Genomic DNA, 57671 nt, shown 5'->3' on the forward strand with positions numbered 1-57671 from the left:
CTTCCCACCGATCGGCCACGCCCGGCGCTGCAATCTTACGTCGGTGATCAAATTTCTTTCCATCTTGACGCACCATTGTTGACATCAGTCAAAGCCCTCGGACAACGCCACAACAGTACATTATTCATGGCGGTACTGACGGCGTGGAGCATCGTACTTTCCAAGCTCAGTGGTCAGGATGATATTGTCATCGGCACACCGGTTGCCAACCGCCCTCATCATGAACTTGAAGGACTGATTGGTTTCTTTGTCAATACGCTGGCACTGCGTGTCACATTGCGTCACGGTTCCAGCGTCGCTGATTTGATTGCGCAGGTGCATGAACGGGCACTTGCCGCCTATGACCACCAGGATTTACCTTTTGAGCAAGTTGTAGAAGCACTCCAACCCGAACGCAATCTGAGTTACAGCCCGCTCTTTCAGGTCATGCTGACCCTGAACAACACCCCCGCCCAGATGCTGGCATTACCGGGATTACAATTGCAGCCCCTTGAACAACCGCACCACAAAACACATTTTGATCTCACGTTATCACTGGTTGAAACGGAAACAGGTTTGGCAGGGGCTCTGGAATATGCGGCGGATCTGTTCGATGCCACAACCGTGGAACGCATGGTCAGCTATTTAACCCATGTATTGACGGCGATGGTTGCCGATGAAAACCAACCGGTTGCTACCCTGCCGATGCTGCCGCCATCAGAGCGGCAGCAACTCCTGGCGGAGTTCAATGCAACTCAGGCGGATTTTCCGCAAGATGCGCTGATCCACCAGCTGTTTGAAGCTCAGGCTGTACAGCAACCTGATGCCATTGCCGTGGTGCATGAAGACCAGACACTGAGTTATCACGAATTGAACCAACGTGCCAATCGTCTGGCCCATCATCTGATTGCGTTGGGCGTACAACCCGATGATCGGGTCGCGATTTGTGTTGAGCGCAGCCTTGACAGTGTGGTGGGATTGCTTGCCATTCTTAAGGCCGGTGGTGCTTATGTCCCCCTTGACCCGAATTATCCGGCCGAACGCTTGGCGTATATGCTCGAAGACGCCGAACCGGTTGTGTTGCTGACCCAGGCATCACAACTTGCCAAACTGCCCGATACAATACCGCTGGTCATTCTTGATATACAACACATTGATACGCAAGACATTGATACACAAGATATTGATACACAAAACATATTGCCGGAGACTCTGTCCACCCACAATCCCGAAATGCACATGCGGGGGCTGACATCACGCCATCTGGCTTATGTGATTTACACATCCGGTTCAACCGGACAACCCAAAGGGGTCATGGTTGAACACCGCAACGTTCTCCGCCTCATCATCAACAGTGGTTTTGCGGATATCGGCCCGGATGATTGTATTGCCCATTGTGCCAACATTGCATTCGATGCATCGACATGGGAAATTTGGGCGGCCCTCCTTAACGGAGGACGTCTGTATGTCGTTTCACAACCTGTGCTGTTCGATCCGAAACGTTTCTGTGATTCACTCATCAAAGGAAAAGTCACCGCTCTTTGGCTAACCACCGGTTTGTTCAATGAATATCTCGACACCCTCAGGCCCTTGTTCGGGCAATTACGCTATTTGCTCGTTGGCGGCGATGTCCTTGATCCCAATAAAATTCAGCAAGTACAACAGGCTGAATCAAGGCCAGACCATTTATTCAATGGCTACGGCCCGACAGAAACCACCACCTTTGCCACGACCTATACTATTCCGTCTTTTGTCGATGTAACACGCTCTGTTCCTATTGGCCGCCCGATTGCCAATACCCGGATTTATCTCCTTGATGCCTGCCGCCAACCTGTGCCACTGGGGGCAACCGGTGAAATTTACATTGCAGGGCACGGCGTTGCCCGGGGTTATCTGAATCACCCTGAACTGACAGCCGAATGTTTCCTTGCCGATCCATTCTCCCAGGATAAAAATGCCCGCATGTACAAAACCGGGGATCTGGGCCGTTGGCTGCCCGATGGCAACCTTGAATATCTTGGCCGCAATGATTTTCAGGTCAAATTGCGCGGTTTCCGTATCGAGCCCGGTGAAATCGAGGCAAGACTGAAACAATGTCACGGTGTACGTGAAGCACGGGTATTGGCTCGCGAAGTGCTTGCTTATAAAAACATGGCCGACGAAAATAAGGCGGGACAAAAACGTCTGGTCGCGTATCTGCTGCCACAATCAGGAGCCGAACTTGTGCCCGCAGAGTTACGCCAGCAACTCACCCAGTATCTTGCTGACTATATGCTCCCCAGTGCGTATGTGATATTGGACAGTTTTCCGCTGACACCGAACGGCAAACTCGACCGTCAGGCTTTACCTGATCCTGATGATTCTGCCCTTGTCACACACGGCTATGAAGCACCAAGCGGTGAAACTGAAATTGCCCTAGCTGAAATCTGGCAAAATTTACTGGGTCTGGAGCGCATCGGCCGCCATGACCATTTCTTTGAACTCGGCGGTCATTCACTGCTCGCGGTAAAATTGTTAAATCTTATGCGTGAAAAAAATATGGAAGTTCCCCTGACCGCTTTATTCGCTCATCCCACTTTATGCCATCTGGCTTCCATCGTCGGAGAACACCCTGTTATGCCCATTTCTCCCTTTGATACAAATCCTGTTCCCCTCAACCCGACAGGATCTTTATTGCCTTTATTCTTGATCCATGAAGCATCCGGCGACCCTCTGGTCTATTCACCGCTGGCGGCTTTACTGCCGGATGAGCTTCCTGTCTATGCGTTACAGGCGCTTGGCATTCATACCCTTGAGCATCCACCGGCATCCATTGAGGCGCTGGCGGCCTGCCATATTCAGGCAATCCGCCGCATCCAGCCACAAGGGCCTTATCGTCTGGCCGGCTGGTCAATAGGTGGATTAATTGCCTATGAAATCGCCCAGCAGCTTATCGCAGAGGGTGAAACCGTCGAATTCATCGGAATGATCGACTCCTACCTTCACCCTGATAGCGATAAAGACCCCGGTCAGCCATCAATCACCGCCGATAAGACGGTGGATAAGGAAGCAGAACAAATTGCCTCCTTCATTGACTCACTGCGTACTCAAGAAAATATCCACGACGAGCAGGCTCTGGAAGCGCTGTATAAATTCAGCCAATTGGAGCAAGTGATTGACTACTGCATTGAGCGCCAATGGTTACCCTCAGCGATCACCCGCGAAGATATTCTCCTGCGGCTCTACAGCGCCGAGATGATTACACAACTGGGCCAAAGTTACACCGCACCCCAGTCATCCTTGCCCGTTCACCTTTATATAGCCGATGACGGCCCTGAAGATATCTGGCGCGGCTGGCGTGATATTGTCGGTCAGCATTCAGAAGTCCACCTGACTGGCGGAACCCATTTCTCCATCATGCACCGTCCGTTCTTGAACCATCTGGCCGATTCCATCATCGAACATCTGGGCGCTGTGCCTGCATTTGATCCCAGTGTCATGGTTCAACAAGGCTCGCAATGGGTATCACCGCTCTTTTGCCTGCCCGGAGCGGGGGCCAGCCCTTCCAGTCTGCTTGGGTTAACACTGGCCTTCCCCCGGCAATTACCGCTGTATGCTTTACAGGCACGGGGGTTTACTGACGAACATAACGTCCCTTACGCCAGTGTCGAGGGAGCGGCGCGCGCTTATCTCCGGATTATCCGCCAAATCCAGCCCCACGGCCCTTATCATCTGCTGGGGCACTCTTTTGGTGGCTGGATTGCCTTCGAAATGGCATTGCAATTGCAGACTCAGGGAGAAACCGTCTCTGACCTGATCCTTATCGACACTGATGAGCCCAACCAACAAGGCAGCCCGCTAAAATCATACAACCGTGTTGAAACGATCATGGAGCTCATTGATATCTACAATATGATATTAGAGCAGCCTCTCCCGCTCACAAGGCAGGATTTCGACAATATGGACCAGAATGAACACACTCAGCACCTGCACAATGCCTTGGTGAAAGTCGGGCTATTCCCTGCCAAAACCCCCATGTCACTGTTGCAGGGCATCATCCGTGTGATGCAGGCTAACCTGAATACCGCCTATCAACCGCGCACGCGCTATAAGGGGCTTGTTCATCTGGTCAATGCGGAGCAAGGGGATGCCGATGAAAAAAGCACGCGCGAGATCCAATGGAACAACCATGTGACACAGCTAAACGCAATGATGGTGCCCGGCAATCACATGACGATGTTGTCCGAGCCCCAAATCGGCCAATGGACAGCAACACTATGGCAGGCATTAACTTATGTCGATAACCCATTGCTGAAATAATGATTGATGGCTTATGGTCAGAACGGTGAAGGCTGTTCCCTTCACCTGTAATATGGGGTCCGCCCTGACTCAGGGCGGGTTAGTGATTCTAAAGAGGCAAATTATGCTGCATTTTCTTGACAGTCTGGATCGCAACGAGGCAGATAAAACAACACCTGACACTTCCTGCATGGAGCAACAGGAATGGCAAGCGCTCATCGACCAATTCATTTCCCATGTCGATGAGGAACAACTGCTCGAACTGGAAACAAATATTGCGGGTGACCCTGTTACTTTTTGTCATCGAGAACTCAACAAGCCAATATGCGAACTGACTGAGCTTGAAAAAATGTTTTCTTCGGTGGATATTCCGGAATCTCCGGTTGAAGCCAAGGCCTATATCAGGCATTTGGAGACAGATGTTTTCAATCAGGTAGTCCCTGTATCCTCACCCACTTTTGTGGGTCACATGACATCTGCCCTTCCCACCCATTTGCCTGCACTCAGTAAGATATTGACCGCGTTGAATCAGAATTTGGTCAAATTAGAGACTTCTCATGTCCTAACTGCACTTGAGCGTCAGGTTCTGGGCATGATGCACAAACTGGTCTATGACCGTGATGACGATTTCTATCATCAATGGCTTCATGATGGCGACCATGCTCTGGCCGCTTTTTGTTCTGGGGGAACGCTGGCCAATCTGACGGCCATGTGGGCATGCCGCAACCAACTGATGCCGGCAGACGGCGATTTTTCCGGCATTGCCCGTGAAGGGCTGGCCAGGGGACTCCTTCATTATGGTTACAATGGATTGGCTATTCTGGTATCAGAACTGGGGCACTATTCATTGAAAAAAACCGCTGACGTGCTCGGATTGGGGCAAGATGCACTGATAAAAGTCAACACTGACAGAAACGGGCGGATCTGCATTGATGATTTACACACCCAATTGCAGCACCTGCACGAACGCAATATCAAGCCGATGGCGATTGTCGGCATTGCCGGTACGACGGAAACCGGCGCCATCGATCCATTAAATGTGCTGGCAGATATTGCTGAACGGGAGCAATGTCATTTCCATGTCGATGCGGCCTGGGGCGGTGCCAGTTTACTGTCAGAGCGCCACCGGCATTTATTCGCGGGCATTGAGCGCGCCGATACCGTCACCATTGATGCCCACAAGCAAATGTACGTTCCCATGGGTTCAGGCATGGTTCTGTTCCGTCAACCCGCCCTGACGGATGCCATTGCGCAGCATGCCAACTACATTTTACGCAAAGGATCGAAAGATTTGGGTCGCCATACGCTGGAAGGTTCACGCAGCGCAATGTCTCTGATGCTGCACAGCAATTTTCATCTGTTGGGCAAGCGAAGACTGGGAAACCTGATCGATGCAAGCATCGAAAAAGCACAACAATTCGCAAACATGATCCGCCAGCAAGATGATTTTGAATTAATCAGCGAACCCCAGCTCTGCCTGCTGACTTACCGGTATGCGCCACAAGCAGTGTTGCAGGCGCTATGCGAAGGGCCTGACGCCAGAAAACAAACATTGCACGAAGCGCTTAATGCACTCAACCAAAATATTCAGACCATGCAATGGACTGCGGGAAACTCCTTTGTTTCACGCACCTGTCTCCGCCCGGTGCAATGGGCCGGGCAACCCACCATCGTTTTTCGTGTTGTACTGGCCAATCCGCTGACGACATTGGAAATGCTTGATGACATGTTGAAAGAACAGCGTCAGTTAGCCCAACAAAGCCCATACTGGAAAACACTGCAAGACTGATATCTATAACGCGCCAGTTATCATGTTCAAGGCGATTAAATATTCCGTCGCCTTTCATATCACCTTTCACATTGCTGTTTTATTGGCGATATATTAAAATCCATTAAACAGACTTGTAATACCCAATCAAACGGAATTAAATTTTAAATCCCTTCATTTTTATTTTCTTTCTTATTCATTTACTTAATGATTTTTTGATACAAATTATCAAATTTAACTCTGATTTTACAATGGACATGATATTATTAAATAACTTCATTAACGCTGACCTCTCTGTTTATTATTTTGTTTCTATTTTCGCACCAATTCAATATATCTCACTAATAAACTTATTTAAAAAATCAGAAAAAACAGCCTCACCTATTTTATTCTGCCGTCTAATCACTTCTGTGGCATTAAGTATACTTTCAGCTATTCTGCTACTTTTCTTGCTACTTATTGGCATAAAAACCATTATCGTCATGATAGATCTCAATTATACTCAAAAGATATATGTTCTTTTTAGCGTTTCGATTTTATATCTATTCGTTATACCTGTTGCATTGATTTTCGCCAGCCGATTTAGTGTTAAGTTTTTATTTAAAAATAAATAAAAATATGATGAAATATCAGCTAGTTATAATGAATAAATGTCCATCTCAGCTAGCTTGCTGAGAACGATCCCACCAACCAGGGCAAATAAATTAAATTTATTTGCCCTAGGTAGCCAAAATAAAACACTCTTTTCACCAAACTCATTTTTAATCTTCTTGAGATTTTAATTAGCATATTAAAATAAAGTTAAAATGTAATGACTTTATATAACTTCTCCCGATGACACCAACGATCCTTGTAATCAAACGTGGGCCTGCCAAAACTAAATCTCATTGCAACCCCTTTCTCTTCTGCCAGTACCAGAGCATTTCTGACATTAACCCACATGGCGACAGTGCCTATAGAGGCATCTTTCAAATTCATATCCCTGCCAGTGTTAACAAAATCGAAATTAACCCAATTTACACACTCTTTTTTCAAGACAAACTGAACCACAGCAGGTTGTTTTTTCCACATAAGAATATGACCGAATTTCAATGATGGGATCTCATCCAATAACTCCTTTGTTGCTTTTTTATTGATATGAACTTGCCGCCTCATAAAATATAACTCATCATAAATATCAACAAACTCATCCGTTGATATATCACAAATATTCAATAGAGAACCATCACTACCTAAAAATTTCTTTAATTCACGATTTCTTGTATTGATTGTTTTACTTGAAAATTTTTTAACAACGCAGATTTCACGGTGAGCGTTAATTGCATGTGAACTGTTTATAGCTGATTTTGAATTTTTATGAGATAAATGCTTTGACTTAAAAGGTAATATAAATTTTATGTTATCTTTACTGGGGAAAATTATCTCATCAGAACAAATCGGATAAGGTGCACCTACCTTTTGGTATATTCCGGGTTCACCCGCCAAATAACGAGAATCCCAAACACACAGTGCAGATAGTATTTTACCTTCATGATCTTCCCTGACAAAAAATTTCTCTTTAAAATCAAATCGGCAATGTAAAAATTGAAGTACTTCTGGTGAAGTTGAAATCCCACCGCCATATAATGCATAAGCTTCTTTATAATTATCAAAGCTAGCGCTTTTCCAACCAAACATTATATATGCCCATGAAATATGTAAAAAATTAAGGATAAGACACAAACAGTAAATCATCAACATGGACTACCTTGATGCATTCCTCATTATTTATAGTTTTGTATCATATTAACATTTCACAAAAATAATCAGACTGTTTAGCATTTTAGAAACGCACAATAGAGAAAAAACTGCATATAATAACAATTGGCAACTATAAACATATTATTCATATTAAATCCAAAACTTAATCAGCTTCTTTTGTAATCATACAAAAGCCACGTAAGTAAAGAGTTTTTGCTTTGACGACAATAAGCTTATACGATTATAATTATTAATAATCCCTAATATTGGGAATGAGAACTGATTAAATCTAAAAGAAAGGTTACAATTTTGAATATAAAAATAAGGCTGTTTATTATATTTACTTTAGGGATAGGGTTTGTTATTTATGGCATTCCCCATTTTTCACCGGAAAAAGAAGTGACCCGAATTCCGAGGGTCCTTTATCCATTATATGAACAGTTTGGTACTGCTGGATTAGGTGTCGTCTTAATGGCTATTGGCGTATTTTGCATGTTGTATGCTATTTTTACATACAAGAGAATGAAATAATTCAGTTAAGAAGCATCTCAATTGATTGAGGTGCTTTTACTTGCTATCTAAAAAAGAGGTGATATGCCAGACAATCATACACACTTAACTCAAAAAAAGATCAATAACACTTACAAACCAAAAACATGCCCATTCTGTAATTACTATGGCATCGTACGTTATCCCAAAGAAAAAAGTTGGTCATGTAATCAATGTGGCCGTATGTGGAAAAATTTTCAATTAACCGTTGTCAGTATTCCCTGAGTCTATCAAGACAAAAACATGCTCAAGCCTCGATGAAATATCCTGCCTGATTATTTCTGTGTCATTCATTTCCCTCATTCCCCTAATTTCAGTCAATCAGCGAACCCCTTGAATTAACAAAAAATCGCACTCAAGAATATCATTTTTTTATTTCTCTTTTTTCCTTCGCTTGACATTAAATATGAAAAACCGCAATGCTGCTACATCAATTGAACCAAGCTAATTTGTTTTGACTTTTTATCCGATAATCTCCTCTACCCTATAAAAAATGACCGGAGTATTCGTTATGGCTATATCACTAGAAAATAAAGTCGCGGCAATCACCGGGGCAGCATCAGGCATCGGCCTTGAATGTGCCCGTACTCTTATCAAAGCCGGAGCTAAAGTTGTTTTGATTGATCGCGCTGAAGATCGGCTGATGCAACGGGTTGAAGAACTCGGTGAAAATGCCATCCCGCTGGTTGTTGACCTGATGGAACCAGAACAAGTCGACGGTATGCTTGACGGAATACTGAAAAAAGCCGGACGCCTTGATATTTTCCATGCCAACGCCGGGGCTTATGTCGGTGGGCCTGTTGCAGAAGGTGATCCTGATGTGTGGGATAAAGTGCTTAATCTGAACATCAATGCCGCATTCCGCAGTGTCCGTGCCGTTCTGCCGCATTTTATTGAGCAAAAGTCCGGCGATGTATTATTTACCAGCTCTATTGCCGGTATGATACCGGTGGCTTGGGAGCCCATTTACACTGCATCTAAATTTGCGGTTCAAGCCTTTGTCCATTCTACCCGCCGTCAGGTTTCCAAACATGGTGTGCGTGTCGGTGCCGTACTTCCGGGGCCGGTAGTCACTGCGCTGCTGGATGACTGGCCGAAAGCCAAAATGGATGAAGCGCTGGCAAATGGCAGCCTGATGCAACCTATCGAGGTGGCCGAAGCCGTTTTGTTCATGTTAACCCGCCCGAGAAATGTGACTGTCCGTGACTTAGTCATTCTACCCAGTAACGTTGACCTCTAACCACAAAAGAGATAAGGCTGAAAGAAAGACTATGAATAATAACGAACAGAACACCCCGAAAAGCGACAGTGTCGTCATTGGTGTCGATGTCGGTACAGGCAGTGCCCGTGCTGGTATTTTTGATATGAACGGCAACATGCTGGCATCCGCCAAGCGTGATATAACGCTTTATCGTGATTGCCGTACACTGAATTGTCGTACACTGAATTGTCGTACACTGAATAGTGCTCATTTTGCCGAACAGTCCAGCCGGGAAATCTGGGATGCCGTCTGCTACTGCATCAGAGAGGCCATGTTGCACTCAGGGAGCAAACCGCAACAAGTTGCCGGTATCGGTTTTGATGCAACCTGCTCATTAGTTGTACTGGGGCAAGATAAGGAGCCGATTTCCGTCAGTCCGAGTCAAGACCCGAACCGCAATATCATTGTCTGGATGGATCATCGGGCCGTGGCACAGGCTGAACGCATCAACGCATTAGGCCACCCGGTACTCCATTATGTTGGCGGAAAAATATCACCGGAAATGGAAACCCCCAAGATCCTCTGGCTGAAAGAAAACCTCTGTCACTCCTTTGATAATGCATGGCAATTCTTTGATCTGGCAGATTTCCTGACCTGGAAATCCACCGGTTCCCTCTCCCGCTCTACCTGTACCGTAACCTGTAAATGGACCTATCTGGCACACGAAAAACGCTGGGATGCAGACTATTTTCGCCAAATAGGTTTAGCGGAGCTCGCAGATGAAAATTTTGCCCGCATCGGCCAGGATATTGTTGAACCAGGGACACCTTGTGGTCAGGGATTAACTGAAGAGGCCGCGCAACAGATGGGTTTACTGGCAGGTACTCCCGTCGCGGCAGGCATGATTGATGCCCACGCCGGCGGCATAGGAACCGTTGGCATTAACCGTGATGCAACCCGCAATATGGCTTATGTCTTCGGTACTTCTTCCTGCACAATGACAACCACGCAGGAACCAGTATTCATACCCGGTGTTTGGGGACCCTATTTTTCTGCAATGGTCCCCGGCATGTGGCTGAATGAAGGCGGGCAAAGTGCAGCGGGTGCGGCAATCGAGCAACTGTTGTCTTTGCATCCGGCAGCAAAGGAAGCCAAGGCATTGGCAAAGAAAAAAAGTATACCTTTGCCGGTTTTTTTAGCTGATAGCGTCATGGAAAAAACACAATCTGCCTCCCAAGCTGTCGAAATGACGGAAGGTATTCACGTTGTGCCTGAGTTTTTAGGAAACCGGGCGCCTTTTGCCGATCCCCATGCGCGTGCTGTGATTGCTGGGTTAAATATGGAAAGCGATTTCAATAACCTGCTTTCCTTCTATACCGCGGGTATTTGTGGTATCGGTTACGGGCTGCGGCAAATCATTGAAGCACAGGCAAAATCAGGGGCTGCCATTGAGAATATTGTCATCAGTGGTGGTGCAGGCCAGCATCCTTTAGTTCGTCAACTAATTGCAGATGCCTGTGGTGTCACTGTGATTACCACTCAGGCAAGTGAACCTGTCCTGCTTGGCTCCGCGATTTTGGGTGCAGTCGCCGGAGGTATTGCAGCCAGCGTCGAGCAAGCAATGGCGCAATTTTCTTCCATTGGCTGCATATATTCGCCCAATGAGGCTTATCGCGAACGCCACAACATTCGATTTACATCCTTTCAACATCTCCAGCAATGCGCCAGAGAAATTAAAGGTTAGCCACAATGTATTCAAGAGAGCCTGTTTTTTTACAGGCTTTCTTATATGTTGATATTTTGCCTCTGGTTCCTTCCATGACCTGAAAAGCAGTGGTATTTCAGCCAATTGGACAACATCACATATCCAAACAAAATAGCAAAAAGCAGGAAATATGACCATACTATTCCGACAAACTGAGCATTATATCAGTAAGCAGAATTAATCACTATTGCTCAATTATTGTTTGCCTGTAAACAGATGAACTTGTTATGATGGCGGCCTTGTTCAACTTAAAAAAATAAAGGAGGCTAATTATGATGTTGTGTGATTTGATCGAATATTCACACTTCTTTGGTAATCGCCAGAGCTCAGGCTTTCACAGTATTACACTGCGATAACCCTGCCTGAGCGAAGCGAGCAAAAAACATCTTCCTCAGCTTACTGGGTTGTCGTCCTGACCTAACCCTAGGTATTCATATGCCCGGAAAATGAGTAAGCTATGAGCACATTACTATCTGTAAAATCACTTTGTTATGACACCTCGACAGCAAACCTACTGAATGATGTCTCTTTCACTGTCCAGACTGGCGACCGTATCGGCCTGATTGGTCATAATGGCAGTGGCAAAAGTACATTATTAAAATTGCTGACAGAACAACTTACCCCCAATAGTGGCACAATTCACTATTCCAGCCATTGTGTAACGGCCTATATTGAGCAACACCTGCCAGAAGACGTGGAAAATCAGCCACTAATCGATACCATTTTGCAGAAGCTGCCTGCTGATGAACGCATAATCGAACGTTGGCGAGCAGAAATTCTTCTGACGCAACTGGGCTTTGCTGAAACATTATGGACACAGCCTGCCAACCAGCTTAGTGGCGGACAGCACACGCGTTTACTATTAGGCAGGGCATTAATACAAGAGCCTGACTTGCTTTTGCTGGACGAACCGAGCAACCATCTGGATTTACCCACTCTGTGGTGGCTGGATAACTTTCTTCAATCCTGGAAAGGGAGTTTTATTCTGGTTTCCCACGATCAGGCTCTGCTTGATAACGTAACCAATTGCACTTGGATATTGCGCGACCAGACCCTCAATTTTTATCGATTGCCCTGTTCCGAGGCTCGCCAGGCACTCGCGGAAAAAGATGTCAGTGATGAACATCGCCATCAATCTGAAAAGAAAGAAATCGACCGCATCATGACGAGTGCGAAACGCCTTGCAATCTGGGGACGCATTTATGATAACGAAGGCCTGTCACGCAAAGCAAAACAGATGGAAAAACACATTGAGCGTTTGCGGGATGAGCAGACAGTGTTAACTGAAGGTTACCAATGGCAACTGACATTAACCGGTCAGCCTATTCAGGCTAATCGCGTTCTTGAACTTGATCATGCCACCATAACCGTTCCGAATAGTTCTGTGCCGCTATTTACCACACTTTTTCATCAGATAAAAAGTGGTGATCGCGTGGCAATTATCGGGGCCAATGGTTGCGGTAAATCAACCTTTTTGCAACTGTTGTGGCAACGCTATCTCTCCGAAATGCGCCATAGCCCGGAAATTAAATTCCATCCGGCCATTGCTGTCGGTTATTACGATCAACAATTGCACCAACTGTGTGACAGCGACAGTCTGATCGACGCATTACGGCCATTTGCGCCATTGACAGACGAACAACGCAAAATGGCACTGATTGGTGCTGGTTTTTCTTACTCACGCCATCAGCAAAAAGTGGCTACCCTCAGTGGGGGTGAACGTTCAAGGTTGCTGTTTGTGGGACTGAGTCTGGCGAAGTATGAATTACTGATGATGGATGAACCCACCAACCATCTGGATATTGAAGGTAAAGAAGCCCTGTGTGAACAAATTGCGGACTTTGCCGGTGCATTGCTTGTCGTCAGCCATGATCGCTGGTTGATCGAAAACAGTTGCCAGCGTTTTTGGTTTATCAATGGCAATCAGCTGGAAGAATATAATGATGTTGAGACTATCTATCAAAAAATTGAGCTAATCAGCCCAACGAAGGAATACGATGGTCATACATCCCATATTGCCAGCGATAAATTACAGCCATCCTTATTATTTCAGGAAGAACAATTGCTGGAGCGCTTGCTTCATCTTGAAGAAAAACTGGAAGAGGACAAAAATCGCAAAGCCACCCATCAAAAGCCGCATCTTCAACAGCAATGGAGAGAGGAAATAGAAAAAATACAGACACAGTTGAACCTGTAAGGAATTGTCCATAGCAAGTACAGCTTTGCTCTGAATATTGTCATATTACGGTGATGCCAAGTTTTTTTATAAGGCTTGCATCACCTGAATGTTTTCAGAGGTTATACTTTTTTGACGATTACCGGATTAACAATCTTAAAAAATATTGAATCAGTACCAAATTTAGATTTATATAACTAATTCATTTTTTTATTGATTTAACTCGATATCTAAAACTACGAGTGTAGAACAAAATATATTATTCCTTCAGATAAAGACAAGTGTAGTTTAAATGCGTATATTCAATGTGAACCGTATAAACGCCTTGAATTTAAGCAGTTTTATGAAAAAAATGAAGTTATAATGTTATTAAATTAATAAAAATTAAATATTCGAAATTTTAATTTATTGGAAAAACTCGATGGAAAATATTTTACCAGATTTTATTCCCCTAGATCATAGAAATAGCCAGAGAAATTACTCACATCAAGCACGTATTTTACTTTTACATGGTTCTAACAGAACACCTTCTTTTAGCCGTTTACTTGTTCAAGAAGCCGCTATTATACTTAATTCCATGGGAGCAGAAACCAGAATCTTCGATCCCTTCCATCTCCCCTTACCAGATACTGCTCCAGATTCTCATGGCAAAGTCATTGAGTTAAAACAATTGATGGAATGGTCAGAAGGTCAGGTCTGGTGTTCTCCAGAACATCATGGTTCCATTAGTGCAGTATTCAAATCACAATTAGATTGGTTCACTTTAGAAAAAGATATTTCATGCCCTATACAAGGCAAAACATTAGCCGTATTGCAAGTCAATGGCGGCACTCAATCTTTTAACGCTGTTAATCAATTACGAATGATAGGAAAATATATGAAGATGTTTACTATTCCTAATCATTTGTCTGTACCTCAAGCTTTTCTTGAATTTGATGAGTTAGGCCGGATGAGAACATCATTTTATTATGATAGGCTTATCGATGTTATCGAAGAACTCTTGAAGTTCACTTTAATATTACGAGATAAACGCCAATATCTTTTAGATAGATATTCAGAAAGAAATAAATTAAATACCAATTAATATATTATGAAAATTAATTACCAAATCAACAACCCATCAATACTCTAAACATAATGTATTGATTATATTTTGAAAATTAAGAAAATAAAAACCAACAATGAAAAAATAATATTTTAATATATGACTTCTTATAGATCAGTTAGTATGTTTACATAAGGAAATATTATGAAAAATTATGTTAATGAGTTTAATTCACACTTAAAAAACACTTGGTATAAAAACAAACAGTCATTAAGAAGTACCAAAAAAGAATGGTTTTCTATTAAATATGATTATACAAGTCCACCTAAATTATGTGGAGAACTAAATTTCAATGAACGCATATGGAGCATTCCTGGTGATATTGGAAATAATCACTTCATAGTGAGCTGTTACGATGGATATATTTATTGTTTTAATCTAAAAACATTTCAGAAAATATGGAAATTAAAAACAGATGGCCCTATTTATAGTTCCCCAGCAGTAACAAAGAATGGTGATTTCATTATTGGAGGAGAAGATTTCACTTTGAGAATGATTTCTTCCCAAGGATTCTGCCTATGGGAATTCAAAGCTTATGATGCATTTCATGTCACACCAACAATAGATGAGATAAATGGAATTGTGTATGCCGGTAGCTATGATCACTCAATGTATGCCATCAATATAAGTAATGGCGAGTTAATATGGAAACGAAACTTTGAAAAAAATATTATAGATGATATTTATAGCTCACCATCTCTAACACCATCAGGAAATATCATATTTGGAACTAATAAGACATTAATTTGCATTGACAAACATGGCAATACTATCTGGGAATTTTCTAATGAAGGACGGTTTGAAGGTAGTGCCGCTTTAGATTACAGTATCAATACTGGTATTATTGGTACTGAAGAAAATGGTCAAATTATTATTTTTGATATAATAACAGGAAAAATACGTAAAATTCATCAAACAGAAGGATTTGTTGTTTCTTGTCCCTCCATTGGGTATCAACATATAGCAACAATAGGTAGTGATGATAAAAATATTTATGGTATTAATCTTCTAACAGCTGATATTTTATGGAAATATTATGCAGGCACCCGATTTGTATATACGCCATTTTCTTCTCTTCCCAATGGAGATCCCATATTTGTAGGTACAACAGATGATCCTAATCATTTCTCCGAGTCTGTACACTGCCATAATTATATAAATGGAGAATTACGTTGGAAAATATCCGCACCTAAAGGATTACATTCATCACCTCTTATTACTGAAGATGGTTATTTAATTATTGGTTCACATTGGAATAAAGTATATATCTATCAATGGGGTTAAGTAATCTATGAAATATTATAAAAAATTAGAAATATTAATGAATAAATGGAGTTCTCTATACAATGCCAACATGATGCTACATTGGGATCAAAGAACAATGATTCCTATACGCAGCCATGCATTAAGATCAGAGCAAATATCACTTCTTAGTACTATGCAAAACGAAATATTAGCAAGCCAGGAAATTAGTGAACTTCTAAGCTATATTGATATTCGAATACTAAATGATTGGCAAAAGTCTAATATAAGGGAGATACGCAGGTTACATAACATGGCAACCAAATTACCTGAAAATTTAGTAAATCAGCTTTCGAAAGCAACTATGAAATGCGAAAAAGTTTGGTATATTCAGGCTAATCAAACTAATCCAAAATCTATTGAAAAATATTTTCATGAAGTTATTACCCTAACACGAGAAATGGCCCATTCACTTGGGAGCAGCATCAATATAAGTGCTTATGATGCACTGTTAGAACAGCATCAACCAGGGCTTAGAGAACATTTAATTACTCCTATACTCAATCAAATTGAATCATTTTCAACCAGTTTTGCTTCTATAAGAAAAATTTTACCCGAAGAAAAATTTACTTGGCCAATAATATCGAAAGATCAACAAAAAAAATTCGCGCGAAAATTAATGTCAGAAATGAAATTTGATTTTAGGAAAGGCAGACTTGATGAAAGTCATCACCCTTTTACTGGTGGAATATCTGGTGATATTAGGGTTTGTAGTTATTTTAAGCCAAATAATATTATCTTAGGTATTTCAGCAATCATGCATGAAATGGGGCATGCTTCTTATGAAAGTAGATTACCAAGAAAATTTCGGGGGCAACCTGTCGGTGATTCAAGAGGAATGTGTATTCATGAAGGTATTGCTCTTCTTTTCGAAAAACAAATTGGTCACTCAAGTGAGTATTTAGAATATTTATCTAAAAAACTCAAGCATAAATTTGGATATCCAAATCATTTTAATAAAGAAAATTTACTACATTATTTTAATACGATAAAAAGAAGTGGAGTACGTGTCAGTTCAGATGACTTTACATATCCTGCTCACATTATCATTAGATATAAGATTGAAAAAGAGCTCATATCGGGAGATTTATCGGTAAAAAACTTAAACGATAGATGGCATGATTTGTATAATTTATATCTTGGAATAACTCCTTCCGCTCATGAAGGCCCTTGGCAAGATATTCACTGGGCAGCTGGATATTTTGGTTATTTCCCTTGCTATCTGATTGGAAATGTTATCGCTGCTCAATTATTTAATAATGCAGGAAAAGAATTTGAAATTAAAAGCGAAATTAATCAAGGGAAATTTGATGAGATACAAAAATGGCTTACTGAAAAGGTATACATGAAAAGTTCTTTTTATGAATTTGAAGATCTCATTACGTCAAGTTGTGGCAAAACACTCAATGCTGACGATTTTATTGAAAATCTAAAAGAAAGATTCAATAACCAATAAATAAAACATTTTGACAATGGAAAAATTTTATTTATCACCTTGATAATAAACAAGGTGATATATCAATTAATTTTACTTACTGTGATAAATTAACTACTCGCACTGCTATATTTAGAAATCGCTTTTAACCAGAAAAAACGAGTAAAAATAAGAGCGCCTATAGCATAGATAAAAGACAATAATAATGTTTTCATACTCACAATTCCTAATGCAGCCTGAGCAGGAACATTACTGACGAAGAAAACAGGTAATAAAAAACTCAATAAAAATCGTAAAGCACCGGGATACGCACTGACAGGAAAACGCCCAACATCCATCAATGAATAACAAATAACCCAAACATCCGATACCTTAGTAAACCAAAAGGCAATCAGATTTGAACACATAAAAAGAGAATAAAAAATACAGGCACCCAGTAATAAAGAAAAATTAAATTGTAAAAAGTTCCAAATAGTTAACGCATCCAGTTGAAACATCGCTAATAATACAACTGCATACCCAACAATAAAATTTGCACCATCCCATATGTTAAAACGATGAAAACTAATGAAAAATTGAGTATCTACAGGTCGAATAATGATCATATCTAAATCACCACGCCTAATATATTCAGAAAGCGAGTGGACACTTGGAAATAACCAGCTATCAATAAAAGACTCAATGATAAGCGTTACTCCCAATAAAGCGACCATCTGATAATATGTCCAGCCACCAACTTGAGATACCTGACCAAAAAATCCTATTAGTACTAGTAATGCTAATAAACAAGAAAGACTTGAATTAATTAGATTAACTAAAGCATTAAAGCGAAATTCAAATTCTAATAAAAAAGAATGCCTCAATAAGACTAAAAATAATGAAATATACCTCATTGTGCTAAGCTCCAGATGCTGAATATTTTTTTAGCCCTGCATGCCATAATAACATCCTAATAAGTGTTAATGAAATGACCCAAAATAATTGGACACCAAATCCAAAAAACAAATGATAGTTATCCAATTTTCCTAATATAATTTGAACAGGAAAATCTAATGCTGATGCAAAAGGTAATAATTTCAACCATAAAACAATACTCTCTGGATATAAATCAAGTGGAATTAATACCCCTCCCAAAATGGTATAAAGTGCCCAAAGTAATGGATCGAATGCCATTGAGTTACTAATCCAAAATGCTAATAACCCAAGGCAATAATAAAGATGAAATATAATAATCCAAGCCAGAGAAAGTGCTGGTATGAAGATCAATAAATTTTCAATATCCAAACGATATAAATTACCCGTCAGAAAAATACCCGATATAAAGACCAATGAAATAATAGGTCCTCTGACCATCATTTCTCCTACATGATCAGACACATAGCTATAGAGAGGAGAAACAGGCCGTAAAAGTATCATCGATAGTTCGCCACGTCTAATATCACGATCTAAACGCCTCATAACCCAGATTGCGGTTAACTGGCGGACAAGATAAATTGAAAGAAAATAAACTGCAAAATCACTTGCAGTATAACCACCAACTGTACTTTCCTGAGTCAATCCTAACCAAACAAACATTACAGCTATAGGCATAATACCACCTAATAACCAAATAATAGATTGTGCACGGTACGCTATGACTCTCGAAAAAGATTGACCAATAAGCACCCACCATAACAACAGACTTCTTCTAACATGTTTCAACATCAGCTTCACCATATGAAGATAAATATCTTTCCAAAACCTTTTCAATAGGCTCATCATGAATAGAAATATCAAGTATGATTTTTTCTTCCATTAGCCGTGCTACTAGAGAAGGAAGTAAATCTCGCTCTACAGTTAACTCAATATTTTGGCCATCATCAGAAGATGAGTTAATGAGAGGTCTTAGTTCCGGCTTTATTGGGCCTGAAATGGTTGCTTTTAAAATTTTCTTAGGCGAGCGTTTCTTAATTAAATGTGATAATTTTCCATCGTATACAATTTCACCTGTATTGATAATAATCACGCGTTTAGCCAACGCTTCAACATCAGCCATATAATGAGAAGTCAAAAGAATCGTTGCATTATTTACCTGATTATAATGGGCAATGAATTCACGAACTGCGCGTTGCATGTTTACGTCTAACCCAATAGTGGGTTCATCTAAGAACAACACTGATGGCTTATGTAGCAACGACAAGACCAGTTCACATTTCATTCGTTCACCTAATGATAAATGGCGAACTGGCCTATCAATAATTGAACTCAAAGAAAGCATTTCTACAAGTTCATCTCGATATTTTAAAAAATCTTTTTCATTAATAGAATAAATAACTTTATGTAGTATAAAAGAATCGTTTGGTGTTAAATCCCAAGCCAATTGTTGTTTTTGCCCTGCAACGAATGATATGGATTTTAAATACTCATTCTTACGTTCATAAGGAGTATACCCTAATACCTGAATCGCTCCTGAAGACGGTTTAATAATACCAGTTAACATTTTCATTGTGGTCGTTTTTCCTGCCCCATTGGCACCAAGAAAACCGACAATTTCACCACTATCAATGGAAAAATTAATTGATTTCACTGCTTCTACTATCGCATGTTCTCTTTTAATGAATGATTTTAAACTTCCTAATAATCCAGGGCTTTTAGTATATACCTCATAGGATTTACATAAATCATTTACTTGAATAATGGACATTATTTGAATTTTTCCGTTTGTATTTTGGCACGCATACTAATTGCCCGTCAGGTTTTTTTTCCATTACAAATTCATATAATCTGAGAGCATTATCACAAAAAACATCTTTCCAAGCTTCTTCTGGTATTCCTTGGCGAAAAATTTCTAGATAGGATTTTAAATATACCATCGGCCAACCAGAACCAAAAATTAATTTTTTCGAAGAACCAAGATAGTCAATCAGCCAAGATAACGGTTTTGAAATCAGCCTACTCGCTCGTTCACCAGAGCAGGCTTTGATGTCTCCATCAATCAGTGATGAGCCTTCTAAAAACACATTCGCGTTTTTAGAAGCAACAACTGCTGCACTCTGAAACCAAGGGTTACCCGCGTGAACCAAAACAAAATTAATCTTTGGATAATCAACTGCAATTTCGTCAAAAGAAATAGGATCTGCATATTTAACCTTAGCATGAGCCCACCCAGGATCACCACTATGAAACATTATCGGTACTTTTAGTTTTTCAGCAAGAGCATAAACTGGATGAAAAATTTCATCAGAGGCATACCGATGTATAAAGCCAACATTGATTTTTATTGCCTGAATTTTTCCGTAAATTATTTTTTTTTCAATCATATCAATATCATATTTTAAATCCTTTATAACGGCACAGTGATAAATTCCATATTCATTCAGATCACCATGATTTTTTGAAGGCACGGCTGAATCTGATAAAGCGCCGACAAAATTAATTCCACCGATCGATTCTTTAAAAGAATCCAAGCTTGCTATTATTCCGCTAAAATGATCTGGGGTACCTTCAAACTCAGTATGGATATGCGCATCAAATACATTAATATCAAAATTATTCATTTTTCCCTCAATAGTAATTTCAGATTGATTTTATTTCTGCAAACGTTGATTAATATCCTCTACATAATCAAATACACTATTTCCTTTCACTACATGCAATGCATATCCTAAATTTGTATCAATTTTTGTATAAAAATCTTGTTCTGTATGGTTTGTCATAATAAACCCACCACTGTTCAAATAATTTGATGATACTTCTATATCAGAAGACAAAAGTTTAATAGCACTTAATCTGGCCCCTTGGCTTTCACTCAATTCAGGTTTGGTTCCAAAATAAGTATAAAACTCCTCGGGATGTAACCAATATAGCTTCTGTATACCTATCGATAATGTATTTTTTTCAGATTTATGACAATCATCTATCGAAGAAAGAAATCTATACCAATATTCCCTATCGTTGGATGGTGTGTTTGTACAAAAATAAAAACCACAAATACCATAAATATTATTTACACCACATTTTACTTCTGCCCATGAACGCTTCCGCAAAAGATATTGTATAAATTGAAAATAACATCCTGGTGTATAATGTTCAGGAGTATTTAAAATAGCCCACGCAGCTTTATCCCATCCTGGCATATTTGGGATAACATACCTAATATCAGCAATATCTTGGTAGGATTTCTTCAATTGGTTTTCACAAATTTTAATATTTCCCGTTGCAGCTACTAAAGCATAAGGGTAACCAAACTTTGAAGCTCGTAATTCAGTAGCAGTACAAGACGATTCGAATTGATCCTGATTCGTAACTTCGATTAACTCCAGATAGGAACCAGTAAAATGAATGAAAACACTTTCTTTTCCACCATCATGCTGTATATGATCTAAACTCACCATAAAACCTGAGCGTTTGAGTAAAGAAACGGCTTGCTGTCTTTTGCCTGATGGAAGAATACTATAGCAGTGATCTATCAACGCAATTGTCACAAATTCCTCCTTTTTATCGGTTCTTAAAACCGATTAAGACGCTCCATGTCCTCATTAGATAAAGCAACATCAACTGTTGCCAGTACTGTTTTTAATTGTTCGACACTATTAATACCCACCACAGGAGCAATTACACCAGGTCTTTGTAATAACCATGCTAAAGAAACTTGTGTACATGTTATTTTATTTTTTTCTGCAATTTCATGAATCAACGTTAAAATATCCCAATTTCTTTCATTATCATAAAGTGTTCTAACATCTTTTTCTCTGAGAGATCCATTACCTATATTTACCCGATCATATTTACCCGTTAAGAAACCTTTCGCCAATGGAACATAAGGCAACATACCAATTCCTTCTTCCTGACATAATCCCATTATCTCATTTTCATATTCGTTTTTTTCCAAAAGATTATACTTTCCTTGTACTGTTACATATGCAGCATAGCCACGTTTATCACATAAGCCTAAAGATTTCATTATCCTCCATGCTGAAAAATTAGAACATCCTATATAACGTATTAATCCCCTTCTAACTAAATTATCCAAAGCATTAAGTGTTTCTTCCATTGGTACATCAAAATAATCATCATGTACCTGATAAAGATCGATATAATCAGTATTTAATCGATTAAGTGACTGTTCAACAGCTCTGATAATGTATTTTCTTGAAATACTTTCATTATTTGGTTTAATCCCCATTGGGGCTGAAAATTTTGTGGCTATGATTAGATCATCCCGTTTGGAATAAGACTTTAACCACCTACCGATGAAATATTCTGATAATTCTCCTCCATGACTCCCATCCGCTAAATAAATAGGATAACAATCAGCTGTATCAATAAAATTACCACCATTTTCAGTGAATACATTTAATATTTCACAGGCTCCGGCTTCATCCACCCATCGACCAAATTGCTGTGTACCAAGGCATATACGTGAAACATAGGCTCCACTATTTCCAAGTGTTTTATATTTCATATTAGTCCTCATAAATCTAAATCATAATCAAAGCGTGGTCTTTTGCCATCTTGAGGCGTGATACCTCCTCGTCCCCCCTCACCTTCAGGGTGAACAGCAAGTTCAGAACGAATAGACCGGAAATGATCACATGCAAGCCACACTCTATACATTAATCTCTTTTTCGCTGAATCTTCATCGTCTTCAAATGCAGTCCGTGAATGCAGGAAAAGATAATTATTGAAAAAAAGCATATCTCCTTTTTCCAGCGGAGTAATCCAACAGAAATGAGATGATGTCGCTAACTCATCAAGATAATCGACAGCCTCTTGTAAGAGAGGAGGTACTTTTTCATTACGGGCAAACGCTGCGGCAAACATATTAAATCTTAAATATCTAATACTGAGATCACCATTGCACTCGGAGAATACAGGTACATTATGTTCAGTGATTTCACTTGCTCCAGGAGGATGCTCATTCAAGCGATGATAAGGATAACCTGTATATAATGACGATAATAAATCAGGTTTTGTTCGTTTAATAGCTTCATGGAGTGCCAATGCACTAGCAAATTTACTATGACCACCATGTTTGGCTGGCCTGATACAAAGCATACAGACCACATCAGGTTGATCTGTATGCATAAATAACTCTTCTCTATTTCTATAACCCCTTGCATCCGGGTCGATATGCGTCATATCTTCTACCCGGCCAAGCCTATCCCCCATTACACTCTGAGAAACCGGTTCTCCCATTAAGCGACAAAACCGTAGAAAATATTCTCCTGATTCAGATTCATTCATTTCCGCAATAGGAACTCCCTTTAGTAAAACCATCCCACTACCATTCTTGAGGCGTTCATAAATATCTGTAGTTAATTTTTGTAATTCACTTTCGCTAGGATCGTTATCCACTTTTTCATCGAAATTATGTGTTATTTTATCAGATAATTCGGACATAATTTTTCTTGCACGAACTCCATTCACATGGATAACACATTGTGAATAGATTTCATTATTTGTTCTTGCACTAATTGACTTAAATATTTCATTTTTTTCACTTAGCATTATCATGCCCCCTAACAAGCAATATTAGCTAAATAAATAAGATATATTCCATTCAGTACTTAAAGAGACTTTTATTTTATTTAAATTTTTCCCTTATTCAAGGATCAATTCCACCACCATTGAACTCAGATATTTCTACTTTATAGCCATTAGGATCAAGAAAATAAATAGAACGAGAAGAATGATATTGAGTTATATCACCATCAGGTAATTTTACATTATGATATTTCAATTTATGTAAAACAGAATCAAAATCATCAACAATAAAGCCGACATGGGTAATTTCCAATCCGGCATTTTCAATTCCAGCTCGATCAGTGTATTCATGCAAACACAAGTATAACTTGCTTTCATTTCCTAAGATAACCCATCTGACCATTCTTCTTAATCCCGCTTCCTTCTTTTTAAATCCAAAAATCTCTTCATAAAAACGTATGCTTTCATCAAGATTAGCTACTTCCATTTGGATATGATCAAAGCGAGTTACATTAATAGGCGTTATTGAATTCATATTATCATCTCCTTATGTTTAGGTGTGAGAAAACCTTGTTCATCCCAACGATGAATAAAATCCAGAAAATATTCTTTAGAATCCAAATCATATTTAGATGATATTTTATAACCGGACAATCCTGCTGAAATATTTGTTTCATCCATTGTTAAAACGTCTTTAAAACGATTAATTGCTTCTCCATGATTACCAAGATATTCATGGCATACACCAATCATATACTCGTTAAAAGTCACTCTGGGAAGACCTATTTTTTTCGCATATTGATATTGTTCTAGTGCTTTAGCATATTGATTTTGCTTAAGATATATTTCAGCAAGTTCTTGGTAGTTAACCGACCAGTATGGATCAAGTGTCACAAGCTCCATAGCATATTCTTCAGCAACATCCCATTTTTGACTAACATACATCATTTCTTTAATGGAAGATTCTAATACCGTCTTTTTTGCTGTTTCTGCTAACACGGTTTCTAACGCATTCGCGGGTTCAAGAATATCCGCAAAATGTTGTGCTTTTAACATTAAAATGCGGGTTTCAGATGCATCGCTTATTGCAGCTGGTACCATGGCGTATGCTCGATAAAATGATGATAGTGCTAGTTTTGCTTTGAATGTTTTGCGTCCGATAATCCTTTCTGCAATAGATTGACCACAGGATTTAAACCATTCATAGGTTAATAAGTCTATTGTCGCTGTTTTCAAATACCAAACTATAGCTAGAGATGCAGCTTCAAGTATATTTTCTTCAGATATTTTATTCGTTTCAATAATTTTCTTTATTCTTTCAAATAAATCATTACAACTAATTTGTGGTTCTAAACGATTACGAATAATAAATAATGTAATTAAATAAGTTAATTTTTGTTCTGGTTGGAGCCTACCAGCATTTATCGTCTCTAATATACTCTTAGCTAAATGATATCTTGCTGTTGTTATCAATGCCCGTGCTAAATTTAATTTTTGTATATCCGGCAAATAATCTTTCATAGAGAGAAGCCATTGCAAAGCATTACCAGAACCCATACAAGGATAATTAAAATTGATAACATCCAGATATGATATATGAGCAACTTCAGAAACTTCTTTTAGAAGTGAAAATTCCATTGCTTGAGTAATTACATACCCATTCATATCAAAGTTATGATTTGTTAAAGCCAGACAAATAGCTCTAGACCAGATACTTTCTTTATTTTCGGTTCTATTATAATGCAGTGTTGCTTCTACTAAAGACTGAGATTCAGAATACATATTATTCTCCAAAATTTGTATTTTTGCAGTCTCGTAGAAACGGACGAATGCTTTGGCATTCGTCCGTTCTAATCATTTATTTGCAATAATTAATTATATACATTAGAAACAAAACATTGCTGGATTTATAGTTAAATCAATACTTATATAATTAATCATATTTAGTTCCTCTCTCAGTTTAGTGTATTTTTAAATATACCTATCACAATAACAATTAAATATATTTAAAATCGTTATTGATGATAATTTTAAGATTATGACTCTTAACATGTTTCATAAGAGTCAAACCAATCAAAACATATGGCTAAAATAATGTCAACTCTCCTCATCGAAATATGCATATAACAAAAATAAGCATCATAACCTATTTAAATCACCTAATAATTTAGAATTATTGAAAGTATGTTAAATTTATTTAATTTAATGCATAATTACTCATTTTTTATGATGGAACCAGAAGATTTAATAGAAAGTAAACTATGCATTAATAATTACACAATGATTTTAATAAAAATAATTTTTTAGAATAATAATGAATGGGAATGTTTAGCTGAAAAACATTCATCTAATGTGTGAATTATAAAAAAAGAAAGCAACAATCACCAAATAATTAAATATAAGAACACGATCAAATAAATTAAAAACATACGTTATAACTTCAATTAACTTATGAGTTAATAAAATAAGAAACTATTACATTTTACTTCTCCCATTACAAAAAATATGATGAGATTTAAACCACATTTCTTATCCATCCAAATATTAAATAATCAGTGTTTCCGCTTAAATAGGCCTTTATGACAGGAACTGAAAATTATTTGGCTAAAAACAATAAACTTGATTTCCCAAATAACAGCAACTTTTTTGTAAAGACAAAAATATCAGACAGGAGTCAAATGTGGATAAATTGCATTATCAGGATCTTCTGACAATCGGTCGGTGTATTCAATCACGGGAAATTTCGTCCAAAGAGGTGACGCAGCAGTTACTCAATCGCATCGAACAACTTGATCCTACATTGCATAGCTATTTCATTGTGATGAGAGAATCAGCATTATCAGACTCTCAGCGAGCTGATGAAGAGATTGCGCGCGGCGATTTCCGTGGGCCATTGCACGGAGTTCCTATTGCTGTAAAGGATCTACTTTGGACTAAAGGGGTGGTAACAATGCATGGTATGCCCCTGAATAGTCAATTTATTCCACCAGAGAATGCAACGATAGTTGAGCGCTTACTCACAGCAGGGGCTGTACTACTCGGAAAACTGACCCAAACTGAAGGCGCACTTTTAGATCACCATCCACAAATCACACCTCCAACAAACCCCTGGAATGATCAACTTTGGTCAGGAGCTTCCTCCAGTGGCTCAGGGGTGGCGACAGCGGCAGGCTTATGTTATGGCGCTATAGGAACAGATACCGGTGGATCTATCCGTTTTCCTTCTGCCATCAATGGCATCACGGGCATAAAACCAACCTGGGGACGAGTGAGTCGTTATGGCACGTTTGAATTGGCAGCCTCAATGGATCATTTTGGGCCGATGGCCAGAAGCGTGGCCGATGCAACAGCTATGCTGCAAGCCATTGCCGGACGTGACCCGAATGATCCCACTTCCAGTACCCTTTATGTTCCTGATTATCTCGCACTGATGACTCGTGGTGTGCGCAATATGCGTATCGGCGTTGATGTTGTCTGGTCGCTTGATCGTGTCGATGAACCCACCCGTTCAGCACTGACCCAGGTACTCAATCATTTCATTGAATTAGGTGCTGAAGTGGTAGATATCACCATGCCGGACACAGATCAGGCCGCCCATGACTGGGAACCGATATGCGCGATTGAAACCGCGGTCGCGCATGAAAAGACATTCCCGGCCCTGAGGGCGCAATATGGTGCGGGTTTGGCGGAGCTATTAGATCTAGGGCATCGTGTTAATGCCCTTGATTATCAGAAAGTAAGGTTGAACCGGACAAATCTCAGGGGAAACATCAATGGAATTTTCGAAACCGTAGATGTTATCTTTTCACCCGTGGTCCCTGTGGCAGATTTGACTCATGAAGCAATGACGATTTTGGGGCAAGGTTATGACATCTCTCGTTATACCTGTGTATTCAATTTAACCGGAAATCCTTCCATCACATTACCTTGTGGCAGAACAGAGTCAGGTACACCCATTGCTTTCCAGATCGTTGCACCACATTTTGATGAAATATCGATGATACAAGCAGGTTGGGCCTATCAGCAAGCCACACACTGGCACAAGCTACATCCACAGCGCTGAGTCATTTCAATACCCGCAGTCACCTGAGATGATTTTCAGGTGACGTTGCCTGAAGCGGTATATAAAACTATATCCAAAATCCAAAACAATGCTTATCCCTTGAGCACCCGCGTTTTATTATGATTTACCACACGTTGCTGACGGGCAGCATCAACCCGCTCTCTGACTTTCATTTTTCCACTGCCGGGAGGCAATGCCCTATCAATAGTCAGTTCCGCGCCAGCTTTGGCCAGATTCTCCTGTAACTGATGGTGTTGGTGACACCAGATAGCATCAACATCCCTATCCCGTGCAGTGTCTCTGTCTTCCGAAAACGCGACAGTTCTGACCTGAAAACGGGCGCTCTCTTCACCACCAGCCCCAAGCTCTAACCCATAATCCGGTGTTGATGGATGGGAAATGACTACCTGCCCGTCAGCCAACCATGCATTAACCGAATTTTCATTGACCTGATAACCCAACCCACGCAACCCTTCCAACACGACATGACGGCGTTCGGCCGAGATAATGCGCTGTTCAATCCGGGTTATTGCATCATTAACTTGCTCCAGACCTGTGCTTATCTCAATGAGCGAACCTTTCTGTACAATGCTGTCCGCTTCACGGGCGATGGTGACTGCTTCTTCATCCTCCAGACTTTCTAATTCCGCGATCGCCACCGCCAATTGCGTCCGGAGATCTTGCAACTGCTGTTCCTGACGGATCTGTGTTGCCAATTCAAGAACCAGCGAATCCGCACTCAGTTGTTTTTGCACTTCATCTTTCAGCGATAAAACGGTTTGATATTGCGATTGGTAGGGTGAAAGATCACGTTGGTTATCAAGGATGCCAAGTTTGATGATCATCGTGTCTATTTGTTCATACATTGGCCCGGAATGAACGCCTGTTTTCGGGGCCGGTGCTATGGGTGCCTGCCATGCCTGTGGTGAATCAGCGTGTTGCTCTGCCAACAACGAAGAGAGTAATGCCGATTGTTCTTCTGTCAGGTGGGATTGCTCTTTATCGGCTTGCTCTGACAGTTGATGGAATAAAATGCTTTGCAGGTCAGTGTCATGATTCAATGAGTGGCGGGTCGGCAACTTGTCTTGGAGAAGCTCAGTCAAAATTGCCAGGTTTTTGCTTCGATGATAGCGTTTTCGTGCTTCTTCGGCCTGTTCTTCCAGCAATGCTGCCTGTAGCAAGGGTATCTCTTCCTGAATATTTTGTGTAAATCTTTCAATACGGCGTTTCAGGGTATCAATTTCATTGGGCAACATAGAAATGTCTTCCTGCTCCAGACGAAGCCTAAATTCCTGAAATTGCTGTAAGAATGATTGATTTTGCTGTGAGAACAACTGATTTCTGGCTTCATCCACTTCAGTAAGTTTTTGGCTGAGCTGCTGCCAGCGCTGATAAAATTTTTCTAATCTGGCATGTGCACGCCGGCATGCAATCAAATGTTGCTTTCTGATTTTGATCTTATGTGCAGATGAACTCATAACATTTCCTATCGATTATGCATTGAGAAGGCTTGTGTAATTGCCGCCGCTAACTTTTGCCGGGCGATGTCTGGCTGGTGAAACCATTCTGTGACAGAAATTCGGTAACGGGCCGGAACGACTTGCTTCAACACCGATGCACGCCATATTTCTCTGGCCCTTGCCTGTTTCAACAACGAATGATGTGGCATATCGCATTCAATCCCGATGATATACCGCCCGCTGTGTTTATCTTCAATCATGCAATCAAAATAGAACACGCCGGCCTGCTGCACTTCCGCTATCTGCCAGCCCTGTTGCTGCAAAAAATCCACCACAGATTGCACAAAACCGTCATTGGATTGGGGGCGATCACGCAACCCTGTATCTGTTCGACACATCTTGTTCAGCAGGACCTGATTGTGTTCGTTTTGTCCCGTTGTCAGGTTATGGGCAAACATCAGATACCCTTGTAAGAAATCACGGGGAATTTCAGGTTTTCGACGGGTTGAAAATAAGTCAGATATTTCATCCAGTGGCATGGATGAGAAGATAATCACCTGTCTTCTGGCCCGGGTAATGGCGACATTGAGCCGCCGCTCTCCGCCAGCCTGCCCCAACACACCAAAATTGCGCCGGAAAGTTCCCTGTTTATTGCGTCCGAACGTTGTGGAAAATAAAATGACATCCCGCTCATCACCCTGCACATTTTCAACATTTTTCACAAATAACGACATATCCTCACCCTGCATCTGTCGTTGTGTTTCCTGCATATAGGCCCGATGGAAACCGGCATCTGTTTCAGTACGGGCAATCAGAAGATGATGGATTAGCTGGGCTTGTTTCTGATTAAAGGTCACGATGCCAACGGATGGCCGATGCTCAAACGGCGCCAGCCAGATTTCAGCCAGACACAAGACTATGGCCCTCGCCTCGTCAGGGTTGGTTTGATTGCTGTATGTTCCGTTGACCTTCTCCAGTGACAAGGGTTTTACCTGACTGCGTATTTTTTCTGAGTGCTGGGCGGGAATATTCAGGCGCCTTTCATAAAAGGCGTGGTTTGAAAAATTAATCAGATCGCGGTAAACGGAACGATAATGAATATCGAGTGTGTAAACCGGTAATACTGCCCGTGCCAAATGCAATAAATCCGGACACTCCCCGATTCGGCGATAATTCCACTCATTGTGCTTTTTTTCCTGTTGCTGCCCAAATGCGTCGTTTCCTTCGCCATCATCCGAAAAGTCGCTGAATGAACCGGAAAAAAAGCGGGAAGGCGGCATTTGTTTATCATCACCACTCACAATCATTTGCTTACCACGATACAGTGTTGGCAATGCGTATTCGATTGGCATCTGAGAGGCCTCGTCATAAAGGACGGTATCAAAGAAACCGGCCCTGAGCGGTAAAACCTGACTGGCGACATCGGGTGTCATCAGCCAGACCGGACGTAAGTGCATCAGGCCCAAAGTTTCTCCCTCCTCAATAAATTCCCGCAGTCTTCTGACTCTTTTTCCGGTTAAACGGGTAATTTCTTCCCATTCCCTCTTCAAACCGATTTGTTGATGATCTAATTCTTGATTGAGCACTTCACGGTTAAACATCTGCAAGTCTGTCAATGCACTTTCCAGTTGTTGGACATGCTGATCCAGTGCATCAGGTTCGATGGATAACACGGGGAACTGATGTTCAAACGATGCCTTCAGTGACAAATAATAATAATATTGCAATGTTTTCCCGAAGGTTTGACGCAATGCCGTATCATCCAGCTGAGAGAGTTCGTCTGTATAAGCACGGAATAATCTCAGGATTTCCCAATGCGTCTCACCAAAATGTTCAGAAAGTGCCCGAAACTGCAAATAAGGTTTTAATGTCGGGAGGGCTGCCGCTATCACGGCCAGATCATCGCTGAGAGGCATCTGGTGTTTAATCGCCCGGGCAAACCGGTGCTGTGTCTGGCTGGACAAATACGGAGTCAGCATACTGAGTGCAGTACAACTCTTTTCTTGTACCTGAGTACGTGTGATTGCGGCTTCGATTTCAAGACATTGTTGCTCAAAACCAGCATGTTGACCTTCACATATCGCACTGAATAAATGGGATGGCTGCGGATAATCGATAACATATTGTGCCAGATCCGCAATCCGGCGAAGGTTGTCTGTTGCATTCTCCAGCTCCTGAAGCAATAAAAAAGCATCCGGCTCGGCAAACTCACCGAGTTCAAGTTGTTGATACAGCTGATTCAGTTCATTTCGGATAAGGCGGCATGTCTGTTCGGCACTTATTGAATGCGAAAATGTGGTGTGTTGTCCCGGATTATTGTTGATGCCGTGCACCGCAAAAAAAGTGTTTAGTTTGCGTTGACGGGCATAATAGAACGGATTCAGAAACAACCAAAATGACTTCTGCTGTCTCTCTTTCAATGCCTGAGATAATTCCGCCAATATTGAACTTTCACAACCCGCCAGAAGATGGAATAAACGAGGGTCACACAACGAGATATCCACCTGCTGTAAACGCATAATCAGTGCTTCCAGCTGGTTAATAATCTGCTGACCACGTAACCGCGGCCCTTTTTCATTGCAAAACAGCGGCAACCAGCAGGCGAATTGTTGCCATGCCCGCGAAGATAGTGAGGTAAATGCTGTTTTACAGGCCGCTAAGGCAACCTGATGGTGAGACAGTGTTTCAATGGTGATTTGTGTATGAGGCTGGGCCAGTACTTGCTCCCGAACCGCTTCCGTCTGCCTGAATCCGGCAAAATATTGGTTAAACCGATGGCAACTGTCGCTATCCGCAGAGAAAGAATGCAATTGTGCAAGCGGACTTCCTTCATAGCCGGCCAACAACCATACGGGAGCTGCCTGCACAATATCATCAATGATGGCTGTGGCTTCTGTTGCATTGGATAAAGTAAATAACGGCTGCAATTGAGGTAAATCAAGACAAAACTCCGCGTTATCTCGTTGCAATGCAATCAAGGATGCCATCAGCTCACGATAGGAGCACCCTGCTGCTTCATGATGCTGATGCAAGCCGTTGTAATAATTATCCAACTGCGTTTCATATTTGCCTATCCGTTGGGCTGCAATATCACGCTGACGCACCCAATTTTTCGCCTTGATATTATTTGTCGCTTTAGCGCTATTTTGCGTTTGAGTATCATGTTTCTTCTGGAGAAACACACTTTCAATCTGCGAACGTACAGACTGGACAATATCACGCCCCTTCTGCGACTGATGTACAAACACAATGCGGTTCATCAGGCCACTGGCAATCAGTCGTTTATACACAACCTCCAGAGCGGCGGGTTTCTGACAAATCACCAATGCGGTTTTCTGCCGTCCAATGGTATCTGCAATCAGATTAACAATAGTCTGGCTTTTTCCTGTCCCCGGCGGACCTTCAATCAACAACCCCTGATTTTGCCGTGCCGCTGCCACTACTGTTTCTTGCGAAGGATCACTCTCGCTGACAAAATAACGTTCTTCTGCTTTTAGCGGCAGCAGTCCGGACACATTGGGCTCCGCCAATCCCAATGCTTTTTCCAGTGCCGTGTTTTCAACCGGTAATCCAGCGATTTGCTGTAAATCTTTTCCAATCGCCTGCCCGATAAATGACGTATGAAAAAGTACGGCGCTGCAACACAATGAGGCATTGTTTTCTTCGATTTCAGCATCTGAGGGCAATGCAGATAACTGTCTGGCTGTCACTGGCATCACAGTTGAAAGCTTCTCCATCACACTATCCACCGTCACTCCCGCATGTGCGAGCAACTGGTCCAAAATCGCCTGCCATTCTTTTACAGAAGGAATGTTTACCGAAGAAATGCCATTGAGGCTCGCCAATGCCGGATTGAGCCTTACGGCCCCGCGCTTGCCATCAAATTGCAATCGGGCGACACCCCGCACTCCGGCATTCATCAGCAGATTAACCGGCCAGAGAAACAACGGGGCGATCCGGGGTTTCATCTGTGAAGGTTGAGTATGAATGAGCAGGAACGGAAATCCCAGATACATCCCATTTATGCCGGTATCCCGCTGATATAATTCAGTCTGAGACAGCAATACCCGTAACCGGTCGTTAACTTCAGGCTTCTGCAATAAAGTCTGGCTATCAATGGCAATCGCATTTTTCGGTCGGTTAATGACATGTTGTAGCAGATCCTGCGCATTTTTCTGAACCGCATTCAATTCAGTCAGGTCAATCCGCCCTGCCGATGAAGTCAGGCGCATGCGAACTAAAGAGCCTCGTTGCGTATTTGCGGTGATTTTCCGGGTAAAAAACTGCATGACTTGCTGGACATAACGCTGTTTTTCCGGCACCACCCATTGATCTGCCGCAATGGACAGCATGACAACCACCTGTTCAAGCGGCAGGCGCTGTGTCAGTAAAAATTGTTCCGCCCATTCATCAATGTCGGCGATCCCACACCGACAAAAACCACCAATTTTCTCTTTTAGCTGCTGGTATAACGCCAAACGCGGCAATTGTAATAACGCCTCAGCCGTCGCCCATTCAAAAGTATTGATACGATAATGTCTTGCCAGTTTAGCGGCCTCATCCAATAATGTCTGACGCGCAATAAACTGATCGATATCCGCACTCAGCAGCAGAATAAGCTCTTCATTCTGTGGATCTTGCCTATCAATCAGTGCACGCAATCCGCCATGATACGTATCAGGGAACAATTGATGATGTGCTTGCCGGCGGGCAATCAGCTGACTGCGGGAAGTCATCAGCAAATAGATTTTCAGGGTGTTTTCATTCAGTGCAATTTCCAGAGATTCAGCCCGGTTGCGAATTTGCTGCTGACGATAATAGAGTTGCACCAGCCAGTGTTCAGGGTCGATTTGCCGCAATAGTTCCGTTACCGGATCATTAATCAATTGATAACCGATATCTGCATGTTCCAATAACCAGGAAGGCGTGATGATCTCACCACGGTAAATAAATGGCATATCCGGATTGAGCACCTTCAAAGCCAGCATCAGGCGCAGGTTGCCATCCATTTCCGGAATCTCAGTAAAAAGACGCAGCGACGGGTGGATTGATTCATAATGGCTCATTCCGGCGAGCCATGAGAGCAGTTCTCCCCGCATTAACAAGGACAACGCTTCATCCCATTGGGCGAATTCAGCGGCCTTCAATGCAAATTGTATGGGTTGGCTATATTCCACTCCCGCAAGCATAAGTTGTTGGCCATGTTTTGGCTGTTGAAGATCCCTGTCTTCCGGCACTGCCGCCACCGGGCGACCATCCAGCCAAGCGGAGACTTCCGGCCACTGCCAGCGTCGTTTGCGGTCGCGGGTTAATAACCCACGCAGCAAAATGCGGATATTTTCATCCAAGTCATCGGGAATGATGACGCCATAAGTCATGATCTGGATCAGAAACGCATTTGTGTGCACCTGTTCAAAACAACGCCCCTGAGTGAGCTGTTCGAGCAAAATAATGCCCAGACTCCACCAATCAGAAGCGGCGGACACCCCTCCCGCTAAAATTTCCGGCGCACTGTAGCGACTGATATCCAGTGAAGAAACCGCCTCAAGATCAAACTCTGACAAGCAGGCAGAACCCAATTCAATAATGACAATATCCAGTGGTGAACGCTGACGGATCATCAGGTGAGCAGGCCTCAGATCGCGATGGCGCAAACCATGTTCTGCAAAAACAGCCAACGCCTGACCAATTTCCCGAATGAGCTGGGGGATTTCTTGCTGTTGCCAGTCATCCCCTCTGGCAATAAAGGCCTCTAATGAACCACCGGAAATCGGTTCTGTCACATGCCAGGATCTGGCAAGATGGCGACCTGTTTCCAATAATTCCGGTACGTGATTTTTGGGTAAAAGGTGAAATACCTCATAGACAGACTGATCAGGTTCTTCACCTAATTGATAAAGCGTTAAAACACCTTGTTGCCCTGTTTCCTTATGAGTCGCATGGTAGCGCTCACGCGGACTGTCACTGCCATTTATCCGTTCACCCAACAGCCAGTTTCCGACCATTATCGCTTCTGGCGGTGGCACTGTTGCATCCTGAACATAATCCGTTGAATTTTCGATGGAAAATTCGGCAGCATCGGCACCACATTGCAGGCAGATAAGGTCGTCCTCTTCCATTTGATGCCCGTTCATACAAACATAAATATGCGCCTGAACCTGTGCCTCTGTAGCTTCTACTGCCGGCGATCCTGCCATTTCCGCCGGTGTGCCAATGGGTGTACTGGCTGGTAGCTGAGGACGCCAGCCTGATTGGCGAATAAGCTCTGACGATAAATCCCATCCGCATGGTCGGGTGTTAATATGACCTTCACAAAAAATTTCAGTCAGTGGACGCTCTGTTTGACAGTGGGGGCAAAAACGCATCATAGCTATTACATACCTGTATTTGTTGCCATTCTATTTTTTAATTTGTGTTACCTGATGATCTTTTTGCACAAGCAAAGCTCTGAACCGTTCCATGTCCCCCTTTTCCGGAATACCGGCAATAAATACCCTGCCTTGCTCATCCAACGCGAGATCCAAAACTTTGTCTGTTTTGTTCAGTGGCTGATGGTAAGCGTGGTAACGCTGTTTTCCCAATGAGGTCAAAAGATGCAGCTCCTGATTATCACTGCCCCGCAACCGCAGCGTTTGCGTTGCATCCTGTTGATATGGGCCAGACACCAATGCATCAATCAAACCATCCATCATCCCTGACCCCGCTTTTCCTGACATCGCTTTTAATATGCTGTATTCATATCCGCTGAAAACCAGAATGTCGCCCGAAAAATGCTCCCGCAATGTTTTTAGCAAAGCATAAAGGGCATCCGGCTGATCAAAAGGTTCTCCCCCAGAAATGGTGATCCCGTCTGCCTGTATCAGCCATGGCATGAGCTGTGCCATCAAGGCACTGACAGTCATGCGTTGCTGCGTCGGTCGCCATGTATCCGGTGACATGCAGCCTTTACAGCGAATGCGGCATCCTTGCGTCCAAATTCCAATACGCTTTCCCGGTCCCAGAGAAGTCACGGGAAAATGCAAACGCGACAAACTGATTTCCATCAAAATAGCCCCGTGGTGGTGGGCGTCAGCTGAACGGTTGTCATTTCATCTGTTTTGCCTAATGAGATGTGAGTGATACAAAAATCTTCGTTCGGCTGTACATTTTGATCAAAAATAGCCCGTGACAACGGGTTAATCAGGTGGATCTCAAGCTGATTACGTATGCCCCGCCCTCCATTGGATAAATCCGCCAAGCAATGGGATTTGAGGGTTTCCATCACGTGCTCTGCGATGGCGATGGTTAGCGACTGTTTTTCCAGCCCACGCAGAATGTCATCCATCATTTGGGTGAAAATCTGCTCCGCAACATCCGGCCGGATAAAATCAAATACAATGATATTTTCACCGATACGGTTGAGCAATTCCGGCCGGTTCAGCACCAGTTTGAAATGACGTTCAATTTCCCTTTTCACATTCAGCTGAACTGTTTCAAATGGTTCATCCGGTGTCACGTTTGCGATCCGCTCTCCCTCATGATCCAGCCGGTAAATGCCTAGGTTCGAAGTAAAAATAATCAGTGATTCTGAAAAATAGACACGATCTCCGCGACCGGATGTCAGAACGCCATCATCAATAATTTGCAAAAACTTATCCATCAGCTGCGGGTGAGCTTTTTCAATCTCATCAAACAACACAACACTGAATGGTTTTTCGCGGATAGCATTCGTCAGTTCGCCACCGGTGTCATAACCCACATAACCCGGAGGCGCACCGATAAGGCGTTGATCAGCATGTTCGGCACTAAATTCCGACATATCAAAGCGGATATATGCACTTTCATCACCAAACAATAATTGAGTCACGGTTTTTGCCAGTTCTGTTTTACCGACACCAGTAGGGCCAGCAAGAAACAAAACGCCGCGTGGACGCCCGCCTTTATTGCCCCCTACGCCGGTTATAGCCCGCTTAATAATATCCAGTAAGTGAGTTGCAGCATGATTCTGCCCTTTCACACGCCGTTGTATGATGTCATAAGCATTCCGGATTTTATTCCTATCAATCTTTTGCCACGGATCTTCTGTGATACCGACTTTATAACGCCTGACGGCATCACTGATACGCGTGATTGGAACATGTTCAAGGCGGGCGAGTTGTGCGATGGCAGTTAAATCGAGCAATAACAGCCCGTTGGTTTCATCAATGAAATCATTTAATGAAGCGTTTTGTTCATCATCCGTCAACTGGCTAAAATCCGGCAATGAGCGCAATAAAGTTGGCGCCAGAGCCCGACGCATTTGTCCGTCAGGTTTAGCAATGGGAATGTGCCGGAGCCGGGGATTATTAATCAAAAACCAGTCCGGTAAATCCGTCTCTTTTTCAACTATCCAGAAAATAGCATTAAAAAACGGCTGGTGTTGTGCCCCGGCCGGCCTGGCTTTGGCCTGATGAGAAAGAATTAAGGCACGCGTAAATAGGTGGTGCTCAATGGAAGAGAGATGTTCACGCTGGGAAATCAGACAAGAAGCAAAATCTACGCAGAGCGCTATCGGATCACCCGGGTATTCTGTCCATTTATCTAATATGTTATTTAACAGATCAATGCCACCGGGAATAAGGTTGGCATTCATCGATAAACCCATCTGTTGTAATAACACCTGCCCTTGTAATTCTGTTTTAGATGGATGATTGATTAAGGTAAATCCGGACAGTGGATTGAATGTCATGATATGTGCATAACCCATATCAAATAACGTATTTTGCAGAGCCTGATTTAGTGCCAGAGGTGTAATAATCTCCGGCGAGATTTTATATGCCTGCAAGTCCCTGACATTACCGGATAAAACAAACTGACTTTTCAGAGGTAAAAAACGTTGTAGATCCCGTAACCAACGTGCTTTCTGGAATGTATTCTCCATGAAGCCCCTTTTTCTTTCTTTTCATCTTAAAAATAATAAGTCAGTTTACTGCATTCAGAAAAAAACACAGTGGAGAAAACGCCAATTTCGTGATTCACTCGAAGAATAATTTATTAAAGTTGTTTTTCTGATAAGTTCCTCCAGTATCAGGCTCTGCAATCAATATCATCAAGGCCCTGATGATGCCCCCTAAAACCTAGAATACTGGCTACATATCCTATATAACCTGATTAAAACGGACTTCTTTCCAAATTATAGAAGTTATGAATCTTATAGAAGTTATGAATCGCTGATTCAGCCAGGCTTGAGGCTGTATCTACTATTTTCATTGACCGGGTTGCCCCGCTTTTTATGAGTGGGCTAATATCAGTGCAAGCGATCAACAATACATGTACCCTCAAAGCGTCCACATATGACAATACAGCATCCCACGCGGCTATTACGTCTTTATCCTCAAATCCTTTTTCTTTAATGAGTGCAAGAAGCGTTGTTGTGCGGCTGCGCAATTCTGTGGATAAAATAAGTTCTTTTCCCGCAGCATGAATACGCTCCTGATAAAACCCTGCGTCAATGGTCGGTTCTGTACCAATGATTGCAATTTTTGTATCATCAGACGTTATTTTTTGCAGAGCACAATCAGCGATATGCAAGATAGGAATACCCGCACTGGCATTTTTCATATCTGAATAATATATATGGGCCAAGTTACAAGGAACAGCTATCAAATCGACCTTAACATTCACCAAATCAGCAATACCACTCTGTAATGCTTGTATCATTTGGATGTCATCAATGGTTATTCCCGGATAAAACGGCGTTGGTAAAGAGATGATATGCATTTTGGGAAAATCCATATCATGTTTTGCCCCATACAAATATTGAGATGCGTTAACGAGCATATCAATAAAGGGAGCCGTTGACCTTGGCCCCATACCGGCAAGCACACCTATCGAATAAGTCATTACACTACCTCTTTTTTTAAATAAATAATAGAAATTGCAATAAACTAATACATGAGATAAAAATAATAGCCAAAGCTTTATTCAGCAATAAATAAGCTTATTCCATTTAAATGATAAAATCTGATAAAATACATTGATTAATAGACAAGCCTATAAAAAATAGGCTTGTCTTGTCCATTTAATTTACTCTGCATCAATATTCAGCAGAATAAATGTTGCCTAACCTATCCACTCAATGACTATATCATTTTATTATTATAATTACAGTATCATCAGAGGGAGGCTCTTTTGCCACTGCAACTCCCCCGATAAGCAGTGCGGCTAATGCCCCACCCAGCAACAATTTCTTTATCATAGTGATTTTCCTTTAATAATCTTAAGGTAAACATATTAAATGAGTATTTTTTAATGCTGCCTGATCATTATCAATGCAATTTCAATATAAAACACCTTAAAATGACATGACAATTTTAAAATATAAAAACCAGATATATTTTTAATTGCAGAATCAAAACCATTATTCCTCATTTACTGTGATTAAAAAACATTAAATTATTTATTTTCAATCAATTAAATATATAAGTTTATAAAACGCAATTCATGTAATTATCAATTATTAATTCAACGCAACAGTATTAATAACACATAAATCAGGAAAATGTTTCATCGTAACAATCTTTAATTAGATTATGCAAAGCGAATAAAAGTCAACGACACATTGATGAGTTTTGCCTTTGGGAAAAAGAAGTGATTTTATTGTGATAAAATACAACCAAATGAAAGAAAAATTAATGACATTAATGTATGATAAGCATCAGCACTAAGAGTCGGAATTTTCAAATATGATTGGATATAAAATATGGAAAATTTTAAAAAAGCAAAGACATTAAAAGTGAGTGAATCTTATCTATTTGATTTTTGGGCATTATTAAACAATGAAATTAACAGTAACCACGCTTTATTTAAACTAGACTTAAATGATATTACGAACATAGAAATATTAGTAAAACAAGGGTTTCTTCCTGCCTATAACAAACACAGTATATCATGGAAAAATAGGCTTAAAGAAAGTTACAAATATAAAATAAAATATGGCAAGGAAAATAATTTGGCTTATTATTACCGCTGTGGGCTTCCTCAAATGAAATTGCCCAGTGTTATGTCTGTCAAGGAGTTTTATATTTTAGTATGGAAATGCATGTTTGGTGAAGAAAGCTATGAAGCCAATGATATTGATGATTATGATGTGATAGATCAATACAATACATATGATTGGTATCGTAACCAATAGCGATGGTGATATTATTCCCCAAAGGGAAAATACACCTGTTAGGCTTTATTTTGAAATCCATTTATTTTGAAATCCATTGAGTATCGCTCATTGTAGTAGACGTGTTTATCGAGATTTAACGCAGGTGAATATCAGCTGAATGGGCGGCAGATAAACTCAATCAGCATCGCCGTCATCATCTAGAAGTTCATATAACATAAAGCACACAGTTGCATCGAGACAATTGGATAATAATCCCCCTGTTTCATACCCCATTTTTTCAGCTATGCCGGAACACGCTTTGTGCAGCAACATTGCCAAAATGATTCATTAAGTCAGCCAGAATTCATTTGATTAGAAAAAATTTGACTTAAGTCAAATTTTTAAGCTTATTATTTAACGATTTTGTTTAAAATGTGTCAAATTTGCCTAATTGTAAATATTGGGGTTTATTCCTATTATTATTTTTAGCAAAATTCATCGTCTTTTAATGCGCTAAAAATATTATAGTTGTGTGTATTGCAAAGGAAAAAACAATTTTATGAAAATTAAAGCTCTTGTTGCAGTAGCAGTATCTGCTGTGATTCTGACAGGTTGTAACAACATTAATCAGGGGATGCTGGCTAACTCCGGAATGCAATTATTCCAAGCAGCGACACTGAGTGATTCTGATGTAAAACAGTTAACTGAACAGTCATGTCAGGAAATGGATGCGCGCAATAAAATTGCCCCTGCATCCAGCAAATATACCAAACGCCTGAATAAAATTTCCAAAGCATTAGGCAATGAAGTCGGCGGTACACCAGTTAACTATAAAGTTTATATGACGGACGATGTAAACGCATGGGCGATGGCTAATGGTTGCGTACGTGTATACAGCGGCCTGATGGACCTGATGAGTGACAATGAAGTTGAAGGCGTTCTGGGGCATGAGATGGGCCACGTTACACTGGGCCACAGCCGCAAAGCGATGCAGGTTGCTTATGCTGCCGTTGCTGCACGTAACGCAGTTGCATCAACAGGTGGTATAGCCGCACAATTAAATAATACTCAGCTTGCTGATCTGGGCCAAAAGTTGATCAACTCTCAGTTTTCACAACATCAGGAAAGTGAAGCTGACGATTTTTCGTATGACCTGTTGAAAAAACGCGGCGTTAAAACTGAAGGTTTGGTTACCGGCTTCGAGAAACTGGCTAAATTGGACAATAGTAAATCCAGTATGTTTGATTCACATCCAGCATCAAAGGAACGTGCTCAGCATATCCGTGATCGTATCACAGCAGACAAAAAATAATCTCTCCTGTGCAGATTGTAACGGTGCCACTGGCACCGTTTTTATAAACACACGGTTATCCATGCGCCCGGGGATCATGAGAGGCTCCTGCCTCTCGACCTTTGGCTGTTCAAATTCGTTCCCGACGAATTTGTCATTCCCTTGCCGTCGCGAAGCAACTTGAAATCCATTGAGTATATATACAATCAATTAAATTATATTTTCCAGTTCTTTTAGATTTTTAATTTTCCAGTCAGAAGTATCCCAATATGAATTATCATATTCAATATAACTCGGCATAACCACGCATTTCATAGAAGCGGCTTTAACTGAAATCATGCCGGTTTTAGAATCTTCTATTCCTAAGCATTCGTCAGGTAAAACATTCAATTTTTCAACAGCATTGAGATAAACCATTGGGTGTGGTTTATTATATGGCATATGCTCAGCCGAAGATATATAATCAAAATAATCAGCTATACCGCATTGCTCGACTATTTTTAACAAAAAGGATAATGGAGAAGCAGAAGCAATCCCGATTTTAATCTCTTTTCTTACTAAGAAATCTAAACATTCAATTACCCCATCCATTAAAGGCTTTTCTTCAAGAATTAATTCAACCCCTTTAATGAAGAGATCTTTTTCAATTTTAGATACATCTAAATCATTTTTATTATAGAGCTGACAGGCTTTATCTATCATGCCCGATACAGGTATACCTATCATACTCATCATTTCATTATAAGTGATTGGCACACCATAATGATTTAAAACTAGCATACCTGACTTTTTCCATAATGGTTCAGAATCTATCAACACACCATCCATATCGAAAATAACAGCTTTCATATTTGCCTTCATTGGTTATGCAGAGTTACGCTTATCATTCCATCCAGAACATTTATTCAGAGCCGTATAATTATACGATGAACCTAATAGCGATTAAGAAATTTAATTTATTATTTGAACCCAATCACGGAAATTCATTATGGTGATATGAATCACAATACCAAAAAGCACAGCCTGATTTTAGCTATAAAAGTAATACCTGTATTTTTAGTTCTGGGAAAAGTATTTCCCCAGAAAAACAGAAACAATATAAACCATTATGATCATGCAGGTATCTTTAGCGAAATAAATTCCTGAAATTGGAAAAAATGCCGAGTTTAATTTCATTAACACAGGGAAGTTTCTCTTTCCAAGATGTCATTCACAAATATGAATTCTGTTTCTTGTACTCGTGAGTCTTATCACCTCTCTTAAAAAAAGTTTGTTATTGCTTGAATTTTATTTCTGACAGAGTAGTTTAAAAAAACCATACAAACTGTAATGTTTTTATCTTTTTCATTAATATCATGAGGGTGCTTTATGGACGTCAGTAACCTACTTATGGATTTCAGAATCACCTCACATTGCAATCTGGATTGTGACCTCTGTTTCCGAAACCCTGGCATCGAAGATTCTCCTCTCTCCAGTTCGTTTGCTGTCATTGAGCGAATGTATAAAATGGGCTTCCGGCGTATAGGTTTTACAGGCGGTGAACCCACTTCAAGGACGGACTTTATTGAACTGATTGAATATGCAAAACAGATGGGGTTTATGACTTACCTCTCAACGGTTGGGCATCGTTTTATGATGGATCATGAGAGATTGAATCCAGTTCTGGATTGGGTGGGAATGCCGATTGACGGTATTGACCAGCAAGTTAATACTGATATTCGCAGTAGCAAAATGAGCAATCAGCACAGGGTGATCAAAAACATACTGATGTGGCTTCCTGATGCACATAACAAGATTAATATCAAACTGACTACCGTTGTTTCTCAGTCAAATGTGGACACCTTAAATGACATTGTCAGCTGGGTTGAAAAACTTCCTTATAAAATTCAGGCATGGCGATTTGATCAGTTCTGCCCCTTGGGGGTCGGAAAAGAAAAAAGAGATAAACTGGAAATAGAAACCGATTTATTTATTCACAGAATGGAAGCACTGAAAGAACAATTTCCGGCCATGCCGATGCTGGGCTACCTTTGAAGAACGTGATAAAGCCAATGTTGTCATGGAGCCTAATTTTGATGTTATCATTCCTGATGGTGAAAACTATACTTTGTTGGGTAATATGCTGACAGACCCCCCTGATAAAATTCTGACGGCAATTTTCGGGAATAATGAAATTCTGCATAAATGTGAAAATAACCGGTTCTGGCTGGATCATCGGGAGTTTACAGCATGAGGTATAATTATCTTTATATGGACCCTTGGTCCGCAGACAAAAAAGAAGGAAATCAAGAAAGGAAACCGCTCTATATATGCCTGACCGGTAATTCGGGGGTGGGGAAAAGTACGTTGCTGAGACGGCTGCCCTCATCCTTATTTCAGCATGATCTACATACTATCGCCATTGACGAAAAAAGTGTTCACCATTCTCTCCTGCAATATCTTTTTGACGATACCAGCAACTACGGTTATCTCATACAGCTCAACTTTATGCTCCAGCGTTCCCTATTGGTTAAATCCTGGCTGGACAAAGGGTTTAATTTGGTGATGGAACGTTCTCATCTTGAAGATTACCTGTTTATTAATTTCATGCTGAAGGCAGGATATATCAATGAGTCACAACATACGGCATATATGAAATTATGGGAGGAAATAAATCATATTATTCCGGCTCCGGATATTATCGTTTTCCTTGATTATTCTGCTGAATATTCCCTGCTACATCTGCATGATGATGAAACCAGCGGAATTCGCCCCGAGGAATTTCCCGATGAAACAACAAAAGTTAAATGGATAAAAGGCTGGTATGATGAATATCAGTGTTTTCTGAATAAACTTCCCGAAAACCTTCGGGACAGGGTCATGATTTGTCAGCATCCTGATAATATTGACTCCTTTTCTGATACAGTGATTAACAAAATAAATATGCTACGGAGGTGATATGCGCCAAAGAGTCATTGTCTGTCCCATCATTCAAAATAATGGCGAATACTTGCTGTGTAAAATGGCTTCTGATCGCGGTGTATTTCCGGGGCAGTGGGCTTTGTCCGGAGGAGGAATGGAATCCGGTGAAACGATGGAAGAGGCATTGAGACGAGAAATCAGAGAAGAGCTGGGTGACGCGCTGGAAATAACAGAGGTGAAACCCTGGGCTTTTCGTGATGATATCCGAGTAAAAACGTATTCAGATGGCACTACTGAAGAAATTTATATGATTTACCTTATCTTTGATTGCATCAGTGCCAACCGGGACATTACGTTCAATGAGGAATTTCAGGAAATTGCCTGGGTATCACCTGAAGCCATGAAAGACATGGATTTGAATGAAGCAACACGAATTACCTTTACGAAAAAAGGGTTCCTCTGACACATTCCGCCAGATTATTCCTGTCATTCACGCCATGGCAGAGATAGTTTTATAAAAAATAGTCTTATGTCGGAAATAGATTTATGGAAAAGATAGTTCAACCGAGTCTCACTATCATTTTCAAAAGGTAATGACGCCATTTAAATTACAATCTCGAAAAACCGGCATAACCATTCAGGGGCAACATGGTCAATACGCCCCTGACTTTTTTCAGTCGTTTATGCTGTATTGGCTGAAAAATCCTTAACATATATAGCGCCGTGGAATTAATCAGATTTTACTCTGGGTATTTTTGAAAGCGTACAATTAACAGAACAAGCACAAAAAAGTATTCTGAGAAAATGAATCAGGAAGATGGAATTGTGCAAAAAAACCTAAAAATTTATATAGCCAAGAGTGACAATAAGATAAATTCAACCGGTTATGCTGTGTCCAAATATTCAGAATGCTTTGGTCAGATTCTTCGGGAATATTTTCGCTTATTTAGCGAAAAAATATAGCAAAGCAAGACATGTAAAAATAGGAAATTATTCTTGAATCAGAAAAAATCAACTTTACAGAGTATTATTTAATGGAAAAAGTCACTATTAATCCATTGGGAGAGATTAAAGGAAAATTTGATTATCAAGCGATTACTACGGTGAATGATATTAATACACTTTGATAAATACCCACTAAAGTACATTGTTTGCAATTCAAAAAACAAAGGGTATAAGGCTTTTACTTAGGAGAAACACTAAGTTCCATCGAAACACATGATATAATCATTACAAGACCCGCATTTTGCGGGTTAATTTAAAAACCAAAACATTCATTATTTTAATTATACTATGCTTAGTGTTTATTTTAAATTATATAGTTTTGACTTCACGACTGTAGTTTTTATTTGATATTTTTTCGTCACTTCTATAACCAAATCAATAAACCACGGCTCAGCTTCCGGTGATACATGTACTTTTTCTATTAACTTATTTAGATTCATATCCAGTTTAATTCCTGTTTTGTTATTGTTATTTTCAAATTTAATGATCCTGACTTCATTTTCATGCTTAAATGAGTTTCTTTTATGTACAAAGGGCGCTAGATTATTAAGAGGGGGAAATAAATCAGAGTCATAATCAAGGTATTTTACTTTTTCTAATAATACATTATCAGGAAGCAAATTTTGTAATCTGGCGAAATTCGTTTCTATCGCTATTGATTCATTTGTCCTGCCGTATAAATCCCACATTGCCGCTGACTCATAGCTATTTTCATGCCAACAATTTATATGTGCCATTTTCTCAAACGATTTCAATTCATTAAAAAAATCATCAACTTCCTGCTGGGTATACTCCCCTTGCTTGACCAATTTATTGTGCAATTCCTTATAATGTTTTGTTACAGTCCCTTCATATATATCTCGAAAGCCATTTATTTTTCCTAAATAGAGCTTTTTTGATGATATTAATTCAATATACTTTGTGAAAGTCATATATTTCCAGAGTTTTACTTTTTCAGGCTCTGCGAACTTGGTAGTACTCTTTGCTGTCACTTTTCTCTCCTTGTGTTTAATTTTAAAAAAATGAGTAAAATAATTTTTTTTGTAAGTATACTTAAGTTCATACATGTAAACAGGAATTGGAGGCGGTTTGATGGCGTAAAACCCGCTTCGTGCCGCGCAATTGCGCCTCGCCCACATTGAGCGAGGATGCTCAGCATATTTCGCTGAATAATAAGCGTGTCTTGTGTTCACCAATGTTCATTAAATCATCATATCTTCTTTCAAGATACTTTTTTTTGTTGCAATAACCACTTATCCAATTCATTTGCAAACCGTTGGCGATCGCGTTGGTTTAGTGCAGGAGGCCCTCCCGTTTGAATCCCGCTCGCTCGCATTGTATCCATAAAATCACGCATAGTCAGGCGTTCACGTATTGTCGCTTCACTATAACGTTCACCGCGAGGATTGAGTGCGATTGCCCCTTTTTCGATCACTTCAGCAGCAAGAGGGATGTCAGCTGTGATCACTAAATCACCGCTTACTGAACGACGGACAATTTCATTATCAGCGATATCAAATCCGGCGGGAACTTGTAACGTACGTAAAAAAGCGGAGGCAGGCACACTTAATCGTTGATTCGCCACGAATGTCACCTGTACTTTTTCACGTTCTGCCGCACGGTATAATACTTCTTTTATCACCTTAGGACATGCATCAGCATCTACCCATATAGGCATAGTAGATTCCTCTCAACTTCATATTGTTAGCTATCTATGCCCCGGATCTTCCCATAATTTTTAAAATCATCAAACTATTGTTATGGATGAATGCCCACTTTTTTCAGCTGAATACAGCATCCCAATGGATTTCAAGTTGCAGTGTGAACCTAATTGCGCGCAAAAGGCGTGCCTGTCACCGCACGCCTTTTTATAGAAAACACTAACGCCATACGATAGTGATGTCATGTATTTCAATATCATGTCCCGTAGGTACAGATCAATAATCCGCCCTTAGCCAAATAATCTTGATTATTGGTGATCTCATTCGTCTTAACATCGTATATAGCATAATACTCTTTATTAGGATGATTTATATCTGGCATATTATAAACTTTAACAGTGGGGAAGTTATCATCTACATCTGTAATTTGACCACCGGCATCTACAAATATTCCCCAATTAAAAATATTGCCAAACTCAGAGTATATCGTGTATGGGTTATTGGGCTGAAAGAAATTCCATTGTCTTAGAGAGTTGGGTGTACCTCTTGAAGTTGTGACACCAGATTCACAGGCAATGTTATCTAACCGTGGATGATAACCCGTTAAATTTGGATCTGTGGGATAAAATATCTTTTGCATGGTAACAACACAATACTTATATATATATAGATTCGTCCATCATCTATTATCATTGTTGCCTTGATCATTCCCGTACCATTCCCTTTAAAACTAATAGGGCCTTGATTACCATCGCCCAAATCAAAAATACCCGGAGAAGATTGCCCTTCAATTGTATACTGAAGCCCTCCTCGATCACTGGGTTTTTCCGGGTTATCAGGATCTACCACGTCTGCATTCAAGGCATCAAAGTAGTAAGCCATGACAAAATATGGCTGACAATTTGGATATTATTAACTATTGTACGGGATGTATTGGCATTTAAGGTTTCATCACTTTTTTTTGTTCTTTCATGATTTATACCTGAATCCGATTTTTCTTCATTCGGAACATCAACACTTTCTATCTTATTTTTATCTGCATGACTGCGATGTTCCGCTGAAATAACATTATTCGAAAACACGTTAATAAACAAAGAAAAAAACAATAGGGTGAGTAAAAAAACAGAATACCCTGACCTCTTTCTCGTATATGAAAACATTCACCAACACCCCATAATAACTTGACAGAAAAATAACCTTTTACTAAGGAGTTAATTTATAAAAATATTTTTACTTCATTTTGATATAGCATAAAAACGAGGGGTGATTAATAACCAATTGCTATCAGTCAATAAAATATAGTTATTAGATGAGGTTTTAAGAAAATAAGAATGGAAATTGCGTCTAAATAATTTTGAACGGCCACATCAAAATGTGGCCGTTAATTCATTATCAGGCATTTGACGATTTACCTATTACGCCAATTAAGACAGAAGGTCTTTTTCTCATTTGTGTGCTTCAATACTTCGCCAAAATTCCGCACATCATTAGTACCATATGAAATAGTATATCTATTATTTCTATCATCTAGAGGTGGGGCAAAACCAATAAAATAAGTGACATCATCAACTGTTATATAAAGATTTTTCGTAATAAGTTCTAGCAATTTACTATTATCTTCCTTATCTGAGGATACTATCAGATAAAAGTGATCATAGGTGCTCCAATAAAATGCCAGAACCTGCTTAATCACGGTCTTATTTGAAATTGGTGTTAAAGTACCAAACGTAGATTGGCTTCCACTCAGCCATTTTCCCTCTTGATCAATATATCCCCAGTCATGGCCATGATTAAACGAAGCCGTTCCTAACTCAAGCTCAAAAGACATCATGCAATCTTCAGATTTTGGCTTGAACAATTCCCAATCACACGCCATTAGATCTTCTTGATTAGGCTGCCAAGGCCCCCAGTTACCATAAATATTCCGTTTATCAATATGGGACAAGTAATCATACTTATCCTCACTATTTGTCTTACGAGGAACAAATTTTAAGTGTTCTTTTTTAGTCCAACTTTTACGAGAAATGTTATTCCCCAATTTCAGTTGAATCAGCGCCCATGAGAAAGAGCCTACAGGCGCGATAATTTTTTCATCTTTAAAATCACCAGGATTAAACTGGCATTCATGTTCAGGGGTCTTATTTTTCTTTTCTGTCAGATTTGAATTTTTAATTTCAGACATAAATCCCTCACTTTTTAAAGTTCAAGGTTATCTCATCTTTCGGAACAATAGTAAAAAAAACATATTAACACCAACTTAATTAAACCGGATGAATCATTTTTTAAATTCCAGATCAAATATAAAAATCACAGCATAAATTTTATTACAACAAAGAAAAGAGGAAGCTTAGAAATCAATATTTTTATTCGAATTTTTATTTTTCATTAAGTTAATATTTCGTTTTCCAGAGATAACTGATGAGTTTCAAAACACAGTTAAATATGAAAAGGCCACGCCGAAGCATAGCCTTACATTCAGGAAAACAGGGTTGTCAAACCCATTTGAAGTGAAAACATTTTCTTTCTCCTGTTTGTTTCAGTATCTCCCCTAATTTTTTAAAATCATTATTCCAATACCCACATGTAAATTCATAAGGTGCTTTACCAAGGTGTTCTATGCCTCTTATCCCCACACCTGTAGTACCAAGATTGTAAGTTACTCCGTCAACCGTAACATAAAGAGACTTCATTGACATAAAATCAGATAAATTGTTGGCTATTATTTCATCTCCAGAAGAAATAACGATCCAATTAATATCAGAATTTTCTGGATCTTTAGCATCATCCCAATAGAAAGATAGAATCTTAGCAAAACCTCTATTATTCTCGAATATCTGTAACTCTGCTGAAGAATCACCGAAGTACCCAAAATAATCTCCATCAGGGTTAACGACCTTATTTAAAATACAATCAAAAGTCAGTTCATAATTAATCCCCCAATCACAAGCCATCAGATCTTCCGGCGTTGGTTGCCAAGATGCAGATAATCCGGGTTTAAAGTACTTCCCTATATGAGAAGGCACACTGATATTGCCTTGTGTTGATTGGGGAATAAGGTATAAATATTCATTCGGATCGCTCCAATCACAGCGACTAACCTGCCAGCCTAAATCTAGTTGAATCATTATCCACGGAAACGAACCTCTTGGTGCAACTACATCCTGACTCTTGTAACGTTCAGGATTAAGTGAACACTCAAGATCAGGTTTCTTATCTTCTTTTGGCTTATCCATTCCAGACATAAATTCCTCATTTATTATTCATTGATATTTAAGGTCATTTCATCCCATTCATAGACAACCCAACAATATTACTTAAGGAAATTTTTTATCTTAATCAAAAAGCCAAATACAGACATTAATACACATTAATGTCCGGCGATAATTTATAAAAAACTGATTCTTTATATTGACGACTATCAGTTTGAGGGTAAATTCGACGTTTGCTGCTGGCAAGAAACCCCATATCAATCACAGGAAGGATTCGTAAAATACAAATAAAAATGAGTTATTTTGATTGATAACCATTTGTATTGAAAAAATTAAAACACCAACATCCATAATAAAAAAATAACAATTTATGTAAATCACCATAATAAAAAATATTATAGAAGGATAAAATAGTATGCAATGCAATCTCAAAAAAGATAATGTATCACTAAGTGATTAGATGTAATTATTTTTGTTATACAAGTAATTTTACACAATAAAGATGGGTTGAATAAAATAGAGAAATATCCAATAGCCTATAAATCCCATTTTATTACCAAACATTATTCGAATAGAGTGAGTGAAACTTAGCAAAGCAAAGGCGCGAACCGGAGGGATCAATTTTAAGACTGATATAGCATTGGTTTGCAATAATGAGACATTAGCCACAAAGTGTTACTACGCAATATGCAATACAAAAGTAAACTGAATCACTATTTTCCAGTGATGTATTTATAATCTTGATCCACAGATGAACAGTCATGTTCCTGATGGAATTCGAAGGAAAAAATGAATGGACATTCTTCGCAGTATAACGGGTATTTTTTTATTGCTTTTTATTGGATATATTTTTTCAAACAATAAAAAAATGATTAGCCTCCGAACAATAAGTGCGGCACTATTATTACAAATTAGCCTTGCCGCTATCATGCTCTATGTCCCTGCCGGGAAATGGCTTCTCCAGTCTCTTTCCAACGGTGTCAGTGCCATACTGTCTTACAGTGGGGCAGGAAGCTCGTTCATCTTTGCAGGCTTAGTTGGCGATAAAATGAATGTACTGTTCGGTGACGACGGTTTCGTTTTCGCATTTCAGGTCCTCCCCGCCATTATTTTTGTGACCGCGCTCATTGCGGTTCTCTATTACCTCGGGGTAATGAAATGGATAATTCATATCCTGGCATATATTTTTCAGAAAACGATGCGCATCAGTAAAATAGAGTCATTCGCGGCGGTGACTACCATATTTTTGGGGCAAAATGAGCTTCCTGCGATCCTAAAGCCCTTTATCAGCAAAATGAACCGTAATGAGTTATTTACCGTCATGTGTAGTGGCATGGCTTCTCTTGCTGGCTCTATGTTAATCGGCTATGCCGGATTAGGTGTTCCCGTCGAATATCTTTTAGCTGCATCACTGATGGCAATTCCTGGTGGTATTTTATTTGCACGTTTGCTGAGCCCTGCCACTGAGCCTTCTCAAGTCCAATTTGACCACATTTCATTTAGTGAAAAGCGCCCTACCAGCATCATTGAAGCGGCCGCTAACGGCGCGATGCTGGGATTAAAAATTGCCGTTGCTGTCGGTGCCGTTGTTATGGCTTTCATTGCAATCATTGCAATGATCAATGGCATTATCGGAAGTATTGGTCATCTGTTTGGCCTGACAGGAATAAGTTTGGAGCGGCTATTTGGTTATCTGTTTTCACCGTTAGCCTATCTGATGGGCGTGAGTGGAGAGCAAACAGAACTGGTTGGCAGCCTGATCGGCCAGAAACTGGCAATTAATGAGTTTGTTGCCTATAAAAACTTTTCTGTTTTCTTAAAAGATCCGACAATTTTATTGGATGCAAAAACCATTGCGGTAATTTCGTTTGCACTTTGTAGTTTTGCAAACTTCGGATCAATTGCTGTCGTCGTTGGAGCATTCATCGCTGTTGCGCCTCAAAAAGCATCAGATATTGCACAATTGGGATTGAGGGCATTGCTGGCAGCCACGCTCTCTAATCTCATGAGTGCAACTATTGCAGGATTGTTCATTAGCTTATCGGGAGCATAGCTTATGTTCAAAAAGCAAGTAGCAATCAGATAGTTGATTAGCCTAGAAGAAAAACAAGGACGTTTTTCAAAATAATGCTAATCAGCACCTCTTTCATCACAATGCCTCTAAAATTCTGTCTTCCTTATTATTACTGACTTTATTAAAACAATACTGCTTAGATAGTATAAAAAGAGACTTGGCTTTAGTCGATTTCAATTAATCCAAGAATATTCCTAATTGATAGGGTTTGTTCAGTGAGAGAAGAGAATTCACAATCATCCTGATCTGACTTCAAAGGCAAAATACTTGAACTAAATAACAAAGCTAACAACAATTTTTCAAATATCATTGTTAGCCTGTAACCTAACTATACGATTACATTAGTTTTTTTAGTTATTAATGTCATTGTTATCATCAGCACAATAACTACATGCCATGAATGAAATTATTATAGGGAGAATTCCAGTAAAAAATAACCAAAACATTTTCATGCCTCCTTCTTAAGGAAAAGATTTATCAGATATAATATGTCACACATCCCAAAACATCAAAGATTATTTTTTAATCAACTTGAAATAGATGAACATTTTCTGCTTGCTTGAAGAGCGGGAACCTATTTTCTGCCGCTTCAAAAGCCTGTGGCTTAAGATCACAAGTTTTGAGATTGGCAATTCGGTCACAGGGAAATTCAACAGAGAATATGCGAACTACTTGAGGATTAATCAAAATTGCAATGTTCTTCAAGTGTCCTTTCCTGACTTTAGTACCCTGGCCTTCTTGGTAAGAAAGATGCTATATACAATTCACTATCGGAGTTACTACGGAAATGCAATTTTTTATATAAAACCAAATCTAACGGCACTCAGTTCTAAAAGAGCTGAACATTCACTCTTTTATTTAAAAACATTCAATAACTGTTCGACATCTACAAAAAATAACATTTTAACCCAATAGATTATACTTATTAGTTCAGATTTAAATAGCATACTTTTGACTGAAAAGGGCTCGGCATTATTCATATGTAATAGTTTATGTTTTCAATCAACCTCGGTGATATATAATTGAAACTTTCATCACATTAAATAAATACACGTCTTCATTTATTTTTACCCTATTCTACTCTCTACGCAGGTATTTTTTTGCATTTAAGCCCCATAGAATTTATTTGATTCTAATCTGACAAAAAGTTTTCTTTTTCTGAATTGTTTTTAGAATACCTCTATTATAATTTGAGAATTTATAATCAAATAGTTTTGTTATAAATAGCACTATAGATTTCCATCATAAGTTAGTTAAATTTAATTTAATACAATTAACATAATAACAATAATTAAAATTACATATCTTACAGTCAAGCGCGAAAAAATAGGAAACTCTCTATGAAATTTAAAAAATCACTACTGATAATGGGATTGACTGCTTTCGGTTCTATTCCATTTTTCAATATTGCAGAGTCAAACCCACTTCACGGGTATAATGACTCTCCACCAAGCAGAGCACTTTTATGTGCCAAACGCCTCAATAAAGATTGTGGGCCAATCATGTATGAACCACAATCGGTTGAAGGCCCCAAAGGTTTTCCTCAAGGCGGCCCTCCCGATGGAAAAATCGCTAGCGCTGGAGTCGGTCAATTTAATCAACTCAATGAACAAACCAATACTCGCTGGCATCATGTCAACGTCAGTAAGGGTAAAAATGATTTTACATGGACGCTGACCGCCCGGCATAGCACAACCTCATGGCAATACTTTATTACCAAGCCGGATTGGGATCCTAATAGTCCGCTTACCCGTGCTCAATTTGATTTAAAGCCTTTCTGCGAGCGTTTTGATAACGGAGCAAAACCCGCTCAAACCATCACTCTGCATTGTGATGTGCCAGAGCGTTCAGGCTATCATGTCATTCTTGGTGTTTGGACAATTTCTGATACTGACAATGCGTTCTATCAAGTTATTGATGCCGATATTAAATAATATTCCTCACATTATATTTAATTTTGTCAGGAATGTATTAGTGGCTACATCAGTTTTAAAATAAATTAAACAACCTTCTCAAATAACGCACACCTTGTCACTAATACAGTCATGCATAACATAATCATGAATCATCGTTTATAATAAAGTGCTGGTAGTTTACCAGCACTTTTACCTAAATAACTTCATGACTTTTAAGGTAACGTTTCTCTTTTTCAGATTCTCTAATTGGCTTTGACAATATGAAAAAATCAACCATTCTCAGAATTGCCCGACCAACGGATCATCTTGCTGAAATTACGGAAATGTATTGTAAAGGTTTAAATTTATCGATACTTGGCGAATTCAAAGATCATGATAAATTCGATGGCATTATGCTTGGTCATCCCAATCACTCCTGGCATTTGGAATTTACTCACCATCAAAATACTTCTGTTGGCAAAGCACCAACAAAAGAAAATTTATTGGTATTCTATATTGAAGATAAATCCGAATGGCAATCACAAGTAGACGCCATGCTAGCAGCCGGGTTTATTCTTGTTCCATCTTATAACCCTTATTGGAATGAAAATGGAAAAACATTCGAAGACATTGATGGCTATCGAGTTGTTTTACAGCAAACCAAATCAAAGGTTTCGTGATCAAACTTCTGATTAAAACCTGATTTAAGAAACTACACACTCAGTCAAAAATAAAAAATAACGAACTGATTAATTTAATAAGACTATTAGAGATCATCAATTATCATTAATAGTCTATTAACATAAATATTTATTATTATTTTATATATGCATGATATCTCATGATAAAAACATTTTTTGTTCAGATTCCCTGCGAACGCGTAAACCAGGTAGTTCTCTCCCATCAGCACGGTCCCATTTCAAAAATTCCTCTGCCGCCCTTTGATAATCTCCTGAGTTCAATTTTCTCAATAACGTTGAATTCATAAAATTGCTGATCCCAACATTAAAAATAAATGAACATAAAGCATCGAACTGCCCTTGTGTCAATGGGACTTTGATCAACCGTTGAATGGCACCATAAATAGGATTCAAATCTTGATGTAAAAATATCTCTGCTTGTTGTGCTGTGATAACCTGCCCAGGTTTGACTCCTTTTGTGTGACCATAACCAATAGTCCATGGTGCTGCTCCTGTGGCAGGATCTGGGTATGCTTTCAGTTTCAAACCTTCGTAGGTTTTAATTTCATTAATACCATTCTCACTGATTACCATTCAATTCTCTCCACAACTCATTTGAGCAACAGATTAAATTTCGTTGAAAAAACAGATAGTGAATGAATTATAGACAAAAAATCAGTGAAGATTACCGTGAGCCTTAGTGACATCGCTAACACATCAAGGTGATAACAAAATATCTTTAAATATCAATAAATTAAATTTAATTGCAAATTTTTTTTAATTTTTAAAAAAATAATTTAATAAACACCTTGATTCTTTTTGTTTTGAGCATAAAATGCCCCTCAGAATTTAGATTTTCGTGAAGTAAATCACAATTTATACCCTTAAAGGAAGCCGTCATGAAATCTGTAAAATCTTTCTTCTCAAACGTACACCACGTTGTTATTCGTTTGTCAGCAACTCGCTTTATGTAAGTACGTGAATGCATAAGTGAGCCAGTTCAATGTGGAACTGGCTTTTTTGTTTCTTCACCCTCATTCCCATGTGAATATTTTATATTCCATCCTATTATTAACATCCCGTTATTAAATACCCTCTATCCTGAAAGCGTCATTGTTGTCCTGATTCGAACATCCACAGTAAATATAAACAATAAGCACTCACTTAACTACCACCTACTGAAGTAGGTGGGTTAGCGCACTTCGGTGCCGACGACTGAAAGTCGTCGAACCACGCACCTCGTAAACGCGCATAGGTCAAAAAATTAAAGTCAAAGTCACCGTCTAAAGACGGTGGTTTTTACCAATGATATTGAAATAAATTTACCTAACACATTGACAAGCAAAATAGATGACGTTGTCTTCATGAACACCGCTGAATACATTAACAAGATTAGTTATTAACATTAATTTTTACGATTGGTGAGCTGTATGAATTCGATAGATTTTCGCAATCTGAAGTTAAAATCAGAACCAAGTGTCTTTAAAACCATTCCACACCTGATTATCTGGCTGGCAATCATTGCCCTTACATTAGGTTTAGGCGCTTTTGTTTTCCCATACTAGTTTTCCCATACCAATTTTCCCATACTACATGACTCAATTCATTATTAACAAAACGCATGTTATCGACCAGAATAATGGGAGTGTCATAGGTAAATTAAACTGTAAAATCAACTCAACGAATATGATAGGTTACATTATCATTTGGGCCATTCTATCGTTTGTTACATTTGGTTTTTTATATTTTGTTTTCCTTTATAAAATAACAGCTCATTGTATTAATCATACTCGTGTGGTGACAATTTGAAAGGCAACAAATACCGTGATTTAAAAGCCTGAATCCTATCAGATAGAAGATTCAGGCTAAAATAACGTTTAATTTTGATATTTAAAAACAATCCGTAATATCTTAGAAACGGTATCCAACACCAAAAACCCAGGTTCCGATTTTAGTGCCTTTCAATTTGGCGTGTGAATAAGAGGTATCAATGACCCAGCTTTGAGTCGGATTAAACTGTAAACCAATCCCATAAGACAAAGAAGTATCATTATAGCTGCTTTTATCATCACCACTGGAGTGAGACACTTTACCATAATTAGCCCCGATCAATCCGTATGCACTAATGTATTCATTAAAACGGTAGCTTGGCCCCGCCATCAAAGAGGTATTACTCCATTTTATTCTACTTTTTTCCACACCATAGTAATCATAACTAAAATCATATTGGGTATAAGTCAATGAACTGATAACACCAAACTCATCATTGAATTCATAGCGATATTTTAAATTTAACCCTTGAAGGCTTTTACCGAATTCTTTTTCAAAATACTCTTTTGCTTCATTACTTCCGAAATCAGAAGCATTGAAAGATAAATTACTATGAGCATATCCCAAAGAAATAGTATTTTTACTATTATTGCTTGTACTACTTGTATTGCTAGCACTAGCATTGAAAGCCAATACGGATAATCCCGCAAAAATAACGGTCGCCAAGAATGTTTTTTTCATAGAAATACTCTCTGTTATATTTAATATATGTGCCCTGTCAGGAAA

Annotated in this window: 45 protein-coding genes and 2 pseudogenes (1 of these 47 cut by a window edge); 21 read left to right on the forward strand and 26 right to left on the reverse strand. The window is 39.8% G+C overall.

Annotation, left to right across the window (positions count from 1 at the left end):
* From Xsze_RS23515 to panP, 3 genes and pseudogenes are all read left to right on the forward strand, one after another.
* Positions 1-2313 (forward strand): annotated as a pseudogene (locus Xsze_RS23515) (non-ribosomal peptide synthetase); its annotated part reaches 882 nt to the left of the window's first position; the annotation flags it as partial.
* A gap of 93 nt (positions 2314-2406) precedes the next feature.
* Positions 2407-4278: pseudogene (locus tag Xsze_RS23520) on the forward strand (thioesterase domain-containing protein); the annotation flags it as partial.
* A 103-nt stretch (positions 4279-4381) separates the two neighbouring features.
* Positions 4382-6046: a pyridoxal-dependent aspartate 1-decarboxylase PanP gene (gene panP / locus Xsze_RS17605; RefSeq protein ID WP_038235821.1), complete on the forward strand. Its 1665-nt coding sequence runs from the start codon at positions 4382-4384 to the stop codon at positions 6044-6046.
* 780 nt (positions 6047-6826) lie between these two features.
* Here the strand turns inward: panP and Xsze_RS17610 are convergent.
* Complete coding sequence (locus Xsze_RS17610) at positions 6827-7702, reverse strand: GNAT family protein (protein WP_038235831.1); 876 nt, start codon at positions 7700-7702, stop codon at positions 6827-6829.
* Between the two features lie 1123 nt (positions 7703-8825).
* On the opposite strand from Xsze_RS17610, the gene Xsze_RS17615 reads away from it, so the two are divergent.
* From Xsze_RS17615 to Xsze_RS17640, 6 genes are all read left to right on the forward strand, one after another.
* A complete protein-coding gene (locus tag Xsze_RS17615; protein ID WP_038235818.1) occupies positions 8826-9554 on the forward strand; it encodes an SDR family oxidoreductase in 729 nt (242 codons plus the stop codon).
* A gap of 31 nt (positions 9555-9585) precedes the next feature.
* Positions 9586-11259 (forward strand): FGGY-family carbohydrate kinase, encoded by a 1674-nt coding sequence (locus Xsze_RS17620; protein WP_038235816.1) that lies wholly within the window; start codon positions 9586-9588, stop codon positions 11257-11259.
* A 478-nt stretch (positions 11260-11737) separates the two neighbouring features.
* Entirely contained in the window at positions 11738-13477 is a 1740-nt protein-coding gene (locus tag Xsze_RS17625) for an ABC-F family ATP-binding cassette domain-containing protein (RefSeq protein WP_038235814.1), read from the forward strand.
* Positions 13478-13877: 400 nt separating this feature from the next.
* Complete coding sequence (arsH, locus tag Xsze_RS17630) at positions 13878-14540, forward strand: arsenical resistance protein ArsH (protein ID WP_038235812.1); 663 nt, start codon at positions 13878-13880, stop codon at positions 14538-14540.
* Positions 14541-14705: 165 nt separating this feature from the next.
* Positions 14706-15845, forward strand: coding sequence for an outer membrane protein assembly factor BamB (locus Xsze_RS17635; RefSeq protein ID WP_038235811.1), 1140 nt, complete (start codon positions 14706-14708; stop codon positions 15843-15845).
* A gap of 7 nt (positions 15846-15852) precedes the next feature.
* Complete coding sequence (locus Xsze_RS17640; protein ID WP_038235808.1) at positions 15853-17319, forward strand: carboxypeptidase M32; 1467 nt, start codon at positions 15853-15855, stop codon at positions 17317-17319.
* An 89-nt stretch (positions 17320-17408) separates the two neighbouring features.
* On the opposite strand, the gene Xsze_RS17645 is transcribed toward Xsze_RS17640, so the two are convergent.
* The 9 genes from Xsze_RS17645 to Xsze_RS17685 all read right to left on the reverse strand — a co-directional run bounded on the left by Xsze_RS17645 (position 17409) and on the right by Xsze_RS17685 (position 25545).
* Positions 17409-18191 (reverse strand): ABC transporter permease, encoded by a 783-nt coding sequence (locus Xsze_RS17645; protein WP_038235806.1) that lies wholly within the window; start codon positions 18189-18191, stop codon positions 17409-17411.
* Positions 18192-18195: 4 nt separating this feature from the next.
* Positions 18196-19002, reverse strand: coding sequence for an ABC transporter permease (locus Xsze_RS17650; RefSeq protein WP_038235805.1), 807 nt, complete (start codon positions 19000-19002; stop codon positions 18196-18198).
* Positions 18986-19981: an ABC transporter ATP-binding protein gene (locus Xsze_RS17655; protein WP_038235803.1), complete on the reverse strand. Its 996-nt coding sequence runs from the start codon at positions 19979-19981 to the stop codon at positions 18986-18988. The genes Xsze_RS17650 and Xsze_RS17655 overlap by 17 nt, the downstream gene beginning before the upstream one ends.
* Complete coding sequence (locus Xsze_RS17660; protein WP_038235801.1) at positions 19959-20834, reverse strand: amidohydrolase family protein; 876 nt, start codon at positions 20832-20834, stop codon at positions 19959-19961. The genes Xsze_RS17655 and Xsze_RS17660 overlap by 23 nt, the downstream gene beginning before the upstream one ends.
* A 30-nt stretch (positions 20835-20864) precedes the next feature.
* Entirely contained in the window at positions 20865-21761 is an 897-nt protein-coding gene (locus Xsze_RS17665) for a hypothetical protein (protein ID WP_038235799.1), read from the reverse strand.
* A gap of 23 nt (positions 21762-21784) precedes the next feature.
* Positions 21785-22741, reverse strand: coding sequence for an aldo/keto reductase (locus Xsze_RS17670; RefSeq protein ID WP_038235797.1), 957 nt, complete (start codon positions 22739-22741; stop codon positions 21785-21787).
* Between the two features lie 8 nt (positions 22742-22749).
* Positions 22750-23787 (reverse strand): TauD/TfdA family dioxygenase, encoded by a 1038-nt coding sequence (locus Xsze_RS17675; RefSeq protein ID WP_038235795.1) that lies wholly within the window; start codon positions 23785-23787, stop codon positions 22750-22752.
* 97 nt (positions 23788-23884) lie between these two features.
* The gene (locus Xsze_RS17680) at positions 23885-24298 is read right to left on the reverse strand and encodes a VOC family protein (RefSeq protein ID WP_038235793.1); all 414 of its coding nucleotides are present in this window, start codon (positions 24296-24298) and stop codon (positions 23885-23887) included.
* Positions 24295-25545 (reverse strand): tetratricopeptide repeat protein, encoded by a 1251-nt coding sequence (locus tag Xsze_RS17685; protein WP_038235790.1) that lies wholly within the window; start codon positions 25543-25545, stop codon positions 24295-24297. Before Xsze_RS17685 ends, Xsze_RS17680 begins: the two co-directional genes overlap by 4 nt.
* An 898-nt stretch (positions 25546-26443) precedes the next feature.
* Between Xsze_RS17685 and Xsze_RS17690 the strand changes: the two genes are divergently transcribed.
* Entirely contained in the window at positions 26444-27826 is a 1383-nt protein-coding gene (locus Xsze_RS17690; protein WP_038235789.1) for an amidase, read from the forward strand.
* A 92-nt stretch (positions 27827-27918) separates the two neighbouring features.
* Here Xsze_RS17690 and Xsze_RS17695 read toward each other — a convergent pair whose 3' ends face one another.
* The 5 genes from Xsze_RS17695 to Xsze_RS17715 all read right to left on the reverse strand — a co-directional run bounded on the left by Xsze_RS17695 (position 27919) and on the right by Xsze_RS17715 (position 39147).
* Positions 27919-29304, reverse strand: a complete 1386-nt coding sequence (locus Xsze_RS17695; RefSeq protein ID WP_038235787.1) for a hypothetical protein — start codon at positions 29302-29304, stop codon at positions 27919-27921.
* Positions 29305-29312: 8 nt separating this feature from the next.
* A complete protein-coding gene (locus Xsze_RS17700; RefSeq protein WP_038235785.1) occupies positions 29313-35654 on the reverse strand; it encodes an AAA domain-containing protein in 6342 nt (2113 codons plus the stop codon).
* Positions 35655-35684: 30 nt separating this feature from the next.
* Complete coding sequence (locus tag Xsze_RS17705; RefSeq protein WP_038235782.1) at positions 35685-36329, reverse strand: 4Fe-4S single cluster domain-containing protein; 645 nt, start codon at positions 36327-36329, stop codon at positions 35685-35687.
* Complete coding sequence (locus tag Xsze_RS17710) at positions 36329-38185, reverse strand: AAA family ATPase (RefSeq protein ID WP_038235781.1); 1857 nt, start codon at positions 38183-38185, stop codon at positions 36329-36331. The genes Xsze_RS17705 and Xsze_RS17710 overlap by 1 nt, the downstream gene beginning before the upstream one ends.
* A gap of 230 nt (positions 38186-38415) precedes the next feature.
* On the reverse strand, positions 38416-39147 hold the full coding sequence (locus Xsze_RS17715) for an aspartate/glutamate racemase family protein (protein WP_038235780.1): 732 nt from the start codon (positions 39145-39147) through the stop codon (positions 38416-38418).
* Positions 39148-40006: 859 nt separating this feature from the next.
* On the opposite strand from Xsze_RS17715, the gene Xsze_RS17720 reads away from it, so the two are divergent.
* Together Xsze_RS17720 and loiP are read left to right on the forward strand one after the other, a co-directional pair.
* Positions 40007-40438, forward strand: coding sequence for a hypothetical protein (locus Xsze_RS17720; RefSeq protein WP_038235779.1), 432 nt, complete (start codon positions 40007-40009; stop codon positions 40436-40438).
* 520 nt (positions 40439-40958) lie between these two features.
* Positions 40959-41711, forward strand: coding sequence for a metalloprotease LoiP (gene loiP, locus Xsze_RS17725; RefSeq protein ID WP_038235778.1), 753 nt, complete (start codon positions 40959-40961; stop codon positions 41709-41711).
* A 189-nt stretch (positions 41712-41900) separates the two neighbouring features.
* Here the strand turns inward: loiP and hxpB are convergent, their stop codons facing one another.
* Positions 41901-42539 (reverse strand): hexitol phosphatase HxpB, encoded by a 639-nt coding sequence (gene hxpB / locus Xsze_RS17730; protein ID WP_038235777.1) that lies wholly within the window; start codon positions 42537-42539, stop codon positions 41901-41903.
* A gap of 519 nt (positions 42540-43058) precedes the next feature.
* Between hxpB and Xsze_RS17735 the strand changes: the two genes are divergently transcribed.
* From Xsze_RS17735 to nudI, 4 genes are read left to right on the forward strand one after another with little or no spacing between them, the layout of a single operon-like run.
* Entirely contained in the window at positions 43059-43724 is a 666-nt protein-coding gene (locus Xsze_RS17735; RefSeq protein ID WP_244431762.1) for a radical SAM protein, read from the forward strand.
* 25 nt (positions 43725-43749) lie between these two features.
* Positions 43750-43923 (forward strand): hypothetical protein, encoded by a 174-nt coding sequence (locus tag Xsze_RS22865; protein ID WP_244431761.1) that lies wholly within the window; start codon positions 43750-43752, stop codon positions 43921-43923.
* Positions 43920-44627: a deoxynucleoside kinase gene (locus Xsze_RS17740; RefSeq protein ID WP_038235776.1), complete on the forward strand. Its 708-nt coding sequence runs from the start codon at positions 43920-43922 to the stop codon at positions 44625-44627. Before Xsze_RS22865 ends, Xsze_RS17740 begins: the two co-directional genes overlap by 4 nt.
* 1 nt (position 44628) lies before the next feature.
* On the forward strand, positions 44629-45054 hold the full coding sequence (gene nudI, locus Xsze_RS17745) for a nucleoside triphosphatase NudI (RefSeq protein WP_038235775.1): 426 nt from the start codon (positions 44629-44631) through the stop codon (positions 45052-45054).
* Between the two features lie 841 nt (positions 45055-45895).
* Here nudI and Xsze_RS17750 read toward each other — a convergent pair.
* From Xsze_RS17750 to Xsze_RS17775, 7 genes are all read right to left on the reverse strand, one after another.
* Positions 45896-46588 carry a DUF2971 domain-containing protein gene (locus Xsze_RS17750; RefSeq protein WP_141557192.1) on the reverse strand — a complete coding sequence of 231 codons (693 nt, stop codon included), beginning with the start codon at positions 46586-46588 and terminating at the stop codon, positions 45896-45898.
* Positions 46589-46818: 230 nt separating this feature from the next.
* The gene (locus Xsze_RS17755) at positions 46819-47274 is read right to left on the reverse strand and encodes a YaiI/YqxD family protein (protein ID WP_038235773.1); all 456 of its coding nucleotides are present in this window, start codon (positions 47272-47274) and stop codon (positions 46819-46821) included.
* A gap of 239 nt (positions 47275-47513) precedes the next feature.
* Positions 47514-47897, reverse strand: coding sequence for a hypothetical protein (locus Xsze_RS17760; protein WP_038235772.1), 384 nt, complete (start codon positions 47895-47897; stop codon positions 47514-47516).
* Positions 47861-48139: a hypothetical protein gene (locus Xsze_RS21875; RefSeq protein ID WP_141557191.1), complete on the reverse strand. Its 279-nt coding sequence runs from the start codon at positions 48137-48139 to the stop codon at positions 47861-47863. The genes Xsze_RS17760 and Xsze_RS21875 overlap by 37 nt, the downstream gene beginning before the upstream one ends.
* On the reverse strand, positions 48115-48417 hold the full coding sequence (locus Xsze_RS17765) for a hypothetical protein (protein ID WP_141557190.1): 303 nt from the start codon (positions 48415-48417) through the stop codon (positions 48115-48117). The genes Xsze_RS21875 and Xsze_RS17765 overlap by 25 nt, the downstream gene beginning before the upstream one ends.
* 248 nt (positions 48418-48665) lie before the next feature.
* Positions 48666-49439, reverse strand: a complete 774-nt coding sequence (locus Xsze_RS17770) for a DUF2829 domain-containing protein (RefSeq protein WP_038235768.1) — start codon at positions 49437-49439, stop codon at positions 48666-48668.
* A 310-nt stretch (positions 49440-49749) separates the two neighbouring features.
* A complete protein-coding gene (locus Xsze_RS17775; protein ID WP_038235767.1) occupies positions 49750-50499 on the reverse strand; it encodes a Thoeris anti-defense Tad2 family protein in 750 nt (249 codons plus the stop codon).
* A gap of 760 nt (positions 50500-51259) precedes the next feature.
* On the opposite strand from Xsze_RS17775, the gene Xsze_RS17780 reads away from it, so the two are divergent.
* Positions 51260-52519, forward strand: coding sequence for a NupC/NupG family nucleoside CNT transporter (locus Xsze_RS17780; protein ID WP_038235764.1), 1260 nt, complete (start codon positions 51260-51262; stop codon positions 52517-52519).
* Between the two features lie 543 nt (positions 52520-53062).
* Here Xsze_RS17780 and Xsze_RS17785 read toward each other — a convergent pair.
* Positions 53063-53245 carry a hypothetical protein gene (locus tag Xsze_RS17785; RefSeq protein WP_038235759.1) on the reverse strand — a complete coding sequence of 61 codons (183 nt, stop codon included), beginning with the start codon at positions 53243-53245 and terminating at the stop codon, positions 53063-53065.
* A gap of 635 nt (positions 53246-53880) precedes the next feature.
* On the opposite strand from Xsze_RS17785, the gene Xsze_RS17790 reads away from it, so the two are divergent.
* Both Xsze_RS17790 and Xsze_RS17795 read left to right on the forward strand, forming a co-directional pair.
* Entirely contained in the window at positions 53881-54474 is a 594-nt protein-coding gene (locus tag Xsze_RS17790) for a lytic polysaccharide monooxygenase (RefSeq protein ID WP_038235757.1), read from the forward strand.
* A 242-nt stretch (positions 54475-54716) separates the two neighbouring features.
* Complete coding sequence (locus tag Xsze_RS17795) at positions 54717-55115, forward strand: VOC family protein (protein WP_038235755.1); 399 nt, start codon at positions 54717-54719, stop codon at positions 55113-55115.
* A gap of 159 nt (positions 55116-55274) precedes the next feature.
* Here Xsze_RS17795 and Xsze_RS17800 read toward each other — a convergent pair whose 3' ends face one another.
* Positions 55275-55709: a lysozyme gene (locus tag Xsze_RS17800; protein ID WP_038235754.1), complete on the reverse strand. Its 435-nt coding sequence runs from the start codon at positions 55707-55709 to the stop codon at positions 55275-55277.
* An 836-nt stretch (positions 55710-56545) separates the two neighbouring features.
* Between Xsze_RS17800 and Xsze_RS23140 the strand changes: the two genes are divergently transcribed.
* Both Xsze_RS23140 and Xsze_RS23385 read left to right on the forward strand, forming a co-directional pair.
* The gene (locus tag Xsze_RS23140) at positions 56546-56680 is read left to right on the forward strand and encodes a DUF6693 family protein (protein ID WP_280176093.1); all 135 of its coding nucleotides are present in this window, start codon (positions 56546-56548) and stop codon (positions 56678-56680) included.
* The gene (locus Xsze_RS23385) at positions 56664-56924 is read left to right on the forward strand and encodes a DUF6693 family protein (protein ID WP_368656205.1); all 261 of its coding nucleotides are present in this window, start codon (positions 56664-56666) and stop codon (positions 56922-56924) included. The genes Xsze_RS23140 and Xsze_RS23385 overlap by 17 nt, the downstream gene beginning before the upstream one ends.
* 102 nt (positions 56925-57026) lie before the next feature.
* Here Xsze_RS23385 and Xsze_RS17810 read toward each other — a convergent pair whose 3' ends face one another.
* Complete coding sequence (locus Xsze_RS17810) at positions 57027-57626, reverse strand: Ail/Lom family outer membrane beta-barrel protein (RefSeq protein WP_099138047.1); 600 nt, start codon at positions 57624-57626, stop codon at positions 57027-57029.
* Positions 57627-57671 lie beyond the last annotated feature (45 nt).

The sequence above is a fragment of the Xenorhabdus szentirmaii DSM 16338 genome (assembly GCF_002632585.1).
GTDB lineage: Bacteria > Pseudomonadota > Gammaproteobacteria > Enterobacterales > Enterobacteriaceae > Xenorhabdus > Xenorhabdus szentirmaii.

What these genes read in the sequence shown, in the direction of transcription:
- Xsze_RS17645 (WP_038235806.1), bottom strand. Translation starts at nt 18,191, where the DNA reads ATGAGGTATATTTCATTATTTTTAGTCTTATTGAGGCATTCTTTTTTA.
- Xsze_RS17800 (WP_038235754.1), bottom strand. Translation starts at nt 55,709, where the DNA reads ATGGTAATCAGTGAGAATGGTATTAATGAAATTAAAACCTACGAAGGT.
- Xsze_RS17780 (WP_038235764.1), top strand. Translation starts at nt 51,260, where the DNA reads ATGGACATTCTTCGCAGTATAACGGGTATTTTTTTATTGCTTTTTATT.
- Xsze_RS17685 (WP_038235790.1), bottom strand. Translation starts at nt 25,545, where the DNA reads ATGTATTCTGAATCTCAGTCTTTAGTAGAAGCAACACTGCATTATAAT.
- Xsze_RS17790 (WP_038235757.1), top strand. Translation starts at nt 53,881, where the DNA reads ATGAAATTTAAAAAATCACTACTGATAATGGGATTGACTGCTTTCGGT.
- Xsze_RS17650 (WP_038235805.1), bottom strand. Translation starts at nt 19,002, where the DNA reads ATGTTGAAACATGTTAGAAGAAGTCTGTTGTTATGGTGGGTGCTTATT.
- Xsze_RS17655 (WP_038235803.1), bottom strand. Translation starts at nt 19,981, where the DNA reads ATGTCCATTATTCAAGTAAATGATTTATGTAAATCCTATGAGGTATAT.
- hxpB (WP_038235777.1), bottom strand. Translation starts at nt 42,539, where the DNA reads ATGAAAGCTGTTATTTTCGATATGGATGGTGTGTTGATAGATTCTGAA.
- Xsze_RS17620 (WP_038235816.1), top strand. Translation starts at nt 9,586, where the DNA reads ATGAATAATAACGAACAGAACACCCCGAAAAGCGACAGTGTCGTCATT.
- Xsze_RS21875 (WP_141557191.1), bottom strand. Translation starts at nt 48,139, where the DNA reads ATGGCTTACTACTTTGATGCCTTGAATGCAGACGTGGTAGATCCTGAT.
- Xsze_RS17735 (WP_244431762.1), top strand. Translation starts at nt 43,059, where the DNA reads ATGGACGTCAGTAACCTACTTATGGATTTCAGAATCACCTCACATTGC.
- Xsze_RS17635 (WP_038235811.1), top strand. Translation starts at nt 14,706, where the DNA reads ATGAAAAATTATGTTAATGAGTTTAATTCACACTTAAAAAACACTTGG.
- Xsze_RS17695 (WP_038235787.1), bottom strand. Translation starts at nt 29,304, where the DNA reads ATGAGTTCATCTGCACATAAGATCAAAATCAGAAAGCAACATTTGATT.
- Xsze_RS17640 (WP_038235808.1), top strand. Translation starts at nt 15,853, where the DNA reads ATGAAATATTATAAAAAATTAGAAATATTAATGAATAAATGGAGTTCT.
- nudI (WP_038235775.1), top strand. Translation starts at nt 44,629, where the DNA reads ATGCGCCAAAGAGTCATTGTCTGTCCCATCATTCAAAATAATGGCGAA.
- Xsze_RS17720 (WP_038235779.1), top strand. Translation starts at nt 40,007, where the DNA reads ATGGAAAATTTTAAAAAAGCAAAGACATTAAAAGTGAGTGAATCTTAT.
- Xsze_RS17705 (WP_038235782.1), bottom strand. Translation starts at nt 36,329, where the DNA reads ATGGAAATCAGTTTGTCGCGTTTGCATTTTCCCGTGACTTCTCTGGGA.
- Xsze_RS17670 (WP_038235797.1), bottom strand. Translation starts at nt 22,741, where the DNA reads ATGAAATATAAAACACTTGGAAATAGTGGAGCCTATGTTTCACGTATA.
- Xsze_RS17615 (WP_038235818.1), top strand. Translation starts at nt 8,826, where the DNA reads ATGGCTATATCACTAGAAAATAAAGTCGCGGCAATCACCGGGGCAGCA.
- Xsze_RS22865 (WP_244431761.1), top strand. Translation starts at nt 43,750, where the DNA reads ATGGAGCCTAATTTTGATGTTATCATTCCTGATGGTGAAAACTATACT.
- Xsze_RS17810 (WP_099138047.1), bottom strand. Translation starts at nt 57,626, where the DNA reads ATGAAAAAAACATTCTTGGCGACCGTTATTTTTGCGGGATTATCCGTA.
- Xsze_RS17675 (WP_038235795.1), bottom strand. Translation starts at nt 23,787, where the DNA reads ATGCTAAGTGAAAAAAATGAAATATTTAAGTCAATTAGTGCAAGAACA.
- Xsze_RS17755 (WP_038235773.1), bottom strand. Translation starts at nt 47,274, where the DNA reads ATGCCTATATGGGTAGATGCTGATGCATGTCCTAAGGTGATAAAAGAA.
- Xsze_RS17610 (WP_038235831.1), bottom strand. Translation starts at nt 7,702, where the DNA reads ATGTTTGGTTGGAAAAGCGCTAGCTTTGATAATTATAAAGAAGCTTAT.
- Xsze_RS17765 (WP_141557190.1), bottom strand. Translation starts at nt 48,417, where the DNA reads ATGTTTTCATATACGAGAAAGAGGTCAGGGTATTCTGTTTTTTTACTC.
- Xsze_RS17715 (WP_038235780.1), bottom strand. Translation starts at nt 39,147, where the DNA reads ATGACTTATTCGATAGGTGTGCTTGCCGGTATGGGGCCAAGGTCAACG.
- Xsze_RS17740 (WP_038235776.1), top strand. Translation starts at nt 43,920, where the DNA reads ATGAGGTATAATTATCTTTATATGGACCCTTGGTCCGCAGACAAAAAA.
- Xsze_RS17770 (WP_038235768.1), bottom strand. Translation starts at nt 49,439, where the DNA reads ATGTCTGAAATTAAAAATTCAAATCTGACAGAAAAGAAAAATAAGACC.
- Xsze_RS17680 (WP_038235793.1), bottom strand. Translation starts at nt 24,298, where the DNA reads ATGAATTCAATAACGCCTATTAATGTAACTCGCTTTGATCATATCCAA.
- Xsze_RS17710 (WP_038235781.1), bottom strand. Translation starts at nt 38,185, where the DNA reads ATGGAGAATACATTCCAGAAAGCACGTTGGTTACGGGATCTACAACGT.
- Xsze_RS17660 (WP_038235801.1), bottom strand. Translation starts at nt 20,834, where the DNA reads ATGAATAATTTTGATATTAATGTATTTGATGCGCATATCCATACTGAG.
- Xsze_RS17795 (WP_038235755.1), top strand. Translation starts at nt 54,717, where the DNA reads ATGAAAAAATCAACCATTCTCAGAATTGCCCGACCAACGGATCATCTT.
- Xsze_RS23140 (WP_280176093.1), top strand. Translation starts at nt 56,546, where the DNA reads ATGAATTCGATAGATTTTCGCAATCTGAAGTTAAAATCAGAACCAAGT.
- Xsze_RS17625 (WP_038235814.1), top strand. Translation starts at nt 11,738, where the DNA reads ATGAGCACATTACTATCTGTAAAATCACTTTGTTATGACACCTCGACA.
- panP (WP_038235821.1), top strand. Translation starts at nt 4,382, where the DNA reads ATGCTGCATTTTCTTGACAGTCTGGATCGCAACGAGGCAGATAAAACA.
- Xsze_RS17700 (WP_038235785.1), bottom strand. Translation starts at nt 35,654, where the DNA reads ATGATGCGTTTTTGCCCCCACTGTCAAACAGAGCGTCCACTGACTGAA.
- arsH (WP_038235812.1), top strand. Translation starts at nt 13,878, where the DNA reads ATGGAAAATATTTTACCAGATTTTATTCCCCTAGATCATAGAAATAGC.
- loiP (WP_038235778.1), top strand. Translation starts at nt 40,959, where the DNA reads ATGAAAATTAAAGCTCTTGTTGCAGTAGCAGTATCTGCTGTGATTCTG.
- Xsze_RS17775 (WP_038235767.1), bottom strand. Translation starts at nt 50,499, where the DNA reads ATGTCTGGAATGGATAAGCCAAAAGAAGATAAGAAACCTGATCTTGAG.
- Xsze_RS17760 (WP_038235772.1), bottom strand. Translation starts at nt 47,897, where the DNA reads ATGCAAAAGATATTTTATCCCACAGATCCAAATTTAACGGGTTATCAT.